The 57671-nt window shown below is 72.7% G+C and carries 46 protein-coding genes, 1 tRNA gene and 2 pseudogenes (1 of these 49 running past the window's edge); 27 read left to right on the top strand and 22 right to left on the bottom strand.

The annotated features are described in order from the left end of the window. Nucleotides 1-183: pseudogene (locus ESG85_RS35565) on the bottom strand (serine/threonine protein phosphatase); the annotation flags it as partial. Nucleotides 184-514: 331 nt separating this feature from the next. Then, nucleotides 515-1621 (bottom strand): LacI family DNA-binding transcriptional regulator, encoded by a 1107-nt coding sequence (locus ESG85_RS00420; protein WP_128975982.1) that lies wholly within the window; start codon nt 1619-1621, stop codon nt 515-517. Nucleotides 1622-1991: 370 nt separating this feature from the next. Between ESG85_RS00420 and hisC the strand changes: the two genes are divergently transcribed. Further along, nucleotides 1992-3095, top strand: coding sequence for a histidinol-phosphate transaminase (gene hisC / locus ESG85_RS00425; protein ID WP_128975983.1), 1104 nt, complete (start codon nt 1992-1994; stop codon nt 3093-3095). 4 nt (nt 3096-3099) lie between these two features. On the opposite strand, the gene ESG85_RS00430 is transcribed toward hisC, so the two are convergent. Continuing rightward, nucleotides 3100-3489 carry a cyclophilin-like fold protein gene (locus tag ESG85_RS00430; RefSeq protein WP_128975984.1) on the bottom strand — a complete coding sequence of 130 codons (390 nt, stop codon included), beginning with the start codon at nt 3487-3489 and terminating at the stop codon, nt 3100-3102. 201 nt (nt 3490-3690) lie between these two features. Here ESG85_RS00430 and ESG85_RS00435 point away from each other — a divergent pair, with 201 nt between their 5' ends. The 4 genes from ESG85_RS00435 to ESG85_RS00450 all read left to right on the top strand — a co-directional run bounded on the left by ESG85_RS00435 (nt 3691) and on the right by ESG85_RS00450 (nt 11987). Beyond that, a complete protein-coding gene (locus ESG85_RS00435; RefSeq protein ID WP_128975985.1) occupies nt 3691-5199 on the top strand; it encodes a cytochrome ubiquinol oxidase subunit I in 1509 nt (502 codons plus the stop codon). Between the two features lie 18 nt (nt 5200-5217). After that, on the top strand, nt 5218-6231 hold the full coding sequence (gene cydB, locus ESG85_RS00440) for a cytochrome d ubiquinol oxidase subunit II (RefSeq protein WP_128975986.1): 1014 nt from the start codon (nt 5218-5220) through the stop codon (nt 6229-6231). Between the two features lie 29 nt (nt 6232-6260). Next, nucleotides 6261-10136 (top strand): thiol reductant ABC exporter subunit CydD, encoded by a 3876-nt coding sequence (cydD, locus tag ESG85_RS00445; RefSeq protein ID WP_128975987.1) that lies wholly within the window; start codon nt 6261-6263, stop codon nt 10134-10136. A 120-nt stretch (nt 10137-10256) separates the two neighbouring features. Then, nucleotides 10257-11987 carry a sensor histidine kinase gene (locus tag ESG85_RS00450; protein ID WP_128975988.1) on the top strand — a complete coding sequence of 577 codons (1731 nt, stop codon included), beginning with the start codon at nt 10257-10259 and terminating at the stop codon, nt 11985-11987. Nucleotides 11988-12124: 137 nt separating this feature from the next. Here ESG85_RS00450 and ESG85_RS00455 read toward each other — a convergent pair whose 3' ends face one another. Beyond that, the gene (locus tag ESG85_RS00455) at nt 12125-13003 is read right to left on the bottom strand and encodes an HAD family hydrolase (protein ID WP_128975989.1); all 879 of its coding nucleotides are present in this window, start codon (nt 13001-13003) and stop codon (nt 12125-12127) included. A gap of 465 nt (nt 13004-13468) precedes the next feature. On the opposite strand from ESG85_RS00455, the gene ESG85_RS00460 reads away from it, so the two are divergent. Together ESG85_RS00460 and ESG85_RS34790 are read left to right on the top strand one after the other, a co-directional pair. Beyond that, on the top strand, nt 13469-14362 hold the full coding sequence (locus tag ESG85_RS00460; RefSeq protein ID WP_128975990.1) for an LLM class flavin-dependent oxidoreductase: 894 nt from the start codon (nt 13469-13471) through the stop codon (nt 14360-14362). 297 nt (nt 14363-14659) lie between these two features. Then, complete coding sequence (locus tag ESG85_RS34790) at nt 14660-14812, top strand: hypothetical protein (protein WP_164986126.1); 153 nt, start codon at nt 14660-14662, stop codon at nt 14810-14812. Between the two features lie 171 nt (nt 14813-14983). On the opposite strand, the gene ESG85_RS00465 is transcribed toward ESG85_RS34790, so the two are convergent. The 4 genes from ESG85_RS00465 to ESG85_RS00480 all read right to left on the bottom strand — a co-directional run bounded on the left by ESG85_RS00465 (nt 14984) and on the right by ESG85_RS00480 (nt 19444). After that, nucleotides 14984-15547 carry an RNA 2'-phosphotransferase gene (locus tag ESG85_RS00465; protein ID WP_128975991.1) on the bottom strand — a complete coding sequence of 188 codons (564 nt, stop codon included), beginning with the start codon at nt 15545-15547 and terminating at the stop codon, nt 14984-14986. A gap of 95 nt (nt 15548-15642) precedes the next feature. After that, nucleotides 15643-16605: a MerR family transcriptional regulator gene (locus ESG85_RS00470; RefSeq protein ID WP_425471128.1), complete on the bottom strand. Its 963-nt coding sequence runs from the start codon at nt 16603-16605 to the stop codon at nt 15643-15645. Between the two features lie 143 nt (nt 16606-16748). Then, nucleotides 16749-18584: an SDR family oxidoreductase gene (locus ESG85_RS00475; RefSeq protein WP_128975992.1), complete on the bottom strand. Its 1836-nt coding sequence runs from the start codon at nt 18582-18584 to the stop codon at nt 16749-16751. Further along, a complete protein-coding gene (locus tag ESG85_RS00480; protein ID WP_128975993.1) occupies nt 18584-19444 on the bottom strand; it encodes a M24 family metallopeptidase in 861 nt (286 codons plus the stop codon). The genes ESG85_RS00475 and ESG85_RS00480 overlap by 1 nt, the downstream gene beginning before the upstream one ends. A 230-nt stretch (nt 19445-19674) precedes the next feature. Here ESG85_RS00480 and ESG85_RS00485 point away from each other — a divergent pair, with 230 nt between their 5' ends. From ESG85_RS00485 to ESG85_RS00510, 6 genes are all read left to right on the top strand, one after another. Then, nucleotides 19675-20631: an ABC transporter ATP-binding protein gene (locus ESG85_RS00485; protein ID WP_128976023.1), complete on the top strand. Its 957-nt coding sequence runs from the start codon at nt 19675-19677 to the stop codon at nt 20629-20631. Then, complete coding sequence (locus ESG85_RS00490; protein WP_128975994.1) at nt 20628-21542, top strand: ABC transporter permease; 915 nt, start codon at nt 20628-20630, stop codon at nt 21540-21542. Before ESG85_RS00485 ends, ESG85_RS00490 begins: the two co-directional genes overlap by 4 nt. Nucleotides 21543-21594: 52 nt before the next feature. Beyond that, complete coding sequence (locus tag ESG85_RS00495) at nt 21595-22509, top strand: ABC transporter ATP-binding protein (protein ID WP_128975995.1); 915 nt, start codon at nt 21595-21597, stop codon at nt 22507-22509. A 14-nt stretch (nt 22510-22523) separates the two neighbouring features. Beyond that, entirely contained in the window at nt 22524-23243 is a 720-nt protein-coding gene (locus ESG85_RS00500) for an ABC transporter permease (protein WP_128975996.1), read from the top strand. Between the two features lie 242 nt (nt 23244-23485). After that, nucleotides 23486-24889 carry a dihydrolipoyl dehydrogenase gene (gene lpdA, locus ESG85_RS00505; RefSeq protein ID WP_128975997.1) on the top strand — a complete coding sequence of 468 codons (1404 nt, stop codon included), beginning with the start codon at nt 23486-23488 and terminating at the stop codon, nt 24887-24889. Nucleotides 24890-25006: 117 nt separating this feature from the next. Further along, nucleotides 25007-25612, top strand: coding sequence for a rhomboid-like protein (locus ESG85_RS00510; protein WP_342781107.1), 606 nt, complete (start codon nt 25007-25009; stop codon nt 25610-25612). 77 nt (nt 25613-25689) lie between these two features. Here ESG85_RS00510 and ESG85_RS00515 read toward each other — a convergent pair whose 3' ends face one another. The 9 genes from ESG85_RS00515 to ESG85_RS00555 form a co-directional block, all read right to left on the bottom strand. Beyond that, on the bottom strand, nt 25690-26496 hold the full coding sequence (locus ESG85_RS00515; protein WP_128975999.1) for an HAD family hydrolase: 807 nt from the start codon (nt 26494-26496) through the stop codon (nt 25690-25692). Continuing rightward, nucleotides 26493-27782, bottom strand: coding sequence for a serine--tRNA ligase (serS, locus tag ESG85_RS00520; RefSeq protein WP_128976000.1), 1290 nt, complete (start codon nt 27780-27782; stop codon nt 26493-26495). The genes ESG85_RS00515 and serS overlap by 4 nt, the downstream gene beginning before the upstream one ends. A gap of 458 nt (nt 27783-28240) precedes the next feature. After that, on the bottom strand, nt 28241-29176 hold the full coding sequence (gene pheA / locus ESG85_RS00525) for a prephenate dehydratase (protein ID WP_128976001.1): 936 nt from the start codon (nt 29174-29176) through the stop codon (nt 28241-28243). Nucleotides 29177-29311: 135 nt separating this feature from the next. Beyond that, the gene (gene efeB, locus ESG85_RS00530) at nt 29312-30637 is read right to left on the bottom strand and encodes an iron uptake transporter deferrochelatase/peroxidase subunit (protein ID WP_246094740.1); all 1326 of its coding nucleotides are present in this window, start codon (nt 30635-30637) and stop codon (nt 29312-29314) included. Nucleotides 30638-30639: 2 nt separating this feature from the next. Then, complete coding sequence (locus tag ESG85_RS00535) at nt 30640-32607, bottom strand: copper resistance CopC/CopD family protein (RefSeq protein ID WP_128976003.1); 1968 nt, start codon at nt 32605-32607, stop codon at nt 30640-30642. A 26-nt stretch (nt 32608-32633) separates the two neighbouring features. Further along, nucleotides 32634-33086 (bottom strand): copper chaperone PCu(A)C, encoded by a 453-nt coding sequence (locus ESG85_RS00540; RefSeq protein WP_128976004.1) that lies wholly within the window; start codon nt 33084-33086, stop codon nt 32634-32636. Then, complete coding sequence (locus tag ESG85_RS00545; RefSeq protein ID WP_128976005.1) at nt 33083-33829, bottom strand: SCO family protein; 747 nt, start codon at nt 33827-33829, stop codon at nt 33083-33085. The genes ESG85_RS00540 and ESG85_RS00545 overlap by 4 nt, the downstream gene beginning before the upstream one ends. Before the next feature lie 29 nt (nt 33830-33858). Then, nucleotides 33859-34641, bottom strand: coding sequence for a YcnI family copper-binding membrane protein (locus tag ESG85_RS00550; RefSeq protein ID WP_128976006.1), 783 nt, complete (start codon nt 34639-34641; stop codon nt 33859-33861). Between the two features lie 224 nt (nt 34642-34865). After that, complete coding sequence (locus tag ESG85_RS00555) at nt 34866-35705, bottom strand: hypothetical protein (RefSeq protein WP_128976007.1); 840 nt, start codon at nt 35703-35705, stop codon at nt 34866-34868. Between the two features lie 254 nt (nt 35706-35959). Between ESG85_RS00555 and ESG85_RS00560 the strand changes: the two genes are divergently transcribed. Further along, the gene (locus ESG85_RS00560) at nt 35960-36415 is read left to right on the top strand and encodes an ATP-binding protein (protein WP_128976008.1); all 456 of its coding nucleotides are present in this window, start codon (nt 35960-35962) and stop codon (nt 36413-36415) included. Nucleotides 36416-36596: 181 nt separating this feature from the next. Here ESG85_RS00560 and ESG85_RS00565 read toward each other — a convergent pair whose 3' ends face one another. Beyond that, entirely contained in the window at nt 36597-38066 is a 1470-nt protein-coding gene (locus ESG85_RS00565; RefSeq protein WP_128976009.1) for an aminopeptidase P family protein, read from the bottom strand. A gap of 144 nt (nt 38067-38210) precedes the next feature. Continuing rightward, nucleotides 38211-39659 (bottom strand): PP2C family protein-serine/threonine phosphatase, encoded by a 1449-nt coding sequence (locus ESG85_RS00570; RefSeq protein WP_128976010.1) that lies wholly within the window; start codon nt 39657-39659, stop codon nt 38211-38213. 920 nt (nt 39660-40579) lie between these two features. Between ESG85_RS00570 and ESG85_RS00575 the strand changes: the two genes are divergently transcribed. Both ESG85_RS00575 and ESG85_RS00580 read left to right on the top strand, forming a co-directional pair. After that, nucleotides 40580-41236: a bifunctional DNA primase/polymerase gene (locus tag ESG85_RS00575; RefSeq protein WP_128976024.1), complete on the top strand. Its 657-nt coding sequence runs from the start codon at nt 40580-40582 to the stop codon at nt 41234-41236. A 148-nt stretch (nt 41237-41384) separates the two neighbouring features. Beyond that, nucleotides 41385-42098: a hypothetical protein gene (locus tag ESG85_RS00580; RefSeq protein WP_342781108.1), complete on the top strand. Its 714-nt coding sequence runs from the start codon at nt 41385-41387 to the stop codon at nt 42096-42098. Between the two features lie 254 nt (nt 42099-42352). On the opposite strand, the gene ESG85_RS00585 is transcribed toward ESG85_RS00580, so the two are convergent. The 3 genes from ESG85_RS00585 to ESG85_RS00595 all read right to left on the bottom strand — a co-directional run bounded on the left by ESG85_RS00585 (nt 42353) and on the right by ESG85_RS00595 (nt 45140). Beyond that, the gene (locus ESG85_RS00585; RefSeq protein ID WP_128976011.1) at nt 42353-43339 is read right to left on the bottom strand and encodes a DUF5926 family protein; all 987 of its coding nucleotides are present in this window, start codon (nt 43337-43339) and stop codon (nt 42353-42355) included. Nucleotides 43340-43525: 186 nt separating this feature from the next. Next, on the bottom strand, nt 43526-44128 hold the full coding sequence (locus ESG85_RS00590; RefSeq protein WP_128976012.1) for an ATP-binding protein: 603 nt from the start codon (nt 44126-44128) through the stop codon (nt 43526-43528). A gap of 139 nt (nt 44129-44267) precedes the next feature. Further along, a complete protein-coding gene (locus ESG85_RS00595) occupies nt 44268-45140 on the bottom strand; it encodes a glycerophosphodiester phosphodiesterase (RefSeq protein ID WP_246094741.1) in 873 nt (290 codons plus the stop codon). A gap of 155 nt (nt 45141-45295) precedes the next feature. Here ESG85_RS00595 and ESG85_RS00600 point away from each other — a divergent pair, with 155 nt between their 5' ends. From ESG85_RS00600 to ESG85_RS00655, 11 genes and pseudogenes are all read left to right on the top strand, one after another. Beyond that, nucleotides 45296-46885 carry a S1C family serine protease gene (locus ESG85_RS00600; RefSeq protein ID WP_128976013.1) on the top strand — a complete coding sequence of 530 codons (1590 nt, stop codon included), beginning with the start codon at nt 45296-45298 and terminating at the stop codon, nt 46883-46885. A gap of 104 nt (nt 46886-46989) precedes the next feature. Beyond that, nucleotides 46990-47074 (top strand) — tRNA-Ser (locus tag ESG85_RS00605). A gap of 496 nt (nt 47075-47570) precedes the next feature. Continuing rightward, nucleotides 47571-47876 (top strand): hypothetical protein, encoded by a 306-nt coding sequence (locus ESG85_RS00610; RefSeq protein ID WP_128976014.1) that lies wholly within the window; start codon nt 47571-47573, stop codon nt 47874-47876. A gap of 516 nt (nt 47877-48392) precedes the next feature. Beyond that, nucleotides 48393-49565 carry an acyl-CoA dehydrogenase family protein gene (locus tag ESG85_RS00615; protein WP_128976028.1) on the top strand — a complete coding sequence of 391 codons (1173 nt, stop codon included), beginning with the start codon at nt 48393-48395 and terminating at the stop codon, nt 49563-49565. Further along, complete coding sequence (locus ESG85_RS00620) at nt 49562-50782, top strand: bifunctional MaoC family dehydratase N-terminal/OB-fold nucleic acid binding domain-containing protein (protein ID WP_181018924.1); 1221 nt, start codon at nt 49562-49564, stop codon at nt 50780-50782. The genes ESG85_RS00615 and ESG85_RS00620 overlap by 4 nt, the downstream gene beginning before the upstream one ends. A 1-nt stretch (nt 50783) precedes the next feature. Beyond that, nucleotides 50784-52055 carry an acyl-CoA dehydrogenase family protein gene (locus ESG85_RS00625; RefSeq protein WP_128976015.1) on the top strand — a complete coding sequence of 424 codons (1272 nt, stop codon included), beginning with the start codon at nt 50784-50786 and terminating at the stop codon, nt 52053-52055. Then, nucleotides 52052-52477: pseudogene (locus tag ESG85_RS00630) on the top strand (MaoC family dehydratase); the annotation flags it as partial. The gene ESG85_RS00625 and the pseudogene ESG85_RS00630, both read left to right, overlap by 4 nt. Before the next feature lie 248 nt (nt 52478-52725). After that, nucleotides 52726-53892, top strand: coding sequence for a lipid-transfer protein (locus ESG85_RS00635; protein ID WP_128976016.1), 1167 nt, complete (start codon nt 52726-52728; stop codon nt 53890-53892). Between the two features lie 52 nt (nt 53893-53944). Next, the gene (locus ESG85_RS35255; protein ID WP_181018925.1) at nt 53945-54997 is read left to right on the top strand and encodes a DUF1906 domain-containing protein; all 1053 of its coding nucleotides are present in this window, start codon (nt 53945-53947) and stop codon (nt 54995-54997) included. Between the two features lie 298 nt (nt 54998-55295). Then, nucleotides 55296-55886: a SigE family RNA polymerase sigma factor gene (locus tag ESG85_RS00650; RefSeq protein WP_128976019.1), complete on the top strand. Its 591-nt coding sequence runs from the start codon at nt 55296-55298 to the stop codon at nt 55884-55886. Between the two features lie 372 nt (nt 55887-56258). Continuing rightward, nucleotides 56259-57671: the 5' portion of a long-chain fatty acid--CoA ligase gene (locus ESG85_RS00655; RefSeq protein ID WP_128976020.1), read on the top strand. 240 nt of this gene lie beyond the right edge of the window; 1413 of the gene's 1653 nt are visible here — the first part of the coding sequence; its start codon is at nt 56259-56261; the stop codon falls past the right edge of the window.

The following is a 57671-nucleotide window of genomic DNA, read 5'->3' on the forward strand; positions in this document are numbered from 1 at the left end:
TGCGGCGTGCGGTGCCGGGGCGGTGGGAGGCGCCGGGGCGTCGGGCACCTCGGTCGGGAACGGCTCGGGCGCCTGCCCCTGGACGGGCACCCGCGCGTACGGAGGTACGCGGAAGTCACGCAACGTCGCCGTGCGCACCACGGGTTCCTGTCCGGCCCCCTGTGTCATCGACCCCTCCACCACCGTCGCGATGCCCTGCACATCGCGGACCGGCCTGGTCGTGGTGGTCCGCGGTGTCGTCCGCCCATCATAGGAATGAGGTTCCTCCTGTGTGACGCACCAGGGGTGGTGAATCCGGGTCCACTCCGGGTTCTCCGGTTGATTCGCCCGAATTGGGAAGGTCCAGGCCAGGGAACGGGCAGGGCCGCCCGGAGGTTTGGCCCTGCCCGTCCTCAGAGATGCGGCCCCCGCCCCGCACCTCTCGCCCCCTGGTCCACCCCTCGGGTCCCCCGGCCCGGACGCGCGGGTCCGGACCTGCGTCCGGACCCGCGTGCCCCGGGCACGCTCTCCAGGTTCAGTCCTTCGAGGGAGAGCGCGGCGGGCTCACCGTCGTCCGGGGCGAGCGTCGCTGTGAGGAGGTGCGGACGATGAGTTCCGTCGGTATCACCCGCTCGACGGGTCCGTCCGTCTCGATCCCCTCGATCGCGTCGATGAGGAGCTGGACGACGGCGGTGCCGATCCGGCGCGGTTTGAGCGAGAGGGTCGTGATCGGCGGTTCGGTGTTGGCGTAGACGGTCGACTCGCTGCAGCAGACGAGCAGCAGGTCGTCCGGCACCCGCAGCCCGTAGCGGCGCGCCGCCGCGAGCAGGTCGGTGCCGTTGGGGTCGAAGAGCCCGTACACGGCGTCGGGCCGGTCGGGTCGGGCGAGCAGCCGGTCGGCTGCGACGGCGCCCGCACAGGGGTCGTGCGCGGGGTAGGCCTCGTAGACGGGGTCCTGGCCGACCCGCTCGCACCAGTTGAGGTACGCGGTGGTGGAGAGCCGGGTGTAGGTGTCGGTGGTGGTTCCGGTGAGCAGACCGATCCGGCGGGCGCCGGCGGCGGCGAGGTGGTCGAGCAGGTCGAGGACGGCCGCCTCGTGGTCGTTGTCGACCCAGGCGGTGACCGGGAGGGTGCCGGCGGGGCGGCCGTCGGAGACGACGGGCAGCCCCTGCCGGACCAGCTCGGTGACGACCGGGTCGTGGTCGGAGGGGTCGATGACGACGGTTCCGTCGAGGGCGACGTTGGACCAGACGTCATGGCGGGATGTGGCGGGCAGGATGACGAGGGCGTAGCCGCGGGCGAGCGCTGCGGAGGTCGCGGCCCTCGCCATCTCCGCGAAGTACGCGAATTCGGTGAAGGTGAAAGGTTCATCCCCGTACGTGGTCACGGTCAGGCCGATGAGTCCCGACTTGCCGGTACGGAGGGTTCGGGCCGCCGCGGACGGGCGGTAGCCCAGTCTGTCGGCGACCTCGCGGACGTGACGGCGGGTGGCGTCCGGGAGCCGGCCCTTGCCGTTGAGCGCGTCGGAGACAGTCGTGATGGAGACCCCGGCGGCGGCGGCCACGTCCCGGATGCCCGCCCGGCCCTGCCGGCTTCCCCGGGTCTGTGCCCGGCTCACCTGGTGCTTCCCTGCTGCTGTCATGGCGAGCCGATAGTAGGGCGATGGGGGTGGGTTGGGCCGGTCGCATATGCACGCGTTGACAGGCACGTTTCTGCATGATCGACAACAGGGAAATGCCTTGGAAGTAAAGGAAGTTCAGGTCAGGGCCATAAGAGCTGCGGTCCTCCGTGCCCATGCGCCTGGTGAGGGTGCGAGGTCTCGAAGAGGTCTCAACTCACCTCTACGGGGGATGCGCGCCACGGCGCTCGCCACCGGCGCGCGCCACCCCTGGGCGCGCTCCCCCTGTGTCGGATACCGATCGCGGCACAGTTGTCCACAGCCCATTCGCAGACGAGCCGAATCCTCATAAGGTGAGGAGTATTGGCGGTACGGAAGGTCGAGGAGGACCAGAGTGAGCGAGACCAGCGGGACCAGCGGGACGAGCACGGGCCCCAGGCTGCGCGCCGTGCTGGACGGCGTCCCCACCTACAAGCCGGGCAAGCCGGCCGCGGCGGGCGGCCCGGTCGCCTTCAAGCTGTCCTCCAACGAGAACCCCTACCCGCCGCTGCCCGGCGTGATGGAGCGCGTGCTGGCCGCCGGCGCGAACTTCAACCGCTACCCGGACATGGCCTGCACCGGACTGATGGAGGAGCTCGCCGCCCGCTTCGGCGTGCCCGTCTCCCACCTGGCCACCGGCACCGGCTCGGTCGGCGTGGCGCAGTCCCTGCTCCAGGCCACCTCCGGCCCGGGCGACGAGGTGATCTACGCCTGGCGCTCCTTCGAGGCGTACCCGATCATCACGCAGATCAGCGGGGCCACCTCGGTGCAGGTGCCGCTGACCGACGGCGAGGTGCACGACCTCGACGCGATGGCGGCGGCGATCACCGACCGGACCCGGCTGATCTTCGTCTGCAACCCGAACAACCCCACGGGCACGGCGGTGCGCCGCGCGGAGCTGGAGCGCTTCCTGGACCGGGTGCCCTCCGACGTCCTCGTGGTGATCGACGAGGCGTACCGGGAGTTCGTCCGCGACACGGACATCCCGGACGGCATCGAGCTCTACCGCGACCGGCCGAACGTGGCGGTGCTGCGCACCTTCTCCAAGGCGTACGGCCTGGCCGGCCTGCGGGTGGGCTTCGCGGTCGCCCACGAGCCGGTGGCCGCGGCGCTGCGCAAGACGGCGGTGCCGTTCGGCGTGAGCCAGCTCGCGCAGGACGCGGCGGTGGCCTCGCTGCGGGCGGAGGACGAGCTGCTCGGGCGGGTCGGCTCGCTGGTGACCGAGCGCGAGCGGGTCCATGCGGGGCTCGTGGCCCAGGGCTGGACCGTGCCGGACACCCAGGCGAACTTCGTCTGGCTGCGGCTCGGCGAGCGGACCATGGACTTCGCGGCGGAGTGCGAGCGGCACGGCGTGGTGGTGCGGCCGTTCGCGGGGGAGGGCGTCCGCGTCACGATCGGTGAGTGCGAGGCGAACGACCTGTTCCTGAAGGCGGCGGAGGGCTTCCGCAAGGAGGCGTAGTCCGTCAGGAAGACGGTTCGTCGACGAGTTCCACGCGGATCGGGTCGCCGTCCCTGACGGTGGCCAGGATCCGCGGGTCGCCGTCCAGCACGCCCAGGATGTTGCACGGGCTCGCGAGCCGCGGCTCGCCGCCGCGCGAGATGGGTGTGGGGCCGTAGGGGAGGGCGAGCGCGTCGCCCTCCGTCCAGAAGGCGACCGTGCCCGGTGCGACGACCTGCCGGGCGCCGGACTCGACGGCGACGGAGACCGGAGTGTCGAAGTAGACCTCCTCGCCCCACGTCCGGGCGGTGGAGGCGATCGGGAGAGCCCCCACGAGCGCCGTGCTCGTGGGGGTTTCGTCGATGGTGGCGGTGGTGTGGCCGGCGGGCCAGGAGACGCGTATCCGAAGGGTCATGCCCGGGATTCAACAATATGTTGAAGGCCTTGGGAAGGTGTGACCTTCGGTACAGGCACCCCCCCTTTAGATACGGATTTCGTATGAGCAATAATGCTTGTGAATGTGAACGCGTTCACAAGCGCGTCCCGTTCCTCCCGTAATGGGTGGGAACAGCGGGGCAAACTGCCGATGTGCCACGGCGATGTAAGGAGAGACGACGTGGATCTAGCGTTGGCGCCGGAGACTCTGGCGCGCTGGCAGTTCGGTATCACGACCGTCTACCACTTCCTGTTCGTTCCGCTGACGATCTCCCTCGCCGCGCTCACCGCCGGCCTTCAGACGGCCTGGGTGCGCACGGAGAAGGAGAAGTACCTCAGGGCCACGAAGTTCTGGGGCAAGCTCTTCCTGATCAACATCGCGATGGGCGTCGTCACCGGCATCGTGCAGGAGTTCCAGTTCGGCATGAACTGGTCCGACTACTCGCGGTTCGTCGGTGACATCTTCGGTGCGCCCCTGGCCTTCGAGGCGCTGATCGCGTTCTTCTTCGAGTCGACCTTCATCGGACTGTGGATCTTCGGCTGGGACAAGCTGCCGAAGAGGATCCACCTCGCCTGCATCTGGATGGTGTCGATCGGCACCGTCCTGTCCGCGTACTTCATCCTCGCGGCCAACTCCTGGATGCAGCACCCGGTCGGCTACCGGATCAACGCCGAGCGGGGGCGGGCCGAGCTCACCGACTTCTGGCAGGTGCTCACCCAGAACACCGCCCTCACCCAGTTCTTCCACACCATGACGGCGGCCTTCCTGGTCGGCGGCGCCTTCATGGTCGGCATCTCGGCCTTCCACCTGGCGCGCAAGAAGCACGTTCCGGTGATGCGCACCTCGCTGCGGCTCGGCCTGATCACCCTGATCATCGCCGGTCTCGGCACCGCCGTCAGCGGTGACCTGCTCGGCAAGGTCATGTTCAAGCAGCAGCCCATGAAGATGGCCGCGGCCGAGGCCCTGTGGGACGGCGAGGCGCCGGCCCCGTTCTCCGTCTTCGCCTACGGCGACGTCGACAAGGGCCACAACAAGGTCGCCATCGAGATCCCGGGCCTGCTGTCCTTCCTCGCCAACGACGACTTCAGCTCGCACGTGCCCGGCATCAACGACATCAACAAGGCCGAGCAGGAGAGGTTCGGTCCCGGCGACTACCGGCCCAACATCCCGGTCGCCTACTGGGGCTTCCGCTGGATGATCGGCTTCGGCATGGCCTCGCTCGCCCTCGGCGTCGCCGGGCTCTGGCTGACCCGCAAGAAGTTCATGCTGGCGCCGGGGCTGCGGACCGGTGAGGACGAGGTGCCGCATCTGGTCCTGTTCAAGCGGAAGGCGCTCAGCCCCCGTCTGGGCAGGTGGTACTGGATCGTCGCCCTCTGGACCATGGCCTTCCCCCTGATCGCCAACTCCTGGGGCTGGATCTTCACCGAAATGGGCCGGCAGCCCTGGGTCGTCTACGGGGTGCTGCGCACCCGTGACGCCGTCTCCCCCGGTGTCTCCCAGGCCGAGGTGCTGACCTCGATGACCGTCTTCACGCTGCTCTACGCCGTCCTCGCCGTGATCGAGGTCAGGCTGCTCGTGAAGTACGTGAAGGCCGGCCCGCCGGAACTCACCGAGGACGACCTCCATCCGCCCACCAGGATCGGCGGGGACACCCGTGACCCCGACCGGCCCATGGCCTTCTCGTACTGAGGCTCAGGAGATCGAGGCATGGAACTCCACGACGTCTGGTTCGTACTCATCGCCGTCCTCTGGATCGGCTACTTCTTCCTCGAGGGCTTCGACTTCGGGGTCGGCGTCCTCACCAAGCTGCTCGCCCGCGACCGGGCCGAGAAGCGGGTGCTCATCAACACCATCGGCCCGGTCTGGGACGGCAACGAGGTGTGGCTGCTCACGGCGGGCGGGGCGACCTTCGCCGCTTTCCCCGAGTGGTACGCGACCCTCTTCTCGGGCTTCTACCTGCCGCTGCTGATCATCCTGGTCTGCCTGATCGTCCGCGGTGTCGCCTTCGAGTACCGGGTGAAGCGGCCCGAGGAGAACTGGCAGCGCAACTGGGAGCACGCCATCTTCTGGACCTCCCTCGTCCCCGCGTTCCTCTGGGGCGTGGCCTTCGGCAACATCGTGCACGGGGTGAAGATCCAGGAGGTCGGCGGGAACCTCGAGTACGTGGGTGGCTTCGGGGACCTGCTCAACCCGTACGCCCTCCTCGGCGGGCTGGTCACGCTGACCCTGTTCACCTTCCACGGCGCGGTGTTCACGGCGCTCAAGACGGTCGGGGACATCCGGGGCCGGGCGCGCGCGCTCGCGCTGAAGCTGGGTCTGCTCACGGCGGTGCTCGCGCTCGGCTTCCTCCTCCGGACCCAGCTGGACAAGGGCGACGGCTGGAGCCTGGCCGCGATGCTGGTCGCGGTGGTGTGCCTGGTCGGTGCGATCGGCGCGATCCGGGCCGGGCGCGAAGGCTGGTCGTTCGCGCTCTCGGGCGTGACGATCGCGGCCGCGGTGGCCATGCTGTTCCTGGCGCTCTTCCCGAACGTCATGCCGTCGTCGCTCGACCCGGCGTGGAACCTGACGGTGACCAACGCCTCGTCGAGCCCGTACACGCTCAAGATCATGACGTGGTGCGCGGCCATCGCCACTCCGCTGGTGCTGCTCTACCAGAGCTGGACCTACTGGGTGTTCCGTAAGCGGATCGGCACGCAGCACATCGCGGAAGCGGCACACTAGCCGTCGCTCAGCAGGGGAGCATGTTTCACGTGAAACCGATCGATCCACGACTGCTGCGTTACGCCCGGGCCACCCGCTTCTTCCTCCTGGCGGTGGTCGGACTCGGCCTCGTCGGGGCGGGGCTGATCGTCGCCCAGGCGATGCTCATCGCCGAGGTGGTGGTCGGGGCCTTCCAGAAGGATCTGTCGGTTTCCGGGCTCACCACGCCCCTGCTGCTGCTCGCCGCGGTGGCGGTGGGCCGGGGACTGGTCTCCTGGCTCACCGAGCTCGCCGCCCACCGCGCGAGCGCGGCGGTCAAGTCCGAGCTGCGCGGCCGGCTGCTCCAGCGGGCGGCGCTGCTCGGTCCGGGATGGCTCGGCGGGCAGCGGGCCGGTTCGCTGGCGGCGCTCGCGACCCGGGGCGTGGACGCCCTGGACGACTACTTCGCCCGCTATCTGCCCCAGCTGGGGCTCGCGGTCGTGGTGCCGGTGGCGGTGCTCGCCCGGATCGTCACCGAGGACTGGATCTCGGCGGCGGTCATCGTGGTGACGCTGCCGCTCATCCCGGTCTTCATGATCCTCATCGGCTGGTACACCCAGGCCCGGATGGACCGCCAGTGGAAGCTGCTGTCCCGGCTCTCGGGGCACTTCCTCGACGTGGTCGCCGGGCTTCCCACCCTCAAGGTCTTCGGCCGGGCGAAGGCCCAGGCCGAGAACATCCGGGCGATCACCGCCGACTACCGGCGGGCGACCATGCGGACGCTGCGGATCGCGTTCCTCTCCTCCTTCGCCCTGGAGCTGCTCTCGACGCTGTCGGTCGCGCTGGTCGCGGTCGGCATCGGCATGCGGCTCGTGCACGGCGGCCTCGACCTGTACACCGGTCTCGTCATTCTGATCCTGGCGCCCGAGGCGTACCTTCCGCTGCGGCAGGTGGGCACGCAGTACCACGCGGCGGCCGAGGGGCTCGCCGCCGCCGAGGAGATCTTCGAGGTCCTGGAGAGCCCGCTGCCGGCCGGCGGTACGGGGCCGGTGCCCGCGTCCGTACGGCTCGAGCTCGACCGGGTGACGGTGCGTCACCCGGGCCGGGCCGCACCGTCCCTGGACGCCGCCTCGCTCACCGTCGAGCCGGGCGAGACCGTGGCCCTGGTCGGTCCGAGTGGCGTCGGCAAGTCCACGCTGCTCGACGTGGTGCTGGGCTTCGCGACCCCGGAAGGTGACGCGGAGGGCCGGGTGGATCGCGGTGCCGACGGCGGCGCGGCCGGCGGCGCGGAAGCCGGAACGGCGGGCGGAGCCGCGGGCGCCGCGGCCGGCGGGGTGCGGGTCGGCGGGGTGCGGGTCGGAGGGGTGGATCTCGCCTCGCTCGACCTGGAGGAATGGCGCTCCCGGATCGCCTGGGTGCCGCAGCGGCCGTACCTCTTCGCCGGGACGATCGCCGAGAACGTGCGTCTGGCCCGCCCGGACGCCTCCGACGCGGACGTGCTGCAGGCCCTGCGGGACGCGGGCGCCGACGGCTTCGTCGCCGAACTGCCGGACGGCGCCGACACCCTGCTGGGCGAGGACGGTGCCGGGCTCTCGGCGGGCCAGCGGCAGCGGCTCGCACTGGCGCGGGCGTTCCTGGCCGACCGGCCGCTGCTGCTGCTCGACGAGCCGACCGCCGCGCTCGACGGCGAGACCGAGGCCGCCGTCGTCGACGCCGTCCGGCGCCTCTCCGCCGGCCGGACCGTCCTCCTGGTCGTCCACCGTCCGGCGCTGCTCGCCGTCGCGGACCGGGTGGTCCGCCTCGCTCCGGCGGACGGCCACCCCGAGCTCACCGGCGCCGCCGGGACCGCTGCCGCCGCCTCGGTCGCCGCGGCCGCGCCCGCCCTCACCGCGGCGGGCCCCCACGTGGCCGGCCCCCACGTGGCCGGTCTGCTGCCGGACGGCTCGCCCCTTCCCGCCGGGGACGGGGCTGGGACCGTCGGTACGGCTCCGGCCGGGGACGGGGCAGGGACCGTCGGTACGGCTCCGGCCGGGGACGGGGCCGCCGGGGCGCGGGGCGCACGGCCCGGGACCGACGACGTTCCGGACGTACGGGACCAGGCGCCCGGGCGCGGGACCGTACGGGAGAACGGCGCGGACCGCGACCCCGCCGCCGGGGACGACTTCGCCCGCGTGCGGGCCATGGCCGGGCGGCTGCGAGGGCGGATGGGGCTGGCCCTGCTGCTCGGAAGCCTGGCGCTCGGGTCGGCCGTCGGGCTCATGGCCGTGTCCGGATGGCTCATCTCGCGGGCGTCCGAACAGCCGCCCGTGCTCTACCTGATGGTCGCCGTCACCGCGACCCGCGCCTTCGGCATCGGCCGGGCCGTGTTCCGCTACGCGGAGCGGCTGGTCTCGCACGACGCCGTGCTGCGGATGCTTGCCGACCTGCGGGTCGCCGTCTACCGACGTCTGGAGCGGATCGCGCCGGCGGGGCTGCGCCGCACCCGGCAGGGCGATCTGCTGGCCCGGCTCGTGCAGGACGTCGACGCCCTCCAGGACTACTGGCTGCGCTGGCTGCTGCCCGCGGGTGCCGCGCTCGTGGTGGGCGCCGGATCCGCCGGGTTCCTCACCTGGCTGCTGCCCGAGGCCGGTGCCGTGCTCGCCGTGGGCCTGCTGGTCGCCGGGGTCGTCGTGCCGGTGGCCGGGGGCGCGCTCGCCCGGCGGGCCGAGCGGCAGCTGGCGCCCGCGCGCGGCGCGCTGACCACCGCCGTCGTCGACCTGCTGCGCGGCTGCGCCGAACTCACCGTGGCCGGGGCCCTGAAGGGCCGGGTCGAGCGCGCCGGGGCGGCCGACCGCACCCTCACCGGCATCGCGTCCCGGCAATCCGCCGCTGCGGCGTTCGGGGCCGGTCTCTCCGCCCTGGTATGCGGCCTGACCGTCGTCGCTGCCGCGCTCGTCGGGGTGCAGGGCGTCCGGGACGGGCGCCTGGACGGGGTCGCGCTCGCGGTCGTCGTGCTCACGCCGCTCGCGGCCTTCGAGGCGGTCACCGGACTGCCGCTCGCCGTCCAGTACCGGCAGCGGGTGCGGCGCAGCGCCGAGCGGGTCTTCGACGTGCTCGACGCGCCCGTCCCCGTACACGAGCCGGAGGTGCCCGCCGCTCCCCCGGCCGAGCCGTTCCCGCTGGAGGTGGCCGGGCTGTCGGCGCGGCACGCCGGGCAGGACCGGCCCGCGCTCGTGGACTTCGGGCTCACCCTGGAGGCCGGCCGCCGGGTCGCCGTGGTCGGCGCCTCCGGGTCCGGCAAGACGACGCTGGCGCAGGTGCTGCTGCGGTTCCTGGACGCCGAGTCCGGCACGTACCGGATCGGCGGGACGCCCGCGGCGGACCTCGACGGCGACGACGTCCGCCGGCTCGTCGGGCTGTGCGCGCAGGACGCCCACCTCTTCGACAGCACGCTCCGCGAGAACCTGCGGCTCGCCAGGACCGGCGCGAGCGACGAGGAGCTGCGCGAGGCGCTGCGCCGGGCCCGGCTCCTCGACTGGGTGGCCGCGCTGCCCGAGGGACTCGACACGCTCGTCGGCGAGCACGGCTCGCGGCTCTCCGGCGGCCAGCGGCAGCGGCTCGCGCTGGCCCGCGCGCTGCTCGCGGACTTCCCGGTGCTGGTCCTCGACGAGCCGGCCGAGCACCTGGACCTGGCGACGGCCGACGCGCTCACCGACGACCTGCTGCGGGTCACGGAGGGCCGCACCACCGTCCTGATCACCCACCGGCTGCGCGGGCTCGACGCCGTCGACGAGGTGGTGGTCCTGGACCGCGGCCGCACCGTGCAGCGCGGGCCGTACGCCGAACTCGCGGCGGCCGAGGGGCCGCTCCGGCGGATGCTGGAGCAGGAGCGGGCGTCCGATCTGCTGCTCGCTCCCGCGGGCGCCGGCGGACGGGTCGGCACCGGAACCCCTGGGGGCGCCGGCTGACCGGGCCACACCGGATCCCCTGGGGGCGCCGGCTGACCGGTCCACACCGGCGCCCCCGTGGCGGACCGCCCCCACAGCACCCGACTTTTCTCTCCAAAAAGGACTAACTAGGCTCAGCCCATGACCGCCGCCGTGCCCGACGCCCCGGAACCGCCCGCCTCCGTGGACCCGCTCGAAGCCGCGACCCAGGCCACGCGCAGCCTGCACGGACTGTCCACCGAGCTCACCGCACGGGTGCCGCAGCTCCTGGAAGCGATGCGTTCGGTCGGCACCGGCCTCGAACTGCACTCCACGCTCGACCGGATCTGCGAGACCGCGGCGGAGCTCGCCGACGCCCGCTACGCCGCCATCGGCGTCGTGGACGAGGAGGGCGACGGGCTTTCCGACTTCGTCACCCACGGCGTCGGGGAGGAGACCGCCCGCCGGATCGGGCGTCGGCCGGACGGGCACGCGGGGCTGCTCGGGGCGCTCATCCGCGAGCCGCAGACGATCCGGCTCGCCGACCTGTCGGCGGATCCGCGCGCGGCCGGCTTCCCGCCCGGCCATCCGCCGATGAAGACGTTCCTCGGCGTCCCCATCCGGGTCCAGGGCGAGATCTTCGGCAACCTCTACCTCGCCGAGAAGAACGGCGGCGGCGAGTTCACCGAGTACGACGTCCACATGGTCCGGGTGCTCGCCACGGAGGCCGGCATCGCCATCGGCAACGCCCGGCTCTACGAGGCCGCACGGCAGCGCGAACGGTGGATCGACGGCTCGGTCGCCGTGACCACCGCCCTGCTGTCCGGCGGCGACGCCGACGACGCGCTCTCGGTGGTCGCCGAGCAGGCCCGCCGGCTCGCCGACGCGGCCGCCGGCATCGTGCTGCTGCCGGCCGAGGAGGGCGGCCTGGAGGTCGTCGCGGTCTCCGCACCCCGCGCGGACCGGTCGCTCGGCCTGGTGATCCCGCCCGAGAGCGCGGTGGTGGAGCAGCTGATGGAGGGCGAGGCGGTGTTCATCACGGACGCCTCGACCGACCCGCGCATGGTGCACAAGCAGGCCGCCGAGTACGGGCCGTCGATGCTGCTGCCGCTGCAGAGCGGCGGACGGGTGCTGGGCGCCCTGGCGACCCCGCGGGCCCGTGGCGAGCGGCAGTTCACGGAGGCCGAGCGGACGCTGGCCACGCAGTTCGCCTCGCAGGCGGCGCTGGCCCTGATGATGGCCGAGGCGCAGCGCGACCGGGAGCGGCTCGCGGTCTACGAGGACCGCGACCGGATCGCCCGTGACCTGCACGACCTGGTCATCCAGCGGCTCTTCGCCACCGGGATGATGCTGGAGAGCGCCCAGCGCAGGTCGGTCGTCCCGGCCGTGCAGGAGGGCGTCGGCAAGGCGGTGGACGAGCTGGACGTCACCATCCAGGAGATCCGCACCGCGATCTTCGCGCTCCAGCAGGGGCCCGCGGAGGCGCCCTCGGGACTGCGCACCCGGGTGCTGCGGGAGATCAACATGGCGGCCGTGCCGCTCGGTTTCGCACCGTCCCACCGCTTCGTCGGGGCGATCGACGCGACGGTCGGCGAGCTCACGGGCAAGAACCTGATCGCCGCGCTGCGCGAGGCGCTGTCGAACGCCTTCCGGCACGCCGGGGCCACCCGGATCGAGGTGGTCGTGGACGCCACCGTGACCCTCCCGGACGGCACCCGGGGCGTGCGGCTCTCCGTCGCGGACGACGGCGTCGGCATTCCCGAGGGCGGCCGCCGCAGCGGACTGCGCAACCTGGCCCGCCGCGCCGAGTCGCTCGGCGGCGCGAGCTGGTGCGCCCCGGGCATCGGCGAGGCCGGCGGCGGCACGACGGTGATGTGGGAGGCCCCGCTGTAGGGGGCCGACGGGCCGGTGTCAGGGGTGCGCTGGGCCTCGTCCGGGGCGGGGCCGGTGCCAGCGGGGGCGTCCGGCCTCGTCCGGGGCGGGGCCGGTGCCAGCGGGGACGTGCAGCCTCGTCCGGGGCCGGGCCGGTGTCAGCGGGGGCGTGCGGACCCGGCCTCGGCCTCGGTCTCGGCGACCAGGCGCTCGATGACGACGGCCACCCCGTCCTCGTTGTTCCCGGTGGTACGGCCGGAGGCGGCGGCGATCACGTCCGGGTGGGCGTTGCCCATGGCGAAGGAGCGGCCCGCCCAGCTCAGCATCTCGATGTCGTTCGGCATGTCGCCGAAGGCCGCGACCTCGGCGGGCGTGATGCCGCGCTCGGCGCAGCAGTGCGCCAGGGTGGAGGCCTTGGAGACACCGAGGCCGCTGATCTCGATGAGCGCGGTCGGGCTGGAGCGGGTGAAGGACGCCAGGTGGCCGGCGGCCTCGCGGGCGGTGGCGAGGAAGGCGTCCGGGTCGAGCTCCGGGTGCTGGGCGAGCAGCTTCAGGACGGGCGCCGCGGCGCCCGGCGTCTCCTCGAAGAGCAGCTTCTCGGCGGTGGCGACGGTGGCGCCGGGGTCGAGGAAGAAGGGCGGGTACTCCGGCTCGTAGTGGATGCCGGTGGTGAGTTCGACGGCGAAGCTGGTGCCGGGGGCGGCGGCGCGCAGGGCCTGGACGACGTCGAGGGCGACCGGGCGCTCCAGGGGCCGTACCTCCAGGAAGGTTCCGCCGGAGTGCAGGTCGACGACCGCGGCGCCGTTGGCGCAGATGGCGAGCCCGTGGCCGTGGACGTGGGCGCTGACGACGTCCATCCAGCGGGCCGGACGGCCGGTGACGAAGAAGACCTCGATGCCGGCCCGCTCGGCGGCGGCGAGCGCGGCGACGGTGCGCTCCGACACGGACTTGTCGTCCCGCAGCAGGGTGCCGTCGAGATCGGTGGCGATCAGCCGGATGGCCGGGGCTTCGGAGAGCTCGGAGCGAGGAGAGGTCACCGCACCATTCTTCCGCACTTCGTGCACGGGCGTGCGAGGGGGCGCACATCTGAGTGACCGGATGTGCGCCCCGCGTCAGCGTCTCGGTGTGACGGGTGCGCCGGTGAGGACCAGTGTGGCCGGTGGGGCGGACCGGTGGGGGGCGGGGGCCCGCCGGAGGGCGTCCGCCGGGCTGGGAGAGCGCCTCCGTGGCGATCTCCCCGAAGACGCCCTGGTCGGCGGCGAACTCGGAGTCGGGGATGGGCCAGTGGACGACGATCTCGGTGAAGCCGAGCTCCTGGTGCCGGCCGGCGAGGTCGACGGAGGCGTCGAGCGAGCGCGGGACGGTGTTGTTCTCCGTCGTGGAGCCCGGTCGGAAGGATCTTGTCCGATTCCGTCGCGTCCCGGCCGATGTCCGCGCACGCCTTGCCGAGCTTCTCGACTCGGCATATCCGTGACAGCGGAGGTCCGCGTATCGTCGAGGTCATGCGTCTGGGCACGGTGATCCTCCCCACCCACCGGTGGAGCGAGGGACAGAAGATCTGGCGGCGGGCCGAGGAACTCGGCTTCCACGCCGCGTACACGTACGACCATCTCTCCTGGCGGAGCTTCCGGGACGGGCCGTGGTTCGGTGCGATCCCCACGCTGACGGCGGCGGCGACAGCAACGCAGAGTATGCGTCTGGGTACTCTCGTCACGTCGCCCAACTTCAGGCACCCCGTGACGCTGGCCAAGGAACTCATCTCGCTCGACGACGTCTCCGGAGGGCGGATCACTCTCGGCATCGGGGCCGGCGGCAACGGCTTCGACGCCACCGTGCTGGGCCAGGAGGCCTGGACTCCCAGGGAACGGGCCGACCGGTTCGGCGAGTTCGTGCCGCTGCTCGACCGGCTCCTCACCGAGGAGTCCGTCACCCACCGCGGGACCTTCTACTCGGCGGACGAGGCCCGGAACATCCCCGGCTGCGTCCAGCGGCCCCGGCTGCCGTTCGCGGTCGCGGCGACGGGGCCGCGCGGGCTGAAGCTCGCGGCCCGCCACGGGCAGGCCTGGGTGACGACCGGCGACCCGAAGCTGTACGAGGAGGGGACCCCGGAGCAGTCGGTGTCGGCCCTGCGCGGCCAGGTCGAGAAGCTCGGCAAGGCATGCGCGGACATCGGCCGGGACGTGGCCGAGCTGGACAAGATCCTGCTGACCGGCTTCACGCCGGACCGGGGACGGCCGCTGGAGTCCCTGGACGCCTTCGTCGACTTCGCCGGCCGCCACCAGGAGCTCGGCTTCACCGAGATCGTGATCCACTGGCCGATCCCGGACTCGGACTTCGCCGCCGACCAGGCTGTCTTCGAACGGATCGCCACCGAGGCCGTCGCCGAACTCGGCTGAGCTGACATCGGAGCAATCGGAGCAATCGGAGCATCCCAAGTCGCGCTCTGTATGCATGACTTGGGGAAATCGCCCGGGACCGGGAGGGCAGCACCGATGGAGTGAAGGGGCCGGCCCGGCTGTCCAGTGAGCACACGGAGGGCGCCCGATGACCAGGGGAACGCCTCTCGAGACGGCTGTGGACACGGAGGCCGTGGCCCGCTCCGTCGCCACCGAGCACGGGCTGACACTCCATGGGGCCCGCCCCCGAGCCTGGACACTCCGGCGGTCCTGCTGTACCGGCTGGACACCTCGATCATGCTCGCGCTGGTCTTCCACAGCGTGACCCCGGACGCCGAGCGCGCCCAGGTCCTCACCGCACGGGCGGCGCACCTGCTTGCGCAGCTCCATGCCGCCGTGCGCCCCGCGGACACCACCGGTTCGTCCCACGAGCGGGGGAAGCAGCGCTGACGTCTTGCCGGGTGCGGGCGAAAGGCTCTCTGCTCCGGCTGCGTTACGTGCCCCCTGTGGATGATCAACCAGCGCGGCTCCTCCTCGCCGCCGATGCCGGGTTCGGCACATGGGCCGGCCGCCGCGGTCGGCGCGGTGGGCGGGTCATGGGGTGAGGGGGCGTGGCCGGGGTCAGACGGGGAAGCGGATGTACCGCGGGGGCACCGCGGCGGTGAGCCAGACGCCGTTGGCGCTGACGTGGAAGACGTGGCCGGCCCGGTGCATGGCGCCGGCGTCGACGCTCAGCACCACGGGACGGCCGCGGCGGGCGCCGACCCGGGTGGCGGTCTCCCGGTCGGGGGAGAGGTGCACGTGGTGGCGGGCCATGGGGCGCAGGCCCTCGGTCCGGATGGCGGGGAGCCGGGCGGCGACCGTACCGTGGTAGAGGTACGCGGGCGGTTCGGCGGGCGGCAGGTCGAGGTCGACCGGGACGGTGTGGCCCTGGCTGGCGCGGATCCGGGTGCCGTCGACCGCGAAGCGCTTCTTGTCGTTGGACGCGACCACGTGGTCGAGCTCGGCGCGGGTGATCGGGAAGCCGTGGCCGGCGGCGGCCTCGAGGAGCGCGTCGATCTCGGTCCAGCCGTGCGGGTCGAGGACGAGGCCGATGCGTTCGGGCTGGTGCCGGAGATGCTTCGAGAGGTATTTCGACACGCGCACGGTGCGTCTCTCGTCCGGCGTGCGTTTCTCGTCATTCATGGATCCATTGAAGCCGTGGGTTTGGTCCACAGCCAAGTGGGTTTATCCACAGGCTAGTTGGCGATCTTGTGGACAACTGGGCAGAGATGTCGCGGCTATTGGCCGACTTGGTCATCATGAGCGGTATTTGAGGCAAGTGTATCCAATGTCCTTGTCTGTACCTCTCGTTCCGCCGCCGCCGTGACGAAAGCCGCCACGTTTTCTTGGCCAACGAGCCGCTCCACGGCGCGAATCGTCTCGGGAGGCAGGGGCACCGAGCGCGGCTCGCGTTCGCCGAGGACGGCCGCGTCGGGCGACAGGTGGTACTGGAGGTGCCGGTTCGCGAAGATCCGCATGGCGCGGGCCAGTTCGGCGTCGACCGTCTGCTGCGCGAGCGGCCGGAGCCGGCGCACCAGGGTCGTCGCCTCGGCCGCTTCGGCCTCCGTCGGAGGCCGGTGCTCCAGATAGCGGGCGAAGACGTGCTCGGCGGTGAACTCCAGGAAACGGGCGGCGATGTGCTCGACCTGGCCCCGAAGTTCCCTCAGATGACCGGTGATCGCGGAGAGCGGGACGCCGGCCGCGTACAACTCGGCGGCCACGGCGAGCTCTTGGGGGCTGGGGACGAGGTACTCCTCGGTGTCCCGGTCCGGGATGCGCTCCAGCACGCCGAGCTCGATCGCCTCGCGGACGGCGTCCTCGTCGGGAGTGCCGCCGAAGCGGGCGTCCAGCTCGGCGCGGGAGATCCGGTCGGCCTCCTCGTCCGTCCACGGGCCGTCGACCTCGGCGACCAGACCGAGTACGCCGCCGAGCCCGCGCCCGGCGTCCCAGGCCTCCAGGAGCTCCTTGATGGAGGCCAGGGTGTAGCCGCGGTCGAGCAGGTCCGCGATCTGCCGCAGCCGGGCCAGATGGGTGTCCCCGTACACGTTCGACCGGCCGCGGCGCTCCGGGCGGGGCAACAGACCGCGGTCCTGGTAGGCGCGGATGGTCCGGACGGTGGCCCCGCTGTGATGGGCCAGGTCCTCGATCCGGTACTCCGGCTGTGCCGACGCCGACTGCTCGGACAATCCCGCTCCCACCACTCGCTCCTCTCGCCGTCGAGGGATCGTACGACCCGCCCCCCGCCCGCCCCGCCCGGGCCCCGCCGGCCCCGCCCGCGCCCGTCGCGGCGGTCCGGCCCGGGCCCGTCGCGGCGGTCCCGCCCGGACCGGGCCGATCCCGCCCCCTACGCCGGGGGCTTCACCCGGGCCAGGGCACGCAGCATGCGCGGGGAGAGCCGGGACAGCAGGTGGGCGCCGCGGGCCTCCGGCGTGACCGGGACGACCGCCTCGTCGCGGAGCACCGCGCGCAGGATCGCGTCCGCGACCTTCTCCGGCGGGTAGTTGCGCAGTCCGTAGAGCCGCGAGACCTTCTGCTGCCGCCGCTTCTCCTCGGCGGGGTCCGTCACCCCGGCGAACCGCGCGGTCGACGTGATGCCGGTGTTCACGATGCCCGGGCAGATCGCCGAGACGCCGATCCCCTGTTCCGCCAGCTCGGCCCGCAGGCACTCGCTCAGCATCAGCACCGCCGCCTTCGAGGTGCTGTACGCGGGCAGCGCGCGGGACGGCTGGAAGGCCGCCGCCGAGGCCGTGTTGACGATGTGGCCGCCCTGGCCGCGCTCGGCCATCTGCGCCCCGAAGACGCGGCAGCCGTGGATCACGCCCCACAGGTTGACGTCGAGGACCCGCTTCCACTCCTCGCTCGTGGTGTCCAGGAACGCACCGGTCAGCCCGATGCCGGCGTTGTTGACCAGCACGTCCACCACGCCGTACTCGCTCGCGACCCTCGCGGCGAGCTTCTCCATCGCCTGCTCGTCCGCGACGTCGACGGTCTCCGCCCACGCCTCGGGCGCGCCGATGAGCCGGGACATCTCCGCCGTACGGGCCGCGCCCTCGGCGTCCCGGTCCACCGCCACGACCCGGGCGCCGGCCTCCGCGAAGGCGAACGTGGTGGCGCGGCCGATGCCGCTGGCCGCGCCGGTCACCAGGACCAGCCGGCCGCCGAACCGCTCCGCGTACGCGGGACGGACCGTGCCCGCGGCGGCCGGCTTCGCCGCCCGGGCCGCCGGGTCCTCGTTCGCCTCGACGAACTCGGCTATCCAGGCCGCCAGTTGATCGGGACGCGTGCGCGGCACCCAGTGCTTGGCGGGCAGGGTGCGCCGGGTCAGGTCCGGCACCCAGTGGGCCAGGTCGTCGTAGAGCCGCTCTGACAGGAAGGCGTCGCCCGTGGGCGTGATCAGCTGCACGGGCGCGTGCGCGAAGGCGTCGGCCCGCGGCCGGGCCAGCCGGGAGCGGACGTTGTCCCGGTAGAGCCAGGCGCCGTGCGCCGCGTCGCTCGGCAGGGAGGACGTCGGGTAGTCGCCGGCGGGAACGCGCTCCAGCCGCTCCAGGAGCCGCGGCCAGCGCTTTCCGAGCGGCCCGCGCCAGGCGAGCTCGGGCAGCACGGGTGTGTGCAGCAGGTACACGTACCAGGACTTGGCGCCCTGGCCGAGGAGCTGGCCGACGCGGCGCGGGGTGGGCCGGGTCATCCGGCTCTTGATCCAGTGCCCGAAGTGGTCGAGCGACGGTCCGGACATCGAGGTGAAGGACGCGATCCGGCCCTCGGCGCGCGGCACCGTCACGAACTCCCAGGACTGCACCGAGCCCCAGTCGTGCCCGACGAGGTGGACCGGCCGGTCCGGGCTGACCGCGTCCGCGACGGCCAGGAAGTCGTCGGTCAGCTTCTCCAGGGTGAAGCCGCCCCGGAGCGGGACCGGCGCGGTCGACCGGCCGTGGCCCCGGACGTCGTACAGCACCACGTGGAAGCGGTCGGCGAGCCGTCGGGCGACCTCCGACCAGACCTCCTTGGAGTCCGGGTAGCCGTGCACGAGCAGCACCGTCGGGCGGCTCGGGTCGCCCAGCTCGGCCACGCACAGCTCGATCCCGCCCGTGCGGACCCGGCGCTCCCGGGCCCCGTCGAGGCCCGCAGCCGTCGCCGGGCCCCTCTTCGTCCCCGTCACCGTCTCCCCGGTCTTGCCCGCCATCAGGCCGCCGTCCCTTCCTCGTTCCAGCGCCGCACGTGCGGCAGGTCGTCGTCCAGCCAGAACGCGCTCTGCTCGGGGTCCCGGGAGTCGGTGACGACCAGGATCTCCTCGAACTTCGCGCCCGTCCCCCGGAAACCGAGGTGCGGTTCGACCGCCCACAGGCCCGGCCGGGGCGGGTGGTCGGAGAACGTGTACGGGGACCACAGCGGCGACCAGCCCTCGCGGTGGCCGTGCAGGGCGTCGCTCGCCAGGCCCTTGAGCGCCTGGGTGCCGAAGCCGAACAGCGTCGGCGACCAGCGGCGCTCCTTCACCCGGTCGATCTTGTGGGCGATCACGCCGAACGGATAGGCCCGGTGCCGGTTCGCGTATCCCTGGCGGACCATGAGCCGGTCCACGTCCTGGTAGATCTCGCGCAGCGGGCGGCGCTCGCGCACCTCGCGCAGGATCAGCTCGCGGTGCTCCCTCAGGTCGGCGAGCAGCTTGTCGTGGACCGGGTTGAGGCCCAGGCAGCCCGAGTAGCCGACGTCCGCCGTGTGGCCGCGGTGGACCGGGGCCATGTCGAGGATGAACGGCATGCCGGGCTCGAGCCGCCGGTTCGTCGGGAAGAACTGGAGCGGGACCTTGAAGCCGACGAAGGCCGTGCGGTCCCCGAACCAGGCGAAGGGCCGGTGGAACCAGTCCCGCACCCCCCGCGCGTACAGCCACTCGCGCTGCATCCGCGCCGCCTCGCGCTCGGTCACACCCGGCCTGAGCTGCGCCGCGACGGCCTCTGCGCACGCGTACGCGAGCCGCTGGACGTCTCTGAACCCGCGCAGCTCCGCGGTGAGTTCGCGCGTCACTGCCGTACCTGCCGATGTCATGGCCACCCGCCCGTCCCGTGTGAGCGCCCGACTGCGCTACGCGTCCGTAACTTGCCATCGATGAATGTGACAATGCGCGGCGGCTGCGTCAAGAGGTGTGCACGGGCCTGGGGAAAACGAGACCTTGGTCGCGGCTCCCTTACGGGTTCGTACATCTGGAGTCGGACACGGACCGAGCCGTTGGGCTGACGACTGCTGTGGCCCACGCCACTACCGTCGTAGGCGTGACTGTGATCGCGACCGAAAGCCTCAGCAAGCGGTTCCCCCGGGTGACCGCTCTCGACCGGCTCTCCCTGGACATCGGGCCCGGTGTGACCGGACTGGTGGGTGCCAACGGAGCCGGCAAGTCCACCATGATCAAGATCCTCCTGGGTCTGTCCCCGGCCACGGAGGGCCGCGCCGAAGTCCTCGGACTCGACGTCGCGACCTCCGGCCCGCAGATCCGTGAGCGCGTCGGCTACATGCCGGAGCACGACTGCCTGCCGCCCGACGTCTCGGCCACCGAGTTCGTCGTCCACATGGCACGCATGTCCGGCCTGCCCGCCACCGCCGCCCGCGAGCGGACCGCGGACACCCTGCGCCACGTCGGCCTGTACGAGGAGCGCTACCGCCCGATGGGCGGCTACTCGACCGGCATGAAGCAGCGCGTGAAGCTCGCGCAGGCGCTGGTGCACGACCCGCAGCTGGTCCTGCTCGACGAGCCGACCAACGGACTCGACCCGGTCGGCCGCGACGACATGCTCGGCCTCATCCGCCGGGTCTGGACGGACTTCGGCATCTCGGTCCTGGTCACCTCGCACCTGCTCGGCGAGCTGGAGCGCACCTGCGACCACGTCGTCGTCATCGACGGCGGCCGGCTGCTCCGCTCCAGCTCCACCAGCGACTTCACCCGCTCCACCACGACCCTCGCGGTCGAGGTCACCGACTCCGACGCCCACCCCGACGGCACGGAGGCGCTGCGCGCGGCCCTCACCGCCGCCGGCGTCGCCCTGCACCCGGGCGTGGAGGACGGCCTGCCGGGCGCCGGGCACATCCTGCTCCTGGAGGCCTCCGGCGAGGAGACCTACGACCTCGTCCGCGACACCGTCGCCGGCCTCGGCCTCGGCCTGGTGCGCATGGAGCAGCGCCGCCACCACATCGCCGAGGTCTTCACGACGCAGCAGCAGGAGGAGGTGCCGGCGCGATGAGCACCCAGGCCCCCGGGCCCGTCCAGGCCCCCGAGGACAGCCGGATCCACAACATCGGCTACCGCAGCTACGACGGACCGCGGCTCGGCCGCGCCGCCGCCCGCCAGGCGCTGTTCTCGCAGTCGCTGCGCGGCGCGTACGGTCTCGGCCGCAGCGCCAAGTCCAAGGTGCTGCCGATGCTGCTGTTCGCGGTGATGTGCGTGCCCGCGCTGATCATCGTCGCGGTCGCCGTGGTCACCAAGGCCTCGAAGCTGTCGATCGAGTACACGCAGTACGCGGTCTTCCTCCAGATGGTCATCGCCATCTACGTGGCGTCCCAGGCCCCGCAGTCCGTCTCGCGCGACCTGCGCTTCCGGACCGTGCCGCTGTACTTCGCCCGCCCGATCGAGCGCGCGGACTACGTCCTCGCGAAGTACGGGGCGATGGCCTCGGCGCTGTTCCTGCTCACGGCCTCCCCGCTGCTGATCCTCTGGATCGGCTCGCTGCTCGCCAAGATGGACTTCTGGGAGCAGACGCAGATGTTCGGTCAGGGACTCGTCTCGGTGGCGCTGCTGTCGCTGCTGTTCGGCGGCATCGGCCTCGTCATGGCGGCCCTCACGCCGCGCCGCGGCTTCGGCGTCGCCGCCGTCATCGCCGTCCTGGTGATCTCCTACGGTGCGGTCACCACCCTCCAGGGCATCGCGTACGGCACGGAGAACGTCGGCGCCGTCAAGTGGATCGGCCTGTTCTCGCCGATCACCCTCATCGGCGGCGTGCAGGACGCCTTCCTCGGCGCGCCCACCCAGGCGCCGGGCGGGGAGGCCGCGGCGACCGGCACCGCGGCCGGCGTGGTCCATCTGCTGGTCGTCCTCGCGCTCATCGCCGGCTCGTACGCCGTGCTGATGCGCCGCTACCGAAAGGTCGGGCTGTGATGGCCGCCCTCCCGTCGCCCACCACCACCTCTCCACAGAACGGGCCGCGCCGATGAGCACTCTTACCGTCGACCACGCCTCGCGCTGGTTCGGCAACGTCGTGGCCGTCAACGACGTCACCATGACCGTCGGCCCGGGCGTCACCGGCCTCCTGGGCCCCAACGGCGCCGGGAAGTCGACCCTGATCAACATGATGGGCGGCTTCCTCTCGCCCTCGACCGGCACCGTCACCCTCGACGGCGCGGCGATCTGGCGCAACGAGTCGGTCTACCGGCAGATCGGTGTCGTCCCCGAGCGCGAGGCGATGTACGACTTCCTCACCGGACGCGAATTCGTCGTCGCCAACGCCGAGTTGCAGGGCCTCGGCGACGCGGAGGCCCAACGGGCCCTCGCCACGGTGGAGATGGAGTACGCGCAGGACCGCAAGATCTCCACGTACAGCAAGGGCATGCGGCAGCGCGTGAAGATGGCCTCGGCCCTCGTCCACGAGCCGTCGGTGCTGCTGCTCGACGAGCCCTTCAACGGCATGGACCCGCGCCAGCGCATGCAGTTGATGGACCTGCTGCGCCGCATGGGCGCCGACGGACGCACCGTGCTGTTCTCCTCGCACATCCTGGAGGAGGTCGAGCAACTCGCCTCCCACATCGAGGTGATCGTCGCCGGACGGCACGCGGCCTCCGGCGACTTCCGCCGCATCCGCCGGCTGATGACCGACCGCCCGCACCGCTATCTCGTCCGCTCCAGCGACGACCGGGCACTGGCCGCCGCGCTGATCGCCGACCCGTCCACGGCCGGCATCGAGGTCGAGCACGGCGCCGAGGGCGGACTGCGCATCCAGGCCGTGGACTTCGGCCGGTTCACCGAACTGCTGCCGAAGGTCGCCAAGGAGCGCGGCATCCGGCTGCTCACGGTCTCGCCCTCGGACGAGTCCCTCGAATCCGTCTTCTCGTATCTCGTAGCGGCCTGAAAGGAGCCTGACCGATGTACAACCCCACCGTCGCCCGGCTCACCTACCGGGCCCTCCTCGGCCGCCGGCGGGCGCTGATCCTCTTCGCGCTGCCCGCGCTGCTCATCCTGATCGCCGCCGCCGTCCGCGCCTTCAACGGAGCCGACGACCAGGTCGCGGCCGACGTCCTCGGCGGCTTCGCGCTCGCCACCATGGTGCCGCTGATCGGCGTGATCGCCGGCACCGGCGCGATCGGACCGGAGATCGACGACGGATCGATCGTCTACCTCCTCTCCAAGCCCGTGAAGCGGCCCGAGATCATCTTCACCAAGCTGATCGTCGCCATCGCCGTGACGATGGTCTTCTCGGCCGTGCCCACGCTGATCGCCGGCTTCGTCCTCAACGGCAACGGGCAGCAGGTCGCCGTGGCGTACACGGTGGCGGCCCTGGTGGCCTCCATCGCGTACAGCGCGCTGTTCCTGCTGCTCGGCACGGTCAGCCGGCACGCCGTGGTGATCGGCCTGGTCTACGCCCTGGTGTGGGAGACCCTGTTCGGCTCCCTCATCGAGGGCGCCCGCACCCTCAGCGTCCAGCAGTGGGCGCTGGCGCTGGCCGAGAAGGTCACCGGCGACAGCCTGATCAGCTCCGACGTGTCCCTGCCGACGGCGGTCACACTGCTGGCCGCCGTCACGGTCGGCGCGACCTGGTTCGCCGGCCGCAAGCTGCGCACGCTGACCCTGGCGGGCGAGGAGTAGCGGGCACCCGGGACCGCCGGCACCGACTCCCGGCACCCGGCCCGCCGTCCTGGCCCCGGCCCGCCACCCGGCGCCCGTCACCAGGCCCTCCTGCCCAGGCCCTCCTGCCCAGGCTCTCCCGCCCCGGCCCTCCTGCCCCGGCCCGCCCGGCCCGGGCAGGAGGGCCGGACTACTGTTGCCTCGTACGGGGGCACCTGGACTCGTACGCGGACCGAACACCCTCACCACCTCGGGAGTCAGTCATGTCAGACCGCTTCGACGTCGTCGTACTCGGAGCTGGCCCCGGCGGCTACGTCGCCGCCATCCGCGCCGCCCAGCTGGGCAAGCGGGTCGCGGTCGTCGAGGAGAAGTACTGGGGCGGTGTCTGCCTGAACGTCGGCTGCATCCCCACCAAGGCGCTGCTGCGCAACGCCGAGCTCGCCCACATCTTCACCCACGAGGCGAAGACCTTCGGCATCAAGGTCGACGGCACGGTCTCCTTCGACTACGGCGAGGCGTTCCGCCGCAGCCGCACGGTCGCGGACGGCCGCGTCAAGGGCGTCCACTTCCTGATGAAGAAGAACGGCATCACCGAGTTCGACGGCCGCGGCACCTTCCTCGACGCGCACACCCTCCAGGTGGCGAAGTCGGACGGCACGACGCAGACGATCACCTTCGACAACTGCATCATCGCCACGGGCGCCACCCCGCGTCTGCTGCCCGGCACCGCCCTCAGCGACCGCGTCGTCTCCTACGAGCAGCAGATCCTCGCCGAGGACGCCCCGCAGTCCATCGTCATCGCGGGCGCCGGCGCGATCGGCATCGAGTTCGCGTACGTCCTGAACAGCTACGGCACCAAGGTCACCATCGTCGAGTTCCTCGACCGGATGGCCCCGCTGGAGGACGAGGAGGTGTCCAAGGAGCTCGCGAAGCAGTACCGCAAGCTCGGCATCGACGTCCTTACCTCCACCCGCGTCGACGCGATCGACGAGTCCGGCCCGCAGGTCCGCGTCACCGTCACCGCCAAGGACGGCTCGCAGAAGGTCCTGGAGGCCGACAAGGTCCTGCAGGCCATCGGCTTCGCGCCGAACGTCTCCGGCTACGGCCTGGAGAACACCGGCGTCGCCCTCACCGAGCGCGGCGCGATCGAGGTCGACGGCCGCGCCCGCACCTCCGTGCCGCACATCTACGCCATCGGCGACGTCACCGCGAAGCTGATGCTCGCGCACACCGCCGAGGCCATGGGCGTCATCGCCGCCGAGACCATCGCCGACGCCGAGACGATGGAGCTCGACTACGCGATGATCCCGCGCGCGACCTACTGCCAGCCGCAGATCGCCAGCTTCGGCTACACCGAGGCGCAGGCCCGCGAGAAGGGCTACGACGTCAAGGTCGCCAAGTTCCCGTTCATGGCGAACGGCAAGGCGCACGGCCTCGGCGACTCGACCGGCTTCGTGAAGATCGTCGCCGACGCCAAGTACGGCGAGATCGTCGGCGCCCACCTGATCGGCCCCGACGTCACCGAGCTGCTGCCCGAGCTGACCCTGGCCCAGCAGTGGGACCTCACGGTCCACGAGGTCGCCCGCAACGTCCACGCCCACCCGACCCTGGGCGAGGCCGTGAAGGAAGCAATCCACGGCATCGCCGGCCACATGATCAATTTCTGAGGTTTTCCCTGATATCACCCGGTCCTGGGTGATAGGCACGGATATGTGCCGAGCAAAACCTCCTCGTACGCGCAGGGTGTTCCGGGTGGCGAACCGTCCCGGCCGATCAGGTCGTGGGTGTGTTCGTCACCCGGCACGCATCTCTGGCTGCTCGTCATCGCGATCACCAGTCTGGTCATCGCGCTTTCCCCGGAAGGCGTCGAGCACTATCTGCTGCACCGCAACAGCAGCAATCTGTACGAGCTCTCCCGGCACCCGATGCGCGCCCTGATCGGCAGCGGATTCTGGATCCGGAATCCGGCGAGCCTGCCTTTCTACGCGGTTCTCTTCGAGGTCTTCCACGCGCCGGTCGAACGCCGGCTCGGCACCGTGAAATGGCTGGTCGTCGTCGCCACGGCGCATGTCGCGGCCACGCTCATCAGTCAGAAGGCGGTCCTCGAGGCGATCCGGGACCACGACGTGCCGCGCAGCATGGCGCACGTCGTGGACATCGGGGTGAGCTACGGCCTCGCCGCCTCGGTCGGCATCCTCACCTACCGGCTGCCGCGCCCGTGGCGCTGGTTCTACCTCGCCGGCGCGGTCGCCTTCTTCGCCGTGCCGCTGGTCACCGACCGCACGTACACGGACCTCGGACACGCGATCTCGCTCGCGATCGGGCTGGCGTTCTGGCCGCTCACGCGCGATAAACCGGTGGTCGGCAGACCGCGGCCGAGCGCACACTGACGGTACGGAACGGGGCGGCCGCTTCGAGCGCGCGGAGGCGAACCGCGCGGGCCGCCCCGCTTTCCGTACCGGAACCGCTACGCGTCCAGCAGGCGCTCCAGGACGACGGCGATGCCGTCCTCCTCGTTCGAGGCGGTCACCTCGTCCGCCACCGCCTTCAGCTCCCCGTGGGCGTTGGCCATGGCCACGCCCCGGGCCGCCCAGCCGAACATCGGGATGTCGTTGGGCATGTCGCCGAAGGCGATCGTCTCCTTCGCCTTCACGCCGAGCCGCCGCGCGGCCAGCGACAGACCGGTCGCCTTGCTGAGGCCGAGCGGCACGATCTCCACGATGCCCGGACCGGCCATGACGACGTCGACGAGCCCGCCGATGGTCTCCTTGGCGATCCGGGTCAGCTCGTCGTCGCCCAGCGTCGGGTGCTGCACGTAGAGCTTGGTGAGCGGCGCCGACCACAGCTCGGCCGGGTCCTCGTACGGCACGTACGGCAGCGGGCCCTCCTGGACCCGGTAGCCGGGTCCGATGAGGACCTCGCCCTCCAGGCCGTCGCGGCTGGCGGCCAGCGCCAGCGGCCCGACCTCCGCCTCGATCTTGGAGAGCGCCAGGCCGGCCAGCTGCCGGTCGAGGGTCAGCGAGGTCAGCAGCCGGTGCTCACCGGCGTGGTAGACCTGCGCGCCCTGCCCGCACACCGCAATCCCCTCGTAGCCGAGGTCGTCGAGGATGTGACGGGTCCAGGGCACGGCCCGCCCGGTCACGACGATGTGCGCCGCCCCGGCCTCGGTGGCCGCGGCGAGCGCGGCGCGGGTCCGGGCCGAGACGGACTCGTCGGCCCTGAGCAGGGTGCCGTCGAGGTCGGTCGCCACCAGGCGGTAGGGGAAGGCGCTCACTTGGAGATCGGCTCCAGGACCTCACGGCCGCCGAGGTAGGGGCGCAGCACCTCGGGGACGCGGACCGAACCGTCGGCCAGCTGGTGGTTCTCCAGGATCGCCACGATGGTGCGCGGTACGGCGCACAGCGTGCCGTTCAGGGTGGCCAGCGGCTGCACGGTCTTCCGGCCCTCCTTGTCGTCGCGCATGCGGACGGAGAGGCGGCGGGCCTGGAAGCCGTCGCAGTTGGAGGCGGAGGTCAGCTCGCGGTACTTGCCCTGGGTCGGGATCCAGGCCTCGCAGTCGAACTTGCGGGAGGCGGAGGCGCCCAGGTCGCCGGTGGCGACGTCGATCACCTGGAACGGCAGCTCCAGGGAGTTCAGCCACTGCTTCTCCCAGTCGAGGAGCCGCTTGTGCTCGGCCTCGGCGTCCTCCGGGGCGACGTACGAGAACATCTCGACCTTGTCGAACTGGTGGACGCGGAAGATGCCGCGGGTGTCCTTGCCGTACGTGCCGGCCTCGCGGCGGAAGCACGGCGAGAAGCCGGCGTACCGCAGCGGCAGCTTGTCGGCCTCGATGATCTCGTCCATGTGGTACGCGGCGAGCGGGACCTCGGAGGTGCCGACCAGGTAGAAGTCGTCCTTCTCCAGGTGGTAGACGTTCTCGGCGGCCTGGCCGAGGAAGCCGGTGCCCTCCATGGCGCGCGGGCGGACCAGCGCGGGCGTGAGCATGGGGATGAAGCCGGCCTCGGTGGCCTGGGCGATCGCCGCGTTGACGAGGGCGAGCTCGAGGAGCGCGCCGACGCCGGTCAGGTAGTAGAAGCGCGATCCGGAGACCTTGGCGCCGCGTTCGACGTCGATGGCGCCGAGCGCCTCGCCGAGCTCCAGGTGGTCCTTGGGCTCGAAGCCCTCGGCGGCGAAGTCGCGGATGGTGCCGTGCGTCTCGAGGACGACGAAGTCCTCCTCGCCGCCGACCGGAACGTCCGGGTGGACGATGTTGCCCAGCTGGAGCAGCAGTGCGCGGGCCGTCTCGTCGGCCTCGTTCTGCTCGGCCTCGGCGGCCTTGACGTCGGTCTTGAGCTGCTCGGCCTTCTGCAGGAGCGCGGCGCGCTCCTCGGGGGTGGCCTTGGGGATCAGCTTGCCGAGCGCCTTCTGCTCGGAGCGGAGTTCGTCGAAGCGGACGCCGGACGACCTGCGCCGCTCATCGGCGGAGAGCAGGGCGTCGACGAGGCCGACGTCCTCTCCACGGGCGCGCTGGGAGGCGCGAACACGGTCGGGGTCCTCACGGAGCAGGCGAAGGTCAATCACCCCCCCAGGCTACCGGTGCCGCCCCGGGCGCCCCCACCCGATAGGGCAATGCGTCTAGCTTTGCCCGAATTGCTTTGTATTCCCGAATTTCCCTGAGAGGCTTCCGGAGAAGTTCTCCACAGCAATGCACCGCGAGGGTGAGTTATCCACAGGCTGTGCGAAAGATCTGTGGACCATGGAGAGCGCTCCCCTTTTCCCACTCCTTCGAGTGGGAATTGCCCACCCTGAAGAGTGGGGTCCCGGAGCTGGGGTGACGCACGGCCGGAGCGGATTTGTCGACCGCGGCGACCCGCCTTGTCGACTTGTCCCCAGGTCAAGGCCCGCACCTGTGGATAACTCTGTGGGTAAGTCCCCGGACGACCGGTGAGGGTCAGGCCCGGCTCGGAATCAGGCGCTCGGCGGGAATCCGGCGCTCGGCCGGAATCAGGCCCGGTTCGGAATCCCGCGCTCGGACGGAATCAGGCCCGGCCGTCCTGGACGCGCGCCAGCCAGTCCGAGGCGTCCATGAACTCCACGTCCGAGGTCCCGCGCCGCAGCGGCCGTACGTCCTCCCGGGAGACGCCCGCCCGCGGATACGAACCGAGGAAGCGCACGTTCGGGCAGATGCGCTTCAGCCCCATCAGGGCCTCGCCGACCCGCCGGTCGGAGATGTGGCCCTCCGCGTCGACGGCGAAGCAGTAGTTGCCGATTCCCGCACCGGTGGGGCGCGACTGGATCAGCATCAGGTTCACGCCGCGCACCGCGAATTCCTGGAGGAGTTCCAGCAGGGCGCCCGGGTGGTCCTCGCCCAGCCACAGCACGACCGAGGTCTTGTCCGCGCCCGTCGGCGCCGCCGGCCGGGCCGGCCGGCCCACGAGCACGAAGCGCGTCTCCGCGTTCGCCGCGTCGTGGATCTCGGTGACCAGGGCCTCCAGGCCGTACGTCGCCGCCGCGAACTCGCCCGCGAAGGCCGCGTCGAACCGGCCCTCCTGGACCAGCCGGGCCCCGTCCGCGTTGGACGCGGCCGACTCCCACAGCGCGTCGGGCAGGTTGTCCCGCAGCCAGTTGCGCACCTGCGGCTGGGCCACCGGGTGCCCCGTGACCGTCTTGATCTCCGACAGCTTCGTCCCGGGCCGTACGAGCAGGGCGAAGGTGATCGGCAGCAGCACCTCGCGGTAGATCATCAGCGGCTCGCCGGAGGCCAGCTCGTCGAGGGTCGCGGTCACCCCGCCCTCGACCGAGTTCTCGATCGGCACCAGCGCCGCCGCCGCCTCGCCGTTGCGCACGGCGTCCAGCGCGGCCGGGACCGAGACCATCGGGACGAGCTCGCGGGTCGCGGCCTCGGGCAGCGTACGCAGCGCGGCCTCCGTGAACGTGCCTTCGGGACCGAGATACGTATACCGGGTGGCGGACATACGGTCACCCTAACGGCCCCGCGCCCCGGAAGGGCCCCCGTCCCGGCGTACGGCCCAAGGGGCCCGGCCCCGGCCCGCGCCGCCCCCCGGCCCGCGCCGCCCCCCGCCCGCGCCGCGGACCCGGGCCCCCGGGGCTCAGCCCTCCAGCAGCCGCTGTCCCACGTACTCGCCCTCCGCCGGGCCGCCCGGCACCGCGAACAGGCCGCTCGCCTCGTGCCGCAGGAACGGGGACAGCGCGTCACCCCGGTCGAGCTTCCGCTGCACCGGCACGAAGCCGCGCAGCGGATCCGCCTGCCAGCAGATGAAGAGGAGTCCGGCGTCCGGGGTCCCGTCCGCGGCGATCCCGTCGTGGAAGGAGAACGGCCGCCGCAGCATCGCCGCCCCGCCGTTCTGTTCGGGGGCGGAGATCCGCGCATGGGCGTTGTCGGGGATGACGACCCTGCCGTCCGGCCCGATCTTGTGGAGGTCGGGCTCGGTCGTCTCCGTCCCGCCGGTCAGCGGCGCGCCGTCCGACTTGCGCCGCCCGATCACCTTCTCCTGCTTGTCCAGCGGCAGCTTCTCCCAGTCGTCGAGCAGCATCCGGATCCGCCGGAAGACCGCGTACGAGCCGCCCGCCATCCATTCCTGGGCGCCGGACGCGCCCTGCGGGACGAAGATCCGGCGGTCGAAGTCGGGGTCAGTGGGCCTGGGATTGCCCGTGCCGTCGATCTGGCCCATGAGGTTCCGGGCCGTCATCGGACGGGCGGTGGCACCGGCCGAGCGGTTGAAGCCGTTCATCTGCCAGCGCACCCGGGCCGCGTCGCCCGCGTCCTTCTGGAGCGTGCGCAGCGCGTGGAAGGCGACGAGCGCGTCGTCCGCGCCGATCTGCACCCACAGATCGCCCTCCGAGCGCTTGGGGTCGAGGACGTCGGAGGAGAAGGCCGGCAGCGGGTCGAGCTGCGCCGGGCGGCGGGCGGTGAGGCCGGTCCGGTCGAAGAAGGTGCGGCCGAAGCCGAAGGTCACCGTCAGGGACGAGGGACCGGCGTCGAGCGCGATGCCGGTGTCCGTGCCGGTGGTCGCCGGCCTGCCCGCCATCAGGGCCTTCGCCGTGGCCGACCAGCGGCGCAGCAGAGCGGCGGCCTCCTTGCGGCCCGCGCCGGGGGCGAGGTCGAAGGCGACGAGGTGGCCCCGGGACTGAAGCGGAGTGGTGATCCCCGCTTGATGTTTCCCGTGAAACATCACCTCGGTCGAACCGACCGTCGTGAGGGCGGGCGAGCCGGCCGGGTCCGGGTCCTCCCCGACGGCGGCGATCCCGATGCCACCGGCCGCGCCGATCACCAGACCGGTCGCGCCCGCCGCCCCGACGGTGCCGAGGAGCCGGCGCCGGGAGATGTCGATGCCGTCGCCGCCCGCGGGGCCCGCGGGCGTGCCTTCGGACTCGTCTCCCGACGTGCGTACTGATGCGTTCACGGGCTTGCTCACGGTCAGCCGATCTTCACGTTCTTCTCGATGGTGGTCTGGTCGATCTCGGAGGTGCGGACGGTCACCTGCAGGAGCCATTCGCCCGGCATCGGCAGCTGGACGCCGGTCGCCGTCCAGTGTCCGGTCTGGATGCGGTCGGGCAGCACCGGCAGCGGGCCGATGTCCTTCTCCTTGAGGGTGAAGGCGACCTTCACCTCGGGGACGTCGAGCCCGCGCCCGTTGGGGCGCAGCACGTAGATGTGCAGGGCGTTGGCTCCGGTGCGGCCGGGGTCGAGGGTGAGCTGCACGGTGCCCTTGCCGTCGACACCGCCCGTGTCGAAGGGCAGTCGTACGTCGATGGGCCGGTTCGGCACGGCGGTCGCGCCGGCGGTGCTCCCGCCCTGGCCGGCCTCCTCCTCGGTACGGGCGGGCTCGGTCGAGGTCAGCACGGTCGTCACGGCGAGCAGGACGACGGCGACGGCGGCCTCGGTGAGTACCGAACGGCGCAGCCCGGCCCGTTCGGGATCGGCGTCCCGTGCCTTCTTCCGGGCGGCGGTGGCGACGGCGGCCCGCTGCCGCGCGAGCTGCGCGGCCCGCTCGGTGCCGGCGGCCCCGGCCTCGGACGGCTCGTCCGCGGCATCTTCCGGAACATCGCCCGTGCCGGTTTCCACCTCCGCCTTCATCTCGGCCTCGGTCTCCGCCTTGGCCTCGGCCTCCGCCTCGGCGTCGCCGGTCCCGTCCTTCGCCGGCCGCTCCGCGAGCCGGCGCACCCACCGCCGCGAGACCCAGCCGATGCCCACGAGGACGGCGACGAGGCAGACCTTGACCAGGAGCAGCTGTCCGTAGCGGGTGTCCGTCAGCGCGGACCAGGTGCCGACCTGCCGCCAGGACTGGTAGACGCCGGTGGCCGCGAGGACGACGACCGAGCCGAAGGCGAGGTTCGAGTAGCGCTCCACGGCCCGGCGTTCGACCGACGGGTCGCGGTGGAGTGCGACGAGCAGCGCGGTGAGCCCGCCGAGCCAGGCGGCCACGGCCAGCAGGTGCAGGATGTCGACCGGCATGGCGATGCCCGGCTGGATGCCGGTCGAGGCGTGCTCGGCGAACGCCCAGGTGCCGGCGATCCCGGCCGCGACGACACCGCCGCCGATGGCGAGGCCGAAGGTGAGGTCCTTGTGCTCCTTCTCGTCGGTCCGCCGGGCGTACGCGCCGAAGAGGACGGCGACGAAGAGCGCCGCCGCGCCGAGCAGCAGCAGCCGCGAGGAGAGCGCGGCGCCGGTCTTGGTCTCCAGGACGGCCCGCAGCCCGCCGAGGTCGAAGACGTCGCCCAGGTTTCCGGTCCTGGTGTACGGGTGACGGAGCAGCAGCAGCGCCAGGGTGGCCGCGGTCAGCGTGAGCCAGCCGCGGACGACGAGCCGCTGCACCGACCGCACCGAGGCGCCGCGCGGCCAGCAGGCCAGCACGAAGACGCCGCCGCCGATGAGGACGACGAAGCCGGCGTACGCGAGGTAGCGCGCGATGCCGTACAGCGTGCCGACGAGTCCGCCGCCGACGGCGGTGTCGGGCAGGGCGACGGAGGTGGTGGACGGGGCGCCGACGGAGAAGGTGAAGGCGCCGGCGACGGGGTGGCTGTCGGCGGAGACGGTCTGCCAGGCGACGGTGTAGGTGCCGTCGGGCAGTCCGGGCAGCAGCGCGACTCCGTAGCGGATGACGGAGCCGCTGCACAGGTCGCGGATCTCTCCGGTGTCGACCCGTTTGCCCGCGGGGTCGAGGACCCGGATGGAGTCGTCGCTCATGGCGACCTGTTCCGAGAAGGTCAGGTTGACCTCCTTGGGGGCGGTGGCGACCACCGCCCCGTCCTGCGGGTCGCTGCCGGTCAGCGCCGCGTGCGCGGACGCGGGGCCCGCGGTGGCGAGCAGGGCGCCCAGCAGCGCGGCGGCGACGAGCAGCAGCCTGGTGAGGGCGGGCCCGAGGCGCGGGGCGGTGGTTGTCACGGTTCCTGTCACTCCCTCGGGCGAGCTCAGTGCTGCTTCGGGTTGTGGTTGGGCGCCTCGACGGGAAGGTCGACCTTCAGCACGCCGGCCTTCTCGAAGTGCAGCTCGACGGTGACCTTCTCGCCCTGCTTGGGCTGCTTCTTCAGGTTCATGAACATGAGGTGGTTGCCGCCGCGTTCGAGCTTCAGCTCGCCGTTGGCCGGGACGTCGAAGGACGCCACCTTCTGCATCTTCTGGTCCTTCACCTCGTGGATCTGGACGTCGTCCGAGATGCCGCTGGTGACGGAGGTGAGCTTGTCGGCTTCCGCACCGCTGTTGCTGATGGTGAGGAAGCCGCCCGCCATGTCGTTCACGGGCTGCGGCATGAAGGCGCCGTTCACCGTGAGCCGGGGCTCGTCCGAGCCGGACCCACAGCCGGTCAGGGCGAGCGCGGCGGCGAGGGCGACGGCGGCGGACAGGACGGTGGTGCGGCGGTTCACGGGTTCTCCCCCTTGATGAGCTTCGGCAGGTCGGCGGCGTACTGGTCGGCGGTGGTGTCCTCGCCGTACAGCACGTAGCCCTGGTCGGTGGTCGGCGAGAACGCGATCACCTGGGCGCCGTGCATGGAGACGACCGAGCCGTCCTTCTCCTTCTTCGGCGGGTCGATGCCGATGCCGATGGAACGGGCACCGGCCTGGATGACCGAGAAGTCGCCGGTGAGGCCGGTGAAGCTGGGATCACCGGCCGCCGGCAGCCACTTGCCGAGCTCGGCGGCGGTGTCCCGCTCCGGGTCGGTGGTGACGAAGACGACCTGGAGCTTGTCCTGGTCGGCCTGGGGGAGCTGCTTGCGGGCGATGGCGATGTTGCTCATCGTCAGCGGGCAGACGTCCGGGCAGTGCGTGTAGCCGAAGTAGAGGAGGGTCGGCTTGCCCTTGGTCTGCTCGCGCAGGTCGAACGTCCGGCCCTTGGTGTCGGTGAGGACCAGGTCGGGCTTGGCGAAGGGCCGGTCGAGGACGGTGGCGGCCTTGGTGTTGTCGCTGCCGCCGGAGACCTCGGCGACGGCGGGGCTCGCCGCGCCGGGCGTGTCGCCGGCCGGGCTGCCGAGGCCGACCGCGGCCGTGACTCCGATCGCGGCGACGATCGCCGCCGTCGCGATGATCAGCGGGGCCCGGCGGCCGGGGCGGCCGCCGTCCTTCCCGCCCTCGGCGACGGAGCTCTGAACAACTGTCTTGTCGTCGGACATGGTGTGTCTTTCGGTGAGGGGGACGGCGGTCAGGCCGAGCGGCGGCGTCCTGCCAGGACGCCGAAGGCGACTCCGGCGGCACCCACGAGGATGCCGATCACTCCCAGCACCCGGGCCGCCGTGTCGGTCGCGCTCGCGGCCTCCTCGTGCGCGTCGCCCTTGTCGTCGTGGTCGGCCTTGTCGCCGGCGGCCTGGTCCGTGGTCTTGCCGTCGGCGGGCGCGGCGCCGCCGCCGTGGTGGTCGGCGGACGGGGCGGACAGCTTCAGGACGGGCGCCGGGTTCTCGGGGTCGGCCGCGCCGTCCTTGGGCTCCTCGATCCAGCGCACGACCTCGTTGTTGTCGTAGGTCTGGATCGCCTTGAGCACGAGCCGGTCGGTGTCCTCGGGCAGCCGGCCGAGGGAGAGCGGGAACTGCTGGAACTGGCCGGGGCCGATCTTCGCGCCGTCGGCGGTCCAGGTGACCTTGGCGACGGCCTCGTTGATCTTCTTGCCGTGCAGCTCCAGCGGCTTGGCGAGCTTCGCCCTGGTCACCTCGACCTTCCAGCCGGGCACGGGCTGCGGCATGACGGAGGCCAGCGGGTGGTCGGTCGGGAAGTTCACCTCGACCTTGACGGTGGAGGCGTTGTCGCGCTCGTTGGGCACCTTCACGTTGACGGTGGCGTAGCCGCCCTTCGCGGCCTCGCCCTGCGGCTGCACGCCCACGTGCGCGAAGGCGGTGCCGGAGAGCAGCAGCACGGAGGAGACGGCGACGCCACCGGCGAGGGCGGCACGCGACAGGTGCGTACGGGGCAGGTGCGTACGGGAAACGCTCATGACAGAAGACACTCCAGCTCGGAGAGGCGATGCGGAAGACATCCGCGAGACAGGTACGAGCGGTCCACGCGCATGCGCCGCGCGCGACGCCGACGGGCGCCGGCCTTTCGGGCGACGGACGCCGGACGTCGGCGACCGGGCGTCGGAAGACGGCCGGACGACGGGGTCGGCGGGGGGCGGGCAGGCGTGGACGGCGCGGAGCCGCCCCGGGAGAGCGCTCCGCGTCAGGCTGCGAGGACGCAGCGGGAGGCGGCCGGAGGGCCGCGCCTGATCACCGTGTGCTGAAGTGCCTCGGCCACCGGCGGTGGCGAGGAGTCGGAAGCGGTACGGGCGGGCCCGTGCGGCCCGGTGGCCGGAGCGCCCGGCAGGCCGGCGAGCAGGTTCCGTACGAGCGAGAGCGCGGCGCGCAGCGAGCGGACGAGCGCGCACTCGGCGAGCTCGACGGCACCCTGCGCGGACAGCGTCACGAGCCGGCCGAGGGCGAGGTCGCCCCGGCGCAGCAGCCAGCCGGTCGCGAGCGCGGCCAGCAGGTGGCCGAGCAGCATCGGCAGGCTCGGCACCAGTTCGGCGGCGCGGGCGGTCGCGGTCACCGCGTCCGTCGCACCCGCCGGACCGGCGGTGCCGGCGGCGAGGTGGTCGTGCACGCCGGATCCCGCGGTGGTGCCGGCCGCGCCCGCGGCCGCCGGCGCCAGCCCGGCCTCGCGGACGATCCGGGCCGCGTCGGCCGGGTTCAGCGCGGCGGTTCCGCCGCAGACCAGTTTGGCGGCGAGCCGGATCAGGGTGTCGTCGCCCTGCGGCGGCCCGGCGGCCGGGCGCCGCCCGAGCCCGAACAGGGTGTGCAGGCCGACCTGTCCGACCGTCAGCGCGGCGACGATCGCGGGCAGCGAGCGCTCGCGCCCGGCGAACAGCACCGTGACGCCGAAGACGCCGAGGAAGCCGGCGACCACCGACCACGCCGCGATCCCCGCGCAGGCGGCCAGCGCGTGGCCGAGGGCGGACAGCACGACGCAGACCGCGGTGAACACCGCGGCCCTCAGCAGGCGTGGCGCGAGCGGGGCAGACATGGCGGGCCCATCATCGCACCAGCCGCGCACCTCCCATACGGCAGGTCCGGAAGGTCGCCCTTGGCCTCCTTCCGGCCGACATGCCCCGAACCGTCAGGGGGATGTCACCCTCCGACATACACCGGCGTCGGGGATCGCGCATCCGCCGAACGGGGGCTGTTGCGGGCGGTGGGGGCTTATGGACCACGCGGCACGGCAATACGTATCGGTATGTCGTGCCGCAGCATGTCGAGCCGCAGCCAGGAGGCTGGAGCATGAGCATCTGGTGGTCCCTGCATCTGCGGCGCGAGGCCGCGAGCGTCCCGCTCGCCCGGCGACTGCTCCTCGGCACGATGGAGACGGCGGGGGTCGATCCGGACGTCTCCTACGAGCTGTCGGTGGCCCTCACGGAGGCCTGCGCCAACGCGGTCGAACACGGCGGTGCCGCCGCGGGGCCGGGCGGTCCGGTCTCGGAGGCGTACCGCGTGACCGCGTATCTCGACGGCGAGACCTGTCGCATCGAGGTGGCCGACTCGGGCCCCGGATTCGCCGGAGCCGCGGCGGGGCGTTGGGCCGCGGTGCCCGACGAGGCCGAGAACGGCCGCGGGCTCCGGCTGATCGAGGAGCTGGCCGACCACGTCCACTTCGGCCGTACGGGCCGCGGCGGCGCGCTGGTCAGCTTCGACAAGATCATCAAGTGGCGCCCGGACGCGCCCCTGGCCCTCACGTAGCCCGGCACCGGCAGGACGAAGGCCCTCACGCAGCCCGGCACCGGCAGGACGAAGGCCCCCGCCGACCGGAGTCGGCGGGGGCCTCGCGGCACGCACGGTGCGCGGACGTCCGCGCACGGGCGGGACCGGCGCGGGGTCGGCCCTTCGGACCGCGCGGTGTCGGCCTTCGGACCGCGCGGGGTCAGCCCTTCAGGCCGGCCATCCACGTCTCGACCTCGTCGGAGCGGCGCGGCAGCGCGGCCGAGAGGTTCCGGTTGCCGTCCTCCGTGACGAGGATGTCGTCCTCGATCCGGACACCGATGCCCCGGTACTCCTCGGGCACGGTCAGGTCGTCGGCCTGGAAGTAGAGACCCGGCTCCACGGTCAGGCACATGCCCGGCGCCAGGGTCGTGTCGACGTACGCCTCGGTGCGCGCGGCGGCGCAGTCGTGGACGTCCATGCCGAGCATGTGACCGGTGCCGTGCAGGGTCCAGCGGCGCTGCAGGCCGAGCTCCAGGACACGGTCGACCGGGCCCTCGACGAGGCCCCACTCGACGAGCTTCTCGGCGAGCACGCGCTGGGCGGCGTCGTGGAAGTCGCGGTAGGCGGCGCCCGGCTTCACCGCGGCGATGCCGGCCTCCTGCGCCTCGTACACGGCGTCGTAGATCTTGCGCTGGATCTCCGTGAACCGGCCGTTGACCGGCAGGGTCCGGGTGACGTCGGCGGTGTAGAGCTCGGTGGTCTCCACACCGGCGTCGAGCAGCAGCAGGTCCCCGGAGCGGACCGGGCCGTCGTTGCGGACCCAGTGCAGGGTGCAGGCGTGCGGGCCGGCGGCGGCGATGGTGCCGTAGCCGACGTCGTTGCCCTCCACGCGGGCGCGCAGGAAGAAGGTGCCTTCGATGTAGCGCTCGCTGGTCGCCTCGGCCTTGTCGAGGACCTTGACGACGTCCTCGAAGCCGCGGGCGGTCGCGTCGCAGGCCTTCTGGAGCTCGGCGATCTCGAAGTCGTCCTTCACGACGCGGGCCTCGGAGAGGAAGACCCGCAGCTCCTCGTCGCGCTCGGCGGTGACCTTGTCGACGAGCGCGGACTCGATGCCGGCGTCGTGGCCGCGGACGTTGCGGACCGGGCCGGTGGCCTCCTTGAGCCACTCGGGCAGCTCGCGGACGTCCTTCGCCGGGATGCCGAGCAGCTGCTCCGCCTCGGCGAGGGAGTGGCGGCGGCCGACCCACAGCTCGCCCTGGCCGTCGAGCCAGAACTCGCCGTTCTCGCGGTTCGAGCGCGGCAGCAGGTAGATCGTGGCCCGGTGGCCGTCCTTGACCGGCTCGAGGACGAGGACGCCGTCCTGCGTCTGGTCGCCGGTGAGGTACGCGTACTCGGTGGAGGCGCGGAAGGCGTACTCGGTGTCGTTCGACCGGGTCTTCAGGTTGCCGGCCGGGATCACCAGGCGCTCGCCCGGGAAGCGGGCGGAGAGCGCGGCGCGCCGGGCGGCGGTCCGCGAGGCCTGCGCGATCGGCTCGAGCCCGTGCAGCTCGGTGTCGGCCCAGCCGGACTTCATGTTCTCGGCGAGCTCGTCGGAGACGCCCTGGTAAAGGCCGTTCTTGCGCTGCTTGATCGGCTGCTCTTCGGAATCCTCCGGGGTCTCCGGGTTCTCCGGCGTGAGCTCCTCGGCCACGGGTCTGCCTCCTTGTGGGTACGACAGTGGTACGACTCTGAACCATCACCATCGTACGGTCGTGCGGAAGGGGCCCAGCGGCGGAAGACCCATTACCGGCAGGTCAGCCGTCGCCCGCGGTGAGCAGCCTCACGTACGGCGGACTCACTCGAAGCGCGCGGCCAGCAGGACCACGTCCTCGCCGTCGGCGGCGGGGGTGTCGAGGCCCTCGGGGAGCACGGTCCGCAGGACGTGGTCGGCGACGGCGCCCGGATCGGCCCGGTCGGCCCTCGGCACGCTCGCCGCGGCGGCGTGCAGCCGGGCGAAGGCCCGGTCCATGGCGTCGCCGGTGCGCCGGAGCAGCCCGTCGGTGTAGAGCAGCACCGTTTCTCCGGGGGCGGGCGACAGTTCGACGCTGGGCGCCTCCCAGCAGGACAGCATGCCCAGCGGGGCCGACAGCGAGGTCTCCACGTACTCGGTGCGGTGCTCGCCGACGATCAGCGGCGGCGCGTGACCGGCGCCGGCCAGCACGATCCGGCGCGCGGCCGGCTCGCAGTAGGCGAAGAGCGCGGTCGCCGAGCGGGCGGGCTCGGTGAGGCGGAGCAGCAGTTCCAGGTCGGAGAGGACGGCGACCGGGTCCTCGCCCTCCATGACGGCGTACGCGCGGAGCGAGGCCCGCAGCCGTCCCATGGCGGCGAGGGCGCTGGGCCCGCTGCCGGTGACGGAGCCGACGGCGAGGCCGAGGGCGCCGTCGGGGAGCGGCAGCGCGTCGTACCAGTCGCCGCCGCCGTGGGGGCCGGTGCGGTGGCGGGCGGCGAGCTGGACGCCGGGGACCCGGGGCAGCCGGCTGGGCAGCAGTTCCTCGGCGACGGTGGCGACGCGGGTCCGGGCGCGCTCGACCTCCAGGAGGCGGGCGATGTGCTCGGTGGCGAAGCGGGCGTAGAGGCCGACGAGGTGGCGCTGGCGCTCGGCGGGCTCGGCCGGTTCGTCGTACAGCCAGACGAGGGCGCCGAGCTTGCCGGCCTCCTCGGTGGCGAGCGGGAGGGCGTAGCTGGCGGCGTAGCCGAGGCGGGCGGCGACCTCGCGGTGGCGCGGGTCCAGGTCCTCCTCGCCGCGCAGGTCGGGGATGGCGACGGGGCGGGGCAGGGCGCCTTCGGGGAGCGGGTCGAGTCCGTCGAGGATGCGGCCGTACGAGGTGACGCTGCGGGGCACGGTCTCGATGGTGCCGAGCTCGGCGTGGGCGAGGCCGAGGCCGACGGTGAGCGCAGGGCCGAGGCCGTCGGCGGGTTCGAGGACGGCCATGCCGCGGCGGGCGCCGACGAGGGCGGCGCCGGCGCGCAGCACCTCGCGCAGCGCGTCGTCGAGCGAGGCGGCCCTGATCAGGGATTCCGTCATCTCGTGGAGCAGGGTGAGGTCGGAGACCCAGCCGGCGAGGCGGTCCTGGAGGGGCTGGAGCGGACCGGCGGAGGGGCCGGTGACTCCGGAGGCTCCGGGGGTCGCGGACACCGCGGAGGACATCGCGGAGAGCGGCGCGCCGATCGCGGCCGCAGTGTGCGGGGGAGAAGGAACAGTGGAATCGATTCCGGCCACTTTCGGCGCGCGGGGAGTACTCATCGCACTCGGCTTTCCGACCTGCGCGTTTCATGCCATAGCATCGCAAACCCCCAAGTCATTCTGCGCCGCTACCCATCGATCCACATCTACACGCACATGAGGATCGATGTCCAGCATTGTCACCATGGGACTTCTGGTGTCCGTGGGATGTGGGCGAGAGGGTTGAAGACTAGGGGAAGTTGGCCGAAAATTACCCCCGGTGTGCACCATTTGGGGTCGACTGGCGTCGTTTGAAAGCGCGTCATTTTGAGCGTGACGGGTACGTAATCGGTGACGGGCAGGGGCAGTTGGAGACGCGCCCCTGAATACGGACGCGGAACCCGAGCGTCCTCATCACCGCAGGCCGCACCCCTACCCCGAGTGGCGGGGAACGTGTTCCGGCAGGATCGCCGCCTGGAACGCCCGCCGAGAGCGCCCGCCGAGTCCGGGCGCGGCTCGTATGCGCTGAGGCGCGAGTGATACGCACGGTGAAGACATGTGTACGTACGGTGACGTTCACGTGGTGTGATGTGGATTCGGCGTTCAACGGAAAGGAACGAGCGCTCATGCGCGAGATCCTCGGAAGGCGACGCAGGCTCCGGTTCGGGCGCGGCAGGCGCGGGGGCCCGGCGGGCGTGTCGGACCTGATGGGCACGGCGCCCACGACGGAAGACCGGCTCGGAGCGGCGCTCCTCTACGCCACGGAGTGGAGCTGGCCGGTCCTGCCCGGCGTGGGCCTGCGCGTGAGCGCGGCACCGTCGGCGGTCGCGGGCGGGACGCCCGTCGCGGGCTCGGTGGGCGGGGGGCCGGAAGCGGGCACCCAGGCGGGCGCGGGTGCCGGGGCGGCTTCCGGGGCCGCGTCGGGGTCGGCTCTCGGCGCGGGCCCAGGTGCTGCGCCGGGCTCGGGTCCCGGGGCGGAGGCGCGTGCTGGTGCGGGCGTGATGAGACGGCTAGGTGCCTTGAGCCGGCTGGGGGCTGCGGGTCGGCTGGGTGCCTTGAGCCGGCTGGGGGCCCTGGCGTCCGGCGTCCGGACGGGAGCCGGGACCGGGGCGGAGGCACTGCCCGCCGTCGTGGGCTGCGCCTGTCCCGATCCGCAATGCGTCGTCCCCGGCGCGCATCCCTTCGACCCCGGCCTGCTCGCCGCCACCACCGACGCCCGCATGATCCGGTGGTGGTGGAGCCGCCGCCCCGAGGCCCCGGTCCTCCTCGCCACCGGCGGCCGCGCCCCGTGCGCGGTCAGCCTGCCCGCCGTTGCCGGCGCCCACGCCCTGGCCGCGCTCGACGCGCTGGGCATGCGGCTCGGCCCGGTCGTGGCCACGCCCACCCGCTGGGCGATCCTCGTCGCCCCGTACGGCCTCGAACGGCTCGGCGAGCTGCTGTACGCGAAGGACTGCGTGCCCAGTTCCCTGCGCTTCCACGGCGACGGCGGCTATCTGCCGCTGCCGCCCTCCCTCACCGGCGCCGGACAGGTCCGCTGGGAGCGGGCGCCGCTGGCGGGCTCGGCGCGACCGTGGCTGCCGGACGTGGAGGCGGTCGTGGACGCGCTGGTCGAGGCGAGCACGAGCATGCCGGGCGGCGGCAGCAGGCTCGCGTACTGACGGCGGTCCCGGCGCCGCCCGGCTTCACCCGAACGGGTGTGGAACGCCTCGGCATCCAGGCGAAAGGGGCGCGCGGCCGGCCGGGAGCCCACCGGCCGCGGCTATCTTCGCGGGAAGATCCGTTCCCGAGAAGCAGGTGGGCCGACGTATGGGGCGCATGAGTCCGGCACGGCTTCGAGGACTGGGGCTCGGTGCCGCCGTACTGGTCGCCGTCCTGGTGCCGGTCGCCGCGTCGGCCGGTCCGGCGGGAGACCCGGGACGCGACTCGGCCGCGGCGGGCGGCGACGGGGAGGCCGCCGCCGGGGCGGCCGCGGCCGCGGGTTCCGGGGACGCGAAGGGCAAGGGGCTGCTCCCGGACCTGGGCCTCGGGACCGCCCGTAGGACCACCGAAGCCGGGACTCCACCCGACGCCGACACCGGGGAGCCGCGCGCCGTCACGCGCTGCGGACCCGAACTCGCCTCCCCTGACGGGGTCGAGGCGCAGACGTGTGTGGTGACGGAGGGTGCCGAGGCCTGGGGCCGCACGTACTACCGGAACACGACCGGCCAGGAGCTCGACGCCGTCCTCACCCTGATGGCGCCCGCCGGGCGGACCGTACAGGTGCGGTGCGCGGTGGAGGCACGGGACGAACCGGGGACGTGCGAGACGCCGAAGGAGCCGGTGCGGGGCGGAGCCGCTTCCGGCGGCGAGGGAGCCGACGGCGGGGGAGTCGACGGCGGGGGAGTCGGTGGGGGTGGATCCGGCGCCGGCGGATCCGGCGCATTTTCGGCGGTCGCGGAATTCGCCGGAGCGGGAGAGGGCGGCAACACGCCGCTGCTGCTGCGGGCGGGGAGCAACGGGCGGGATCCGGAGGGCAGTTGAGCCGAGAACGCGGAATCCGAGATTCCGTGGCGAGCGCGCGCCGGTCCGCCGGGCAGGACCCCGGACATGAGAACGCCCGATCGCTGGCGACGGGGGATGCACCAGCGACCGGGCTTCCAGAACCGTAACAAGAGATCTGCCGTTCGCAAATTCGATCTCGGTTATTCGGACAGGGATTTAGCCCTTCCGAGGGGGGTCTTGTGGCGGACGTCACCGACTGGTCGGTCTGTCAGTCACGGATACCACCCCGGGTATCAGCTGAGCGTCACCTGACGGTTGGTGAGGCCGCCGCGGGCGCGACGCTCGTCGAGGGTGAGCGGGGCGTCCGACGCGAGCGCCGCGGCGAGCCGCTCGGCGAACGCGGCGGCCGGCTTCTCGCAGTCCTCGGCGGTCATCGAGGTCGGCAGGTCCCACACCGGGACCATGAGCCCGTGGGCCCGGAAGGAGCCGACGAGACGGGTGTCGGGGCCGAGCGAGGAGGTGCCCGCGGCCTGCAGCCGGGCGAGCGCGTCGAGCAGCTTCTCCTCGGGGTGCGGCATGACCCAGCGCAGGTGGTTCTTGTCCGGCGTCTCGCACCAGTACGCGGAGTCCACACCGGTGAGCTTCACGGTCGGGATCGCGGCGGCGTTCGCACGCTCCAGGGAGGCGGTGACCTCCGGGTTGGAATTGTCCGCGGACTCCGGAATCCAGAATTCGAATCCCGAGTGCACGACCGGCGAAAAATCGCTGTCGGCGTCGAGCAGATCCTGAAGTCGCGGACCTTCCGCCGGTACGCGGCGAGGGGCGACCGGAGTGCCGGGTTCGGCGACCAGGGCGCGCTCGAGGGTGTCGGCCAGGTCGCGGGCCAGGTCACCGGACGAGGAGTCGTTCTGCAGGGCGACCAGCACGGAGCCGTCGTCGCGGCGCAGCGCCGGCCAGGCCATCGGCAGCACGGTCGCGAGCGTCACGGACGGCACGCCGTCGGGCAGCCCGCCCTTCAGGGTGAGCGGCACGGTCGCGGCGGGCACCAGCTCGCGCAGCGCGACCCAGTCGCACTCGCCCGGCAGGCCCTCGAAGGGGCGCTGCACGAGCTCGGTCACCGCGTGCGAGGCGGCGCGGCCGTGACACGCCTTGTAGCGGCGTCCCGAACCGCACGGGCAGGGCTCGCGGGCGCCGACGACCGGGATCTCCCCGTTCGTGACCTGTGCCTGGCCGGTGTTGCCGGCCTTGGCGGGCTTCGTCTGGGGGCGCTTCTTGGCCATGGTGTGGCTTTCTCCCGATCGCGGCGGTGCTGTCTCGGGCGCGAGCCTAGCCGCACGCGGTCCCGCACGCGGGTATGCCGGTACCACTTCCTGGGGGTGTGCGGGGGCACGGGAGGCGCCGGGAGCGCGGGGTGCGGGAGGCGACCCGGGCTTCGGGAGCGCGGGCTGCCGCGCTCCTCGCCGGCCTCACTCCAACTCGTCGTACGCGTCCAGGAAGCCGAGTCCGGAGCCGCTGCCGACGCGGGTCGCGAAGTCCTCGCGGCGATGGCCGCCGGTGACCTGCACCCAGACGGTGACCTCGCCGGTCGCGCTGTCCCGTACGCCCCAGTCCTGGGCGAGCGCGCTGATGATGTTCAGCCCCCGGCCGCCGCGCGCGGTGACCGACGGCGTGGCCGGAACAGGGCGGGTGGGACCGCCGCCGTCCGTCACCTCCACCACGAGTCCGCCCGCCCGGTCGACGCTCCAGGCCGCCCGTACGTCACCGTCGCCCATGTCCGCGCAGCCCAGCGGTCTGCCGTGCCGGCAGGCATTGCTCAGCAATTCGGAAAGGATCAGTACCGCGTCGTCGACGACCGAATCGGCCATGCCGCTGCGGCTCAACTGCTCCCGCATCCGGTGCCGCGCCTGCCCCACGCCCGCAGGGCCATGGGGAACGGCCATGCTCGACGACGTGGGCACCTCCTGTGCCACCACCAACGCCACCCCCGAGACCTCCTTTGCCCCACGCCACGAGGTGAATGCCCCGATGGCCTGCACCGGAAACCGGCCAGTAGGACTCCGGTGACGCACTCGTGACGATCGCGTACGTCCCGAACGCGCCGGTGCACACCCCGCACGCCCGTGACGAGCGGTGCAAATGGGGCGAGCGGGCCTCAATGGGCGACCGTGACGGGCTCGGCAGAGCTCGACGGGCGAAGGCGACGGGTCTCTAGAGGCGCCCCAATTGGGACAGGACCTGCTTCGGACGGTTCGTGATGATCGCGTCCACGCCGAGCCGCTCGCACAGTTCGACGTCCTCCGGCTCGTCCACGGTCCAGACGTGGACCTGGTGGCCGGCCTTCTGGAGCCGCAGGATCACGGCGGGGTGGTGGCGCACGATCCGGATCGAGGGGCCGGCGATCCGCGCGCCGGCCGGAAGCCGTCCGTCGCGCAGCCGCGGGGACACGAACTGGGAGAGCGAGACCGTGGGCAGCGTCGGCGCGGCCTTCGCGATGCGGTGCAGCGAACGGGCCGAGAAGCTCATGACGCGGACCGGCGACTCCTCGGGGGCGGCGGGCGCGGCGAGACCGAAGCGGTCGAGGAGCTGCAGCAGCTTCTCCTCCACCTGCCCGGCCCAGCGGGTGGGGTGCTTGGTCTCGATGGCCAGTTCTATGTGCCGGCCGGTGTCGGAGACCAGCTCCAGGAGGCGTTCGAGGGTGAGGACGGAGGTGGCCTCGGGGTCGGTCCGGCCGGCGGTCCGGTCGCCGCTTCGGTCGCCGGTCCGGTCGCCGGTTCGGTCGGGGCTCTCGACGGCTTCGTCGCGGCCCTTCCAGGTGCCGAAGTCGAGCGCGGCGAGGTCGGCGAGCTCCAGGGCGGAGACGGCGCCCTTGCCGTTGGAGGTGCGGTTGACGCGGCGGTCGTGGACACAGACCAGGTGGCCGTCGGCGGTGAGCCGGACGTCGCACTCCAGGGCGTCGGCGCCGTCCTCGATGGCCTTCACGTAGGCGGCCAGGGTGTGCTCGGGGGCGTCCTCGGAGGCGCCGCGGTGGGCGACCACCTGGACGGCGGCGCGGCGGTTCGGCTGCAGCGGTACGTGGGTCACCGCGTCATGGTACGGGTGTCTGTTATCGCCCCATATAAAGATAGTGGGTGCCGCACACAGGTCCGGCTTACAGTGGCCTGACGTGCTGTGGGAAAAGCTGACCACAGCGACCGTGCAATCCGTGCGACGGTCGGAGAGTGAGCGAGGAGAGAGCTGTGAGCACCGAGAACGAGGGCGCGGCGGTTCCGGCGGACCAGGGTGCCCCGTCCACGCCTCCCACGCCTCCGGCCACGCCTGCCACCCCGCCCGCCCCTGCCGCCCCGCCGTCCGCGCCGCCGGCGCAGCCGCCCGCCACCACCCAGGAGCCGATCCCGGCGGAACCTGCGGCAGCGACCCAGCAGCCGACCCCGGCTCCCACCCCGGCCCCGACCTCGGCCCCGGCCCCGCCCCCCGCCTCCGAGCAGCCGACGGCGATCCAGGCTCCGCTGACGGAGACGACGGCCCCCCTGCCCCCGACCTCCCAGCCCACCCCCGCCCAGGCTCAGACCGCCGCCCAGGCCCCCGCCCCCGCACACGACCATGCCCACGCCCACGCCCCGGCCCCGGCGGCGGGCGGATGGCCCCCGGCCCCGCCCGCGACCCCGGCCTGGGGCGCGCCGGCGGCGCCCGTCCCGGAGGCGCCGCGCAAGCGCGGCGGCGGTCTGGTGGCGGCCGTCCTCGTGGCGGCCCTGGTGGCCGGCGGTGTCGGCGGGGGCATCGGTTACTGGGCGGCGTCGCAGCGCGACGACTCCGCCGCCTCGACCACGGTCTCGTCGGGCGACGCGCCCTCCTCCTTCAAGCGGGACCCGGGCACGGTGGCGGCGATCGCCGCGAAGGCGCTGCCGAGCGTGGTGACCATCCAGGCGAAGTCGGGCGGTGTGGAAGGCGAGGGCGGCACGGGCACGGGCTTCGTCTACGACAAGGAAGGCCACATCGTCACCAACAACCACGTGGTGGCGTCGGCGGCGGAGGGCGGCACGCTCTCCGCGACGTTCTCGAACGGCAAGACGTACGACGCGGAGGTCGTGGGCCGGGCCGAGGGCTACGACGTGGCGGTGCTGAAGCTGAAGAACGCGCCCGGGAACCTGACGCCGCTGCCGCTGGGCGACTCGGACAAGGTCGCGGTCGGCGATTCGACGATCGCGATCGGCGCGCCGTTCGGCCTGTCGAACACGGTCACCACGGGCATCATCAGCGCCAAGAACCGCCCGGTCGCCTCGGGCGACGGGGCCGGCGGCAAGAACTCGTACATGAGCGCGCTGCAGACGGACGCCTCGATCAACCCGGGCAACTCCGGCGGCCCGCTGCTCGACGCGAGCGGCGCGGTGATCGGCATCAACTCGGCGATCCAGTCGACGGGCAGCGGCTTCGGCCAGTCCCAGGCGGGCTCGATCGGCCTGGGCTTCGCCATCCCGGTGAACCAGGCCAAGAACGTCGCCGAGCAGCTGATCAAGACGGGCAAGCCGGTCTACCCGGTCATCGGCGCGGTGGTGAACATGCAGGACCGGGGCGAGGGCGCGACGATCGCGGAGCAGGGCACCGGCGGCACCCCGTCCATCACGCCGAACGGCCCCGCGGCGAAGGCGGGCCTGAAGCCGGGCGACGTGATCACCGGCTTCGGCGACCACCAGATCGACAGCGGCCCCACCCTGATCAGCGAGATCTGGACCCACCAGCCCGGCGACTCCGTCAAGATCACCTACGAACGGGCCGGCAAGCCCGCCACCACCACGGTCACCCTCGGCGAACGCACCGGCGACAACTGACCCCACCCGACTCACCCGAGCCTTCCCCGCCACCCGCCACCCGCCACCCGGCCTCCGGGAGCCGGTAGGCTGTAGCCGCTCCGCGCCAGGTGGCGCGGGGCGAGGGTGGGTTGCCCGAGCGGCCTAAGGGAACGGTCTTGAAAACCGTCGTGGCGAGAGTCACCGTGGGTTCAAATCCCACACCCACCGCACATGTCGAAGGCCCCTGACCAGGTAAATCGGTCGGGGGCCTTGGTGTTTCGCCCTCCTTGGCTGGCCGTCGTTCCCCGGTGCTTCCCGCACGATCGGGCACGGGAGGGGCACGGCGCCTTCTGAGCCGTTGCTCGGGACGGGGGCGGGGACGGGGGCGGACGTCGGTGGTGGGGGTGCGGGGTGGGTGGAGAGTCGCCGAAACGGTTCTCCTCTTGTGTCGCCCGGTCTTTCCGGATCCGGCCCGCTGTGGGGCGTGTGAGCTGTGCGTTTGTTGGGAGAAAGGGGGTTTATCTACTTGTCCTCACACTTGAGGGGGAAAGCGGCACACCTGGGTGGTTCGCCGGGGATTCGGTGGGCAACTCTGATCTTGCGACGTCGAGCACATCGACCGGAGCGGTCGGCCAACTGCCCTGGTCTCGGGAGTAGTTCACGCATTCAGAGCCGTTGCTCAGTGCTTCGGAATTTCAGAGTTCCAGTTCCTGGAGGAACACACATGGCAAGCATCCGTACCGCCCGCGTTCTCGCCGCTGCCGCCGCCCTGCCCCTCACCGCCGCGCTCTTCGCGGGAGTGGCTCAGGCCGACAACGGTGGATTCGCGAACGACGGATCGAATGCGAGCGTCGCCACGATCATCGGCAGCGGTGTCGGCGGCAACAACAACGGCAACTCCACCACCACCCAGCAGGTGGCGACCGGTTCCGGCGCCTCCAACCAGAACAACACCGCGAGCGTGAACGGCTCCGCGCTCACCCACATCGACCAGTCCAACGCGGTGGTCAACTTCTTTCCATGGTGGTAGCCGGCCCGACGGGGGGACTGATCGCGGGGAGCGATCGTGGGGGAGCGGCAGTGAGGGGGCGGTCGCGGGGAGTGCGGTCGTGAGGTCACGGGAATCGTGGTCGTGAGGCGAACGGCGGCCCGGGCGGCGGTACTTCGGTATCGACGTCCGGGCCGCCCTTGCGTGTCCGCGACGGCCCTCGCGTGCCTGCGATGGTTGTGGTGTGTTCGCGACGGTCGTCGTGGGTGGCTTCGGGCTCGTGCTGTCCGCGGTTCGCGCGCGTGGTGGGGGTGGCGTGTGCGGTGACGGTTCCCGTATGCCGTGGCGGTTCCCGTGCGCGGTGACGGTTCCGTGTGCGGTGGCTGTTCCCGCGCGCGGTGGCGACCCCCGTACGCGGTCACGGTCCCCGCGCGCGGCCACCGGGCCCGTCGCCGTTCTTGACAGAGGTCCTCGGTCTGAATGAATCTGACGGACAGTCAGAAAATGTGGGAGCCCACGACCGAAGCCCGTCCGTCCTCCTCACGAGAGGCCGTCGCCGTGCACCTCGCCCCGACCGAACGGCAGCTGCGGCTGCGCGCCGAGCTCCGCGCGTACTTCCGCGATCTGATGCCCGACGGCCCGCCCCCGCCCGCCGACTCCGCCGCCCAGCGCGCCCTGCTGCGCCGCATCGGTGCCGACGGGCTGCTGGGGCTCGGCTGGCCCGAGGAGTACGGCGGGCAGGGCCGCGGGCCCGACGAGCAGTTCGTCTTCTTCGACGAGGCCTACCGGGCCGGCGCCCCCGTCTCCATGGTCACCCTCAACACCGTCGGCCCCACCCTGATGAAGTACGGGACCGACGAGCAGAAGGCGGCCTTCCTGCCCGGCATCCTCCGCGGCGAGACCGTCTTCGCCATCGGCTACAGCGAGCCCGAGGCCGGCACCGACCTCGCCTCCCTCCGCACCCGCGCCGTACGCGACGGGGACTCCTGGCTGGTCGACGGGCAGAAGGTCTTCACCTCCAACGCCCAGAACGCCGACTGGATCTGGCTGGCCTGCCGCACCGACAGCGACCCCGGCACCCCGCGCCACCGCGGCATCTCCATCGTCCTGGTCCCCACCGACGCCCCGGGCTTCTCGTGGACGCCCATCGAGACCGTCGGCGGTCTGACCACCACGGCCACCTCCTACGACTCCGTCCGCGTGCCGCTCGGCAACCTCGTCGGCCCCGAGCACGGCGGCTGGGGACTCATCACCAACCAGCTCAACCACGAACGGGTCGCCCTCGCCGCGATCGGCATGCAGGCCGAGGACTTCTACGCGGCCGCCCTGCGCTCCGCCCGTAACCCCGATCCCGTGACCGGCGCACGCCGGATCGACGAGCCCTGGATACGGATCCGCGCCGCCGAGGCCCACGCCCGGCTCGCGGCGACCCGCCTGCTCAACTGGCGTCTGGTCGGGGACGTGGGCGCCGGTCGGCTGGGGCCGGGCGACGCGAGCGGCGTGAAGTTCGCGGGCACGGAATCCGCGGTCGAGGTGTACCGCATGTGCCAGGAGATCGCGGGCCCGGCCGCACTGGTCCGAGCGGGTTCGCCGGGCGCCTTCGACGGCGGCGAACTCGAACGCATGAACCGGGCCGCCCAGATCAACACCTTCGGCGGCGGCGTGAGCGAGGTGCAGCGCGAGATCGTCGCGACGATGCGGCTCGGCATGAAGGGAAGGGGGCGCCGATGAGCGGCGCGGACGGCACCAGGGCAAGCCAAGAGGCCGTCGACGACGCGCTGTTCGAGCGGATCAGGGCGTACGAAGGGCGGCCGACGTCCAACGCCTCCGTCGGCAAGGACCCCGTCAACCTGCCCATGATCCGCCACTGGTGCGAGGCCATGGGCGACACCGACCCCGCGTACCGAGGGCCCGATGCCGTCGCGCCGCCCACCATGCTCCAGGCGTGGACCATGGGCGGCCTCTCCGGGCATCCCGACCGCTCCGGGGCCTACGAGGAGCTGTCCGCCCTCCTCGACGACGCCGGGTTCACCTCGATCGTCGCCACCGACTGCGAGCAGGAGTACCTGCGACCGCTGCGACCCGGTGACCTGATCACCTTCGACGCCGTCATCGAGGCGGTCTCGCCGCGCAAGACCACCAAGCTCGGCGCCGGGTACTTCATCACCACGCGCATGGACGTACGGGCCGGCGGCGTACTCGCCGGGACCCATCGCTTCCGCGTCCTCAAGTACGCACCGACCCGGCAGCCCCCGTCTGCCGGCGAGTCCCAGTCGGTAGTCCGGCAGCCCCCGTCCGCCGGCGAGTCCCAGTCGGTAGTCCGGCAGTCCCCGTCCGCCGGTGAGTCCCCGTCGGCCCAGCAGTTCACACCCGTCCGTGGGTCCCGGTCGGTCCGGCGGTCTCCCCAGGCTCATCCGTCCCCGCAGGCTCATCCGTCTCCGCCGGCTCGTCCGTCTCCGCCGGCTCGTCGGTCCGAGGAGCCTCGCCAGGTCGGGCGGCCCCGGACGTCCGAAAAGCCCCGGCAGCCCGAGCGGGACCATGAGCGGCCCCGGCGGCCGCGGCCCGTGATCAACCGCGACAACGCGGGCTTCTGGGCGGGTGTCGCGGAGCACCGCCTGCTGATCCAGAGCTGCGCCGGTTGCTCGACCCCGCGTTTCCCCTGGCTGCCCGGCTGCAACGCCTGCGGCTCGCAGGAGTGGGACACCGTCGAGGCGAGCGGCGAGGGGACCGTCTACTCGTACGTGGTGATGCACCACCCGCCCTTCCCCGCCTTCGAGCCGCCCTACGCGGTCGGGCTGATCGAACTCGCCGAAGGCGTGCGGATGGTCAGCAACGTCGTCGGCGTGCCGTACGACAAGGTACGGATCGGGATGCCGGTGCGGCTGGAGTTCCTGCGCGTGGACGAGGACCTCGAACTCCCCGTCTTCCGCGCGGGAGGAGAGGGCTGACATGGACTTCACCCCCACCGAGGAGCAGCAGGCCGCCCGCGAGCTCGCCGCGCGCGTCTTCGGCGACCTCTCCACGCACGAGCGGCTCGCCGCCGCCGGCACCGGCACGGACGCCGAGCTGTGGAAGGCCCTGTGCGCCGCCGGACTGCCCGGCGCCGTCGAGGAGGTCGGACTCCTCGGCCTCGTCCTGATGGCCGAGGAACAGGGGCGTACGACCGCCCAGGTGCCCTTCACGGCGAGCTGCGTGTACGGACTCCTCGCCGTGGCCCGGCACGGCACGGAGGACCAGCGGGCCCGGCTGCTGCCGGGACTGAGGGACGGTTCGGCGGTCGCGACGGGAGCCTTCCCGGCGGCGGGTGTCTTCCCGGTGGCGAGTGCCTCCCCGGCGGCGGGCGCCTCCTCCCCGGCGGCGGGCGCGTCCTCGGCGGCGGGAGCTGGGGCCGGCGCCGGAGCCTTACGCGCCGAGCGTGGCGCCGTACGGGCCGAGTCTGACGCCGTACGGGCCGAGTCTGACGCGGTGCGGGCCGGGTCTGACGCGGTACGTGCGGAGCCCGGCGCCGTACGTGCGGAGCCCGGCAACGTACGCGCCGAGCCCAGCCCCGTACGCGCCGACCGCGGGCAGCGGCTCGCCGGCAGCGTCGCCTGGGTGCCCTGGCTGCGGGACGCCACCCATGTCCTCGTACCGGACGAGCAGCGCGCCCTGTGGCTCGTGCGTACCGAGGACGCCGGGCCGGCGGAGGACGTCGAGCTCACCGCGCCCTGGTCCGCCGGGCGGCTCGTCCTCGACCGGACGCCCGGCGAGCGGGTCGGCGGGCCCGGGGCGTACGACGACGTGCTCGCCGCCGCCCGGATCGCCTTCGCGGGGCTCCAGGCGGGCGTCTGCGCCGGGTCGCTGGCCCGGGCGGTGGCGTACACCTCGGTGCGGGAGCAGTTCGGGCGGCCGCTGTCCTCGCACCAGGCGGTCCAGCTGCGTGCCGCCGACGCGCACATGGACACGGAGTCCATCCGCGTCACCGCCTACGAGGCGGCCTGGCGGTACGACCAGGCCCTGCCCGCCGCCGCGCACGCCCTGACGGCGGCCTGGTGGGCCTCGGAGGCGGGGAAGCGGGTCGTCCACGCCGGCCAGCACCTGCACGGCGGCATGGGCGCGGATCTCGGGCATCCCGTCCACCGGCACTTCCTCTGGGGCCGCCAGCTCGACGCGTACCTGGGCTGCGGCACCGAACTCCTCGCCGAACTGGGCGACCTGCTCGCGAAAGGAGAGGCCGCATGAGAGCGGAGGCCGAGCGGACGGATCCGGAGGTCCGGGTCGTCAAGGCCGGGGACGCGTTGGCGCCGCTCGCGATTCCCGTCACCCGCACCCTGATCGTCGCCGGTGCCGTCGCCTCCCGCGACTACCAGGACGTCCACCACGACGCCGAGCTGGCCCGGGAGAAGGGCTCCCCGGACATCTTCATGAACATCCTCACGACCAACGGCCTCGTCGGGCGGTACATCACCGACCGCCTCGGCCCCGGCGCCGTGCTCCGCAAGGTCGCCATCCGGCTCGGTGCCCCCAACTACCCGGGGGACACCATGACCTTGACCGGGACGGTCACCGAGGTCGAGGGCACCACGGCGCGGGTGCGCGTCGTCGGCGCCAACCGGCTGGGCCACCACGTCACGGGCAGTGTGACCGTCGAACTGCCCGCAGAACCGCCGACCGGCGTGCCCGCAGAACCGCCGACCGGCGTGCCCGCAGAACCGCCGACCGGCGTGCCCGCAGAACCGCCGGCCGGCGTGCCCGCAGAACCGCCGGCCGGCGTGCCCACAGAGCCACCCGCGGGCGACCACACAGAGCCACCGGCCGGGCCGCCCGCCGAACCGCCCACCGGCGTGCCCGCAGCACCGCCGGCCGGCGTGCCCGCCGAACCGCCCACCGGCCCGGACCCGGAGGTGTCCCGATGAGCCTGCACGCCCCGGACGGCCTCGGCGGGCGGGCCGCCGTCGTCGGGATCGGCGCCACGGAGTTCTCCAAGGACTCCGGCCGCAGCGAGCTCGCCCTCGCCGTGGAGGCCGTGCACACGGCGCTCGACGACGCCGGTCTCGTCCCCGCCGACGTCGACGGCCTGGTCACCTTCACCATGGACACCAGTCCCGAGATCACCGTCGCCCAGGCGGCCGGCATGGGCGAGCTGTCCTTCTTCTCCCGCGTCCACTACGGCGGCGGCGCCGCCTGCGCCACCGTCCAGCAGGCCGCGCTCGCCGTCACCGCCGGGATCGCCGAAGTGGTCGTCTGCTACCGGGCGTTCAACGAGCGCTCGGGGCGCCGCTTCGGCTCCGGCGTGCAGCAGCGCGAGCCGTCGGCGGAAGGCGTGGCGCTCGGCTGGCAGCTGCCCTTCGGGCTGCTCACGCCGGCCTCCTGGGTCGCCATGACCGCTCAGCGCTACCTCCACACCTACGGGCTCACGCCGGACGCCTTCGGCCATGTCGCCGTCACCGACCGGCGGTACGCGGCCACCAACCCCGCCGCGTACTTCCACGGCAAGCCGATCACCCTCGCCGACCACGCCGCCTCGCGCTGGATCGCCGAGCCGCTGCGGCTGCTCGACTGCTGCCAGGAGACCGACGGCGGCCAGGCGATCGTCGTCACCTCCACCGAGCGCGCCCGCGACCTGCGCCGTCCGCCCGCGGTGATCGTGGCCGCCGCCCAGGGCGCGGGCCGGAACCAGGAGGCGATGACCAGCTTCTACCGGGACGGACTGACCGGTCTGCCGGAGATGGGCGTCGTGGCCCGCCAGCTGTGGCGGAGCTCCGGACTCCGGCCCGGGGACATCGACGTCGGCATCCTCTACGACCACTTCACGCCCTTCGTCCTCATGCAGCTGGAGGAGTTCGGCTTCTGCGGACCGGGCGAGGCGGCCGACTTCGTGGCGGCCGACGCGCTGCCGCTGAACACCCACGGCGGCCAGCTGGGCGAGGCGTACCTGCACGGGATGAACGGGATCGCCGAGGCGGTCCGACAGATCCGCGGCACGTCCGTGAACCAGATACCGGGGGCGGCCAGGACCCTGGTCACGGCCGGGACCGGCGTTCCCACGTCCGGGTTGATCCTGGGCACGGACGGCTGAGGCCACGCCACCAGCGGTGGCCGCACGCGGCGGGGCGCCTTTCACTCGCGCCATGAGCAACGTCCCACCGCGTCACCCCTGCCCCACCTGCCCCACCTGCCCCACCGGCCCGACCTGCTCCACCGGCCCGACCTGCCCCACCCGCCCGACCTGCCCGACCCGCTCCACCGGCCCGACCTGCCCTGCCTGGTCCACCTGCCACGCGGGCTCCCACCGCACCGAACGCACCCGCCCGAGGCGGACCCGCGCCGCCGTCCGCGCCGCCGTCGCCGCGACGGTCGCCGCGGTCGCGGCGACCGCGGCCCTCCTGGCCGCTCCCGCGTACGGGGCGCCGGCCCCGCCCACCGACCGGACCCCGGCCGCCGCCGCGCCCGCCGCGCCCGCGCCCCGGTACTTCGCGGGGCGGGCGTTCGACACGTGCGAGGCGCCGTCGCTCGACGTGATGAGGGCCTGGCGGGCCTCGCCGTACCAGGCCGTCGGGGTGTACTTCGGGGGCCGCGGCCGGGGCTGCCGTACCCAGCGGCAGCTCACTCCCGGGTGGGTCGCCTCGGTGCACGCCCAGGGCTGGCGGCTGCTGCCGCTGTTCGTGGGCTCGCAGGCGCCGTGCGTGATCGCCGAGGCCAAGCGGCGGTACGCGATCGGCCGCAGCCCCTGGCGGCAGGGCACCCGGGAGGGCGGTGAGGCGGTACGGGCCGCCAGGGCGCTCGGCCTGGCCGCGGGCAGCCCGCTCTACCTGGACATCGAGGCGTACCGGACGGGCGACGCCCGGTGCGCGGAGACGACCCTGCTCTTCGTCCGGGCGTGGAACCGGGAGGTCCGTCGCCTCGGCTACCTCGCCGGGTTCTACGGCAGCTCCGACAGCGGCGTCCGGGAACTGGAGCGACAGCGGGCGGCGGGGACGCGGGACCTGCCGACAGCGGTCTGGTTCGCGCGCTGGCGGGCCCGGCCCGCGCTCGACACGGAGCGCTCGCTGCACCCGCTCGCCTGGCGGCCGCACGCCCGGATCCACCAGTACGCGGGCGAGGTCGCCGAGACCCATGGCGGCCGGCGGCTCGTGATCGACCGCAACCTGGTCGACGCGCCGGTGGCCCGCGTCGGCACCTGACGGCCGCCGGGCGACCCGGCGCCCCGACCCTGCCGCCCCGACCCTGCCGCCCCGACCTGGCGCCTCGACCCCTGTTGCCCCCGTCCTGGCGCCTCGACCCCTGTGCCCCCGGCCTGGCGCGTCGACCCCTGTTCCCCCGATCCTGGCGCCTCAACCCCGGCGCCCCGACCCTGACGTCCCCCGTCTGCGGCTCCACCTTCAGGAGGTCGGGCGGTCCCCACCCCTACAACCTGAGGCGGAGTGCGGTTCGGGACCTGGGGCCGATCCGGTGGCGGGGGCCCGCTCATAGCGTGGAACCATGACTCCGCCGCCTTCCGGCCCCGTCTGTGCCGGCGCATCCACGGCCGCCACGGCCCACCGCACCCGCCCCGGCGCCGGCCCCGCGCCGCACGCCGCGTACCCGTCGTTCACCTCGTACGTCCGGGCCCGCGGGCCCGTCCTCCTGCGCACCGCGCGCTCGCTGACCGCGAACCACTCGGACGCGGAGGACCTGCTGCAGACGGCGCTCGCCAAGACGTACGTCGCCTGGGAGCGCATCGAGGACCACCGCGCCCTGGACGGCTACGTCCGGCGCGCGTTGCTGAACACCCGTACCTCGCAGTGGCGCAAGCGCAAGGTCGACGAGTTCGCCTGCGACGAGCTCCCGGAGCCCCTCGGGCTGCCCGCGCCGGACCCGGCGGAGCGCCAGGTGCTGCACGACGCGATGTGGCGTGCGGTGATGAAGCTCCCCGACCGCCAGCGGGCGATGGTCGTCCTCAGGTATTACGAGGACCTGAGCGAGGCGCAGACCGCCGAGGTGCTCGGGGTCTCCGTCGGAACGGTCAAGAGCGCCGTCTCGCGGGCGCTCGGCAAGCTCCGCGAGGACCCGGAGCTGGCCCCCGTACGGTGAGGACGACCCGTCCCGGGCGGCGGTCCGGCAGTCCGGCGGCCTGCGCGCCACCGGGCAACCGGCGTTCCGACGGTCGGAGACTCGCGGGCCGACCCAGGCAAGCGACCTTCCGACGGCCCGGAGACTCGAGGGCCGACCCACGCAACCGGCGTTCCGACGGCCCGGGGACCCGCGGGCGACCCAGGCAACCGGCGTTCCGGCGGCCGGCTGCCGGCGGACAAACCGCGCGCCCACGCCGCTCAACCGAGGGTTACCCTCGGTTATGCCAGTGATCGCTGGCAAATTCGTACTCCTGGGTAGTGACATACCGCCCGGTACGCGCGCAGAATCAGCCCATTCCTACTGCCGCGTAGCGCCCTCGGGAGGACGCCCGTGCTCAGCACCATGCAGGACGTACCACTGACCGTCACCCGCATCCTGAAGCACGGGATGACGATCCACGGGAGGTCCACCATCACGACGTGGACCGGAGACGGCGAGCCGCAGCGCCGTACGTTCGCGGAAGCCGGCGCGCGCGCCGCCCAGTTGGCCAACGCCCTGCGCGACGAGCTCGGCGTCACCGCCGGCGAGCGGGTGGCCACCCTGATGTGGAACAACGCCGAGCACGTCGAGGCGTACTTCGCGATCCCCGCCATGGGCGCGGTCGTCCACACCCTCAACCTCCGCCTGCCCGCCGAGCAGCTGGCCTGGATCGCCAACCACGCCGCCGACCGCGTGGTCCTCGTCAACGGCTCCCTGCTCCCGCTCCTCGCCCCGCTGCTCCCGCACCTGCCCACGGTCGAGCACGTCGTCGTCACCGGCGCGGGCGACCGCTCCCTCCTGGACGGCGCGGCGCCGCGCGTGCACGAGTACGAGGAGCTGATCGCCGGCCGTCCCGCCACGTACGACTGGCCCGAGCTCGACGAGCGCAGCGCCGCCGCCATGTGCTACACCTCCGGCACCACCGGCGACCCCAAGGGCGTCGTCTACTCCCACCGCTCCATCTACCTGCACTCGATGCAGGTGAACATGACGGAGTCGATGGGCCTGACGGACAAGGACACCACCCTGGTCGTGGTCCCGCAGTTCCACGTGCTCGCCTGGGGCCTGCCGCACGCCACCTTCATGACCGGCATCAACATGCTGATGCCGGACCGTTTCCTCCAGCCGGCCCCGCTCGCCGAGATGATCGAGCGCGAGAAGCCGACCCACGCCGCCGCCGTCCCCACCATCTGGCAGGGCCTGCTCGCCGAGGTCACCGCCAACCCGCGCGACATCAGCTCCATGGCGCAGGTGACCATCGGCGGCGCGGCGTGTCCGCCCTCGCTCATGGAGGCGTACGACAAGCTCGGGGTCCGCCTCTGTCACGCCTGGGGCATGACGGAGACCTCGCCGCTCGGCACCATGGCCCACCCGCCGGCCGGCCTCACGCCGGAGGAGGAGTGGCCGTACCGCGTGACGCAGGGCCGCTTCCCGGCGGGCGTCGAGGGCCGGCTGGTCGGCCCCGGTGGCGAGATCCTGCCCTGGGACGGAGAGTCGGCGGGCGAGCTGGAGGTCCGCGGCAACTGGATCGCGGGCGCGTACTACGGCGGCGCGGACGGCGAACCGTTCCGCCCCGACGACAAGTTCAGCGAGGACGGCTGGCTGAAGACCGGCGACGTCGGCGTCATCAGCGCCGACGGCTTCCTCACCCTCACCGACCGCGCCAAGGACGTCATCAAGTCCGGCGGCGAGTGGATCTCCTCCGTCGAGCTGGAGAACGCCCTCATGGGCCACCCGGCCGTCGCCGAGGCCGCCGTCGTCGCC

The organism is Streptomyces roseicoloratus (genome assembly GCF_004117935.1).
GTDB lineage: Bacteria > Actinomycetota > Actinomycetes > Streptomycetales > Streptomycetaceae > Streptomyces > Streptomyces roseicoloratus.

Coding starts and splice junctions, on each gene's coding strand:
- ESG85_RS00635 (WP_128976016.1), top strand. CDS start 52,726: ATGAGCCTGCACGCCCCGGACGGCCTCGGCGGGCGGGCCGCCGTCGTC.
- ESG85_RS00500 (WP_128975996.1), top strand. CDS start 22,524: ATGTACAACCCCACCGTCGCCCGGCTCACCTACCGGGCCCTCCTCGGC.
- ESG85_RS00545 (WP_128976005.1), bottom strand. CDS start 33,829: ATGTCCGACGACAAGACAGTTGTTCAGAGCTCCGTCGCCGAGGGCGGG.
- ESG85_RS00495 (WP_128975995.1), top strand. CDS start 21,595: ATGAGCACTCTTACCGTCGACCACGCCTCGCGCTGGTTCGGCAACGTC.
- ESG85_RS00580 (WP_342781108.1), top strand. CDS start 41,385: ATGGGGCGCATGAGTCCGGCACGGCTTCGAGGACTGGGGCTCGGTGCC.
- ESG85_RS00490 (WP_128975994.1), top strand. CDS start 20,628: ATGAGCACCCAGGCCCCCGGGCCCGTCCAGGCCCCCGAGGACAGCCGG.
- ESG85_RS00560 (WP_128976008.1), top strand. CDS start 35,960: ATGAGCATCTGGTGGTCCCTGCATCTGCGGCGCGAGGCCGCGAGCGTC.
- ESG85_RS00450 (WP_128975988.1), top strand. CDS start 10,257: ATGACCGCCGCCGTGCCCGACGCCCCGGAACCGCCCGCCTCCGTGGAC.
- ESG85_RS00465 (WP_128975991.1), bottom strand. CDS start 15,547: ATGAATGACGAGAAACGCACGCCGGACGAGAGACGCACCGTGCGCGTG.
- ESG85_RS00625 (WP_128976015.1), top strand. CDS start 50,784: ATGGACTTCACCCCCACCGAGGAGCAGCAGGCCGCCCGCGAGCTCGCC.
- ESG85_RS00430 (WP_128975984.1), bottom strand. CDS start 3,489: ATGACCCTTCGGATACGCGTCTCCTGGCCCGCCGGCCACACCACCGCC.
- ESG85_RS34790 (WP_164986126.1), top strand. CDS start 14,660: ATGCTCGCGCTGGTCTTCCACAGCGTGACCCCGGACGCCGAGCGCGCC.
- ESG85_RS00575 (WP_128976024.1), top strand. CDS start 40,580: ATGAGACGGCTAGGTGCCTTGAGCCGGCTGGGGGCTGCGGGTCGGCTG.
- ESG85_RS00460 (WP_128975990.1), top strand. CDS start 13,469: ATGCGTCTGGGCACGGTGATCCTCCCCACCCACCGGTGGAGCGAGGGA.
- ESG85_RS00550 (WP_128976006.1), bottom strand. CDS start 34,641: ATGAGCGTTTCCCGTACGCACCTGCCCCGTACGCACCTGTCGCGTGCC.
- ESG85_RS00585 (WP_128976011.1), bottom strand. CDS start 43,339: ATGGCCAAGAAGCGCCCCCAGACGAAGCCCGCCAAGGCCGGCAACACC.
- ESG85_RS00570 (WP_128976010.1), bottom strand. CDS start 39,659: ATGAGTACTCCCCGCGCGCCGAAAGTGGCCGGAATCGATTCCACTGTT.
- lpdA (WP_128975997.1), top strand. CDS start 23,486: ATGTCAGACCGCTTCGACGTCGTCGTACTCGGAGCTGGCCCCGGCGGC.
- ESG85_RS00480 (WP_128975993.1), bottom strand. CDS start 19,444: ATGACATCGGCAGGTACGGCAGTGACGCGCGAACTCACCGCGGAGCTG.
- ESG85_RS00475 (WP_128975992.1), bottom strand. CDS start 18,584: ATGGCGGGCAAGACCGGGGAGACGGTGACGGGGACGAAGAGGGGCCCG.
- cydB (WP_128975986.1), top strand. CDS start 5,218: ATGGAACTCCACGACGTCTGGTTCGTACTCATCGCCGTCCTCTGGATC.
- ESG85_RS35255 (WP_181018925.1), top strand. CDS start 53,945: ATGAGCAACGTCCCACCGCGTCACCCCTGCCCCACCTGCCCCACCTGC.
- ESG85_RS00610 (WP_128976014.1), top strand. CDS start 47,571: ATGGCAAGCATCCGTACCGCCCGCGTTCTCGCCGCTGCCGCCGCCCTG.
- ESG85_RS00420 (WP_128975982.1), bottom strand. CDS start 1,621: ATGACAGCAGCAGGGAAGCACCAGGTGAGCCGGGCACAGACCCGGGGA.
- ESG85_RS00555 (WP_128976007.1), bottom strand. CDS start 35,705: ATGTCTGCCCCGCTCGCGCCACGCCTGCTGAGGGCCGCGGTGTTCACC.
- ESG85_RS00620 (WP_181018924.1), top strand. CDS start 49,562: ATGAGCGGCGCGGACGGCACCAGGGCAAGCCAAGAGGCCGTCGACGAC.
- ESG85_RS00650 (WP_128976019.1), top strand. CDS start 55,296: ATGACTCCGCCGCCTTCCGGCCCCGTCTGTGCCGGCGCATCCACGGCC.
- pheA (WP_128976001.1), bottom strand. CDS start 29,176: ATGTCCGCCACCCGGTATACGTATCTCGGTCCCGAAGGCACGTTCACG.